General features: G+C 67.8%; 52 protein-coding genes, 2 tRNA genes and 1 pseudogene. 22 read left to right on the top strand and 33 right to left on the bottom strand.

What is annotated here, in order from left to right; all coding sequences use genetic code 11:
- The 3 genes and pseudogenes from obgE to rplU form a co-directional block, all read right to left on the bottom strand.
- Positions 1 to 179 (bottom strand): annotated as a pseudogene (gene obgE / locus ACFVWR_RS14040) (GTPase ObgE); the annotation flags it as partial.
- A gap of 192 nt (positions 180 to 371) precedes the next feature.
- Positions 372 to 626 (bottom strand): 50S ribosomal protein L27, encoded by a 255-nt coding sequence (gene rpmA, locus ACFVWR_RS14035; protein WP_387213084.1) that lies wholly within the window; start codon positions 624 to 626, stop codon positions 372 to 374.
- Between the two features lie 32 nt (positions 627 to 658).
- On the bottom strand, positions 659 to 967 hold the full coding sequence (gene rplU / locus ACFVWR_RS14030) for a 50S ribosomal protein L21 (protein WP_387213081.1): 309 nt from the start codon (positions 965 to 967) through the stop codon (positions 659 to 661).
- A gap of 276 nt (positions 968 to 1,243) precedes the next feature.
- Between rplU and ACFVWR_RS14025 the strand changes: the two genes are divergently transcribed.
- The gene (locus ACFVWR_RS14025) at positions 1,244 to 1,519 is read left to right on the top strand and encodes a DUF4031 domain-containing protein (RefSeq protein WP_387213078.1); all 276 of its coding nucleotides are present in this window, start codon (positions 1,244 to 1,246) and stop codon (positions 1,517 to 1,519) included.
- A 33-nt stretch (positions 1,520 to 1,552) separates the two neighbouring features.
- On the opposite strand, the gene ACFVWR_RS14020 is transcribed toward ACFVWR_RS14025, so the two are convergent.
- The gene (locus ACFVWR_RS14020; RefSeq protein WP_387213075.1) at positions 1,553 to 4,153 is read right to left on the bottom strand and encodes an Rne/Rng family ribonuclease; all 2,601 of its coding nucleotides are present in this window, start codon (positions 4,151 to 4,153) and stop codon (positions 1,553 to 1,555) included.
- 305 nt (positions 4,154 to 4,458) lie between these two features.
- Here ACFVWR_RS14020 and ACFVWR_RS14015 point away from each other — a divergent pair, with 305 nt between their 5' ends.
- Entirely contained in the window at positions 4,459 to 5,061 is a 603-nt protein-coding gene (locus tag ACFVWR_RS14015; RefSeq protein ID WP_387213073.1) for a vitamin K epoxide reductase family protein, read from the top strand.
- 85 nt (positions 5,062 to 5,146) lie between these two features.
- Here the strand turns inward: ACFVWR_RS14015 and ndk are convergent, their stop codons facing one another.
- From ndk to ACFVWR_RS13990, 5 genes are all read right to left on the bottom strand, one after another.
- Entirely contained in the window at positions 5,147 to 5,566 is a 420-nt protein-coding gene (ndk, locus tag ACFVWR_RS14010) for a nucleoside-diphosphate kinase (RefSeq protein WP_387213070.1), read from the bottom strand.
- Positions 5,563 to 5,958, bottom strand: a complete 396-nt coding sequence (locus ACFVWR_RS14005; RefSeq protein ID WP_387213067.1) for a DUF4233 domain-containing protein — start codon at positions 5,956 to 5,958, stop codon at positions 5,563 to 5,565. Before ACFVWR_RS14005 ends, ndk begins: the two co-directional genes overlap by 4 nt.
- Entirely contained in the window at positions 5,955 to 7,316 is a 1,362-nt protein-coding gene (locus ACFVWR_RS14000) for a bifunctional folylpolyglutamate synthase/dihydrofolate synthase (RefSeq protein ID WP_387213064.1), read from the bottom strand. Before ACFVWR_RS14000 ends, ACFVWR_RS14005 begins: the two co-directional genes overlap by 4 nt.
- Positions 7,309 to 10,710, bottom strand: a complete 3,402-nt coding sequence (ileS, locus tag ACFVWR_RS13995; protein WP_387213061.1) for an isoleucine--tRNA ligase — start codon at positions 10,708 to 10,710, stop codon at positions 7,309 to 7,311. The genes ACFVWR_RS14000 and ileS overlap by 8 nt, the downstream gene beginning before the upstream one ends.
- Positions 10,711 to 10,932: 222 nt before the next feature.
- Positions 10,933 to 11,562 carry a TetR/AcrR family transcriptional regulator gene (locus ACFVWR_RS13990; RefSeq protein ID WP_387213058.1) on the bottom strand — a complete coding sequence of 210 codons (630 nt, stop codon included), beginning with the start codon at positions 11,560 to 11,562 and terminating at the stop codon, positions 10,933 to 10,935.
- 68 nt (positions 11,563 to 11,630) lie between these two features.
- Here ACFVWR_RS13990 and ACFVWR_RS13985 point away from each other — a divergent pair, with 68 nt between their 5' ends.
- The 5 genes from ACFVWR_RS13985 (at position 11,631) to ACFVWR_RS13965 (ending at position 16,981) form a co-directional block, all read left to right on the top strand.
- A complete protein-coding gene (locus tag ACFVWR_RS13985) occupies positions 11,631 to 12,998 on the top strand; it encodes an MFS transporter (protein WP_387213055.1) in 1,368 nt (455 codons plus the stop codon).
- Between the two features lie 89 nt (positions 12,999 to 13,087).
- Entirely contained in the window at positions 13,088 to 15,697 is a 2,610-nt protein-coding gene (valS, locus tag ACFVWR_RS13980; protein WP_387213052.1) for a valine--tRNA ligase, read from the top strand.
- Positions 15,694 to 16,140 (top strand): GNAT family N-acetyltransferase, encoded by a 447-nt coding sequence (locus tag ACFVWR_RS13975; protein WP_387213049.1) that lies wholly within the window; start codon positions 15,694 to 15,696, stop codon positions 16,138 to 16,140. The genes valS and ACFVWR_RS13975 overlap by 4 nt, the downstream gene beginning before the upstream one ends.
- Positions 16,141 to 16,253: 113 nt before the next feature.
- Entirely contained in the window at positions 16,254 to 16,712 is a 459-nt protein-coding gene (locus tag ACFVWR_RS13970; protein ID WP_387213046.1) for a GNAT family N-acetyltransferase, read from the top strand.
- On the top strand, positions 16,712 to 16,981 hold the full coding sequence (locus ACFVWR_RS13965; protein ID WP_387213043.1) for a hypothetical protein: 270 nt from the start codon (positions 16,712 to 16,714) through the stop codon (positions 16,979 to 16,981). The genes ACFVWR_RS13970 and ACFVWR_RS13965 overlap by 1 nt, the downstream gene beginning before the upstream one ends.
- Before the next feature lie 36 nt (positions 16,982 to 17,017).
- On the opposite strand, the gene ACFVWR_RS13960 is transcribed toward ACFVWR_RS13965, so the two are convergent.
- The 4 genes from ACFVWR_RS13960 to ACFVWR_RS13945 form a co-directional block, all read right to left on the bottom strand.
- On the bottom strand, positions 17,018 to 17,209 hold the full coding sequence (locus tag ACFVWR_RS13960) for a hypothetical protein (RefSeq protein WP_387213041.1): 192 nt from the start codon (positions 17,207 to 17,209) through the stop codon (positions 17,018 to 17,020).
- On the bottom strand, positions 17,206 to 18,474 hold the full coding sequence (locus ACFVWR_RS13955; RefSeq protein WP_387213038.1) for an MFS transporter: 1,269 nt from the start codon (positions 18,472 to 18,474) through the stop codon (positions 17,206 to 17,208). Before ACFVWR_RS13955 ends, ACFVWR_RS13960 begins: the two co-directional genes overlap by 4 nt.
- Positions 18,471 to 19,142 carry an ArsR/SmtB family transcription factor gene (locus ACFVWR_RS13950; protein WP_387213036.1) on the bottom strand — a complete coding sequence of 224 codons (672 nt, stop codon included), beginning with the start codon at positions 19,140 to 19,142 and terminating at the stop codon, positions 18,471 to 18,473. The genes ACFVWR_RS13955 and ACFVWR_RS13950 overlap by 4 nt, the downstream gene beginning before the upstream one ends.
- Positions 19,143 to 19,205: 63 nt before the next feature.
- Positions 19,206 to 20,018, bottom strand: a complete 813-nt coding sequence (locus ACFVWR_RS13945; protein WP_387213033.1) for a methyltransferase domain-containing protein — start codon at positions 20,016 to 20,018, stop codon at positions 19,206 to 19,208.
- A 61-nt stretch (positions 20,019 to 20,079) separates the two neighbouring features.
- Between ACFVWR_RS13945 and ACFVWR_RS13940 the strand changes: the two genes are divergently transcribed.
- Positions 20,080 to 22,119 (top strand): M3 family metallopeptidase, encoded by a 2,040-nt coding sequence (locus ACFVWR_RS13940; RefSeq protein ID WP_387213030.1) that lies wholly within the window; start codon positions 20,080 to 20,082, stop codon positions 22,117 to 22,119.
- Between the two features lie 151 nt (positions 22,120 to 22,270).
- Here the strand turns inward: ACFVWR_RS13940 and clpX are convergent, their stop codons facing one another.
- The 7 genes from clpX to ACFVWR_RS13905 form a co-directional block, all read right to left on the bottom strand.
- Positions 22,271 to 23,545 (bottom strand): ATP-dependent Clp protease ATP-binding subunit ClpX, encoded by a 1,275-nt coding sequence (gene clpX / locus ACFVWR_RS13935; protein WP_387213027.1) that lies wholly within the window; start codon positions 23,543 to 23,545, stop codon positions 22,271 to 22,273.
- 113 nt (positions 23,546 to 23,658) lie between these two features.
- A complete protein-coding gene (locus tag ACFVWR_RS13930) occupies positions 23,659 to 24,405 on the bottom strand; it encodes an AAA family ATPase (RefSeq protein WP_387213024.1) in 747 nt (248 codons plus the stop codon).
- Between the two features lie 10 nt (positions 24,406 to 24,415).
- Positions 24,416 to 25,084, bottom strand: coding sequence for an ATP-dependent Clp protease proteolytic subunit (locus ACFVWR_RS13925; protein WP_387213021.1), 669 nt, complete (start codon positions 25,082 to 25,084; stop codon positions 24,416 to 24,418).
- 26 nt (positions 25,085 to 25,110) lie between these two features.
- On the bottom strand, positions 25,111 to 25,710 hold the full coding sequence (locus ACFVWR_RS13920) for an ATP-dependent Clp protease proteolytic subunit (protein ID WP_387213018.1): 600 nt from the start codon (positions 25,708 to 25,710) through the stop codon (positions 25,111 to 25,113).
- 82 nt (positions 25,711 to 25,792) lie between these two features.
- The gene (locus tag ACFVWR_RS13915) at positions 25,793 to 26,278 is read right to left on the bottom strand and encodes a tetratricopeptide repeat protein (protein ID WP_387213015.1); all 486 of its coding nucleotides are present in this window, start codon (positions 26,276 to 26,278) and stop codon (positions 25,793 to 25,795) included.
- A gap of 68 nt (positions 26,279 to 26,346) precedes the next feature.
- Positions 26,347 to 27,759 carry a trigger factor gene (gene tig, locus ACFVWR_RS13910; RefSeq protein ID WP_387213012.1) on the bottom strand — a complete coding sequence of 471 codons (1,413 nt, stop codon included), beginning with the start codon at positions 27,757 to 27,759 and terminating at the stop codon, positions 26,347 to 26,349.
- Between the two features lie 55 nt (positions 27,760 to 27,814).
- A tRNA-Pro gene (locus ACFVWR_RS13905) sits at positions 27,815 to 27,888 on the bottom strand.
- 180 nt (positions 27,889 to 28,068) lie between these two features.
- Between ACFVWR_RS13905 and ACFVWR_RS13900 the strand changes: the two genes are divergently transcribed.
- Positions 28,069 to 28,139 (top strand) — tRNA-Gly (locus ACFVWR_RS13900).
- Between the two features lie 90 nt (positions 28,140 to 28,229).
- Here the strand turns inward: ACFVWR_RS13900 and ACFVWR_RS13895 are convergent.
- A complete protein-coding gene (locus ACFVWR_RS13895; protein ID WP_387213008.1) occupies positions 28,230 to 28,700 on the bottom strand; it encodes a GNAT family N-acetyltransferase in 471 nt (156 codons plus the stop codon).
- Between the two features lie 157 nt (positions 28,701 to 28,857).
- Positions 28,858 to 29,070 carry an antitoxin gene (locus tag ACFVWR_RS13890; RefSeq protein ID WP_387213005.1) on the bottom strand — a complete coding sequence of 71 codons (213 nt, stop codon included), beginning with the start codon at positions 29,068 to 29,070 and terminating at the stop codon, positions 28,858 to 28,860.
- A 111-nt stretch (positions 29,071 to 29,181) separates the two neighbouring features.
- On the opposite strand from ACFVWR_RS13890, the gene ACFVWR_RS13885 reads away from it, so the two are divergent.
- Complete coding sequence (locus ACFVWR_RS13885; protein WP_387213002.1) at positions 29,182 to 29,964, top strand: alpha/beta fold hydrolase; 783 nt, start codon at positions 29,182 to 29,184, stop codon at positions 29,962 to 29,964.
- Here the strand turns inward: ACFVWR_RS13885 and ACFVWR_RS13880 are convergent.
- Positions 29,935 to 30,594 (bottom strand): response regulator, encoded by a 660-nt coding sequence (locus ACFVWR_RS13880; protein WP_387212999.1) that lies wholly within the window; start codon positions 30,592 to 30,594, stop codon positions 29,935 to 29,937. The genes ACFVWR_RS13885 and ACFVWR_RS13880 overlap by 30 nt on opposite strands.
- A 50-nt stretch (positions 30,595 to 30,644) precedes the next feature.
- The gene (locus ACFVWR_RS13875; protein ID WP_387212996.1) at positions 30,645 to 32,030 is read right to left on the bottom strand and encodes a sensor histidine kinase; all 1,386 of its coding nucleotides are present in this window, start codon (positions 32,028 to 32,030) and stop codon (positions 30,645 to 30,647) included.
- Between the two features lie 244 nt (positions 32,031 to 32,274).
- Here ACFVWR_RS13875 and ACFVWR_RS13870 point away from each other — a divergent pair, with 244 nt between their 5' ends.
- The gene (locus ACFVWR_RS13870) at positions 32,275 to 32,757 is read left to right on the top strand and encodes a Dps family protein (RefSeq protein ID WP_387212993.1); all 483 of its coding nucleotides are present in this window, start codon (positions 32,275 to 32,277) and stop codon (positions 32,755 to 32,757) included.
- A 60-nt stretch (positions 32,758 to 32,817) separates the two neighbouring features.
- Here the strand turns inward: ACFVWR_RS13870 and ACFVWR_RS13865 are convergent, their stop codons facing one another.
- The 4 genes from ACFVWR_RS13865 to ACFVWR_RS13850 are packed head-to-tail and all read right to left on the bottom strand — an operon-like array spanning position 32,818 to position 36,416.
- A complete protein-coding gene (locus ACFVWR_RS13865) occupies positions 32,818 to 34,275 on the bottom strand; it encodes an amidohydrolase (RefSeq protein ID WP_387212991.1) in 1,458 nt (485 codons plus the stop codon).
- A complete protein-coding gene (locus ACFVWR_RS13860) occupies positions 34,272 to 34,910 on the bottom strand; it encodes an FMN-binding negative transcriptional regulator (RefSeq protein ID WP_387212988.1) in 639 nt (212 codons plus the stop codon). The genes ACFVWR_RS13865 and ACFVWR_RS13860 overlap by 4 nt, the downstream gene beginning before the upstream one ends.
- A gap of 43 nt (positions 34,911 to 34,953) precedes the next feature.
- Entirely contained in the window at positions 34,954 to 35,928 is a 975-nt protein-coding gene (locus ACFVWR_RS13855; protein WP_387212985.1) for an Fpg/Nei family DNA glycosylase, read from the bottom strand.
- The gene (locus ACFVWR_RS13850; RefSeq protein ID WP_387212982.1) at positions 35,928 to 36,416 is read right to left on the bottom strand and encodes a ribose-5-phosphate isomerase; all 489 of its coding nucleotides are present in this window, start codon (positions 36,414 to 36,416) and stop codon (positions 35,928 to 35,930) included. The genes ACFVWR_RS13855 and ACFVWR_RS13850 overlap by 1 nt, the downstream gene beginning before the upstream one ends.
- 93 nt (positions 36,417 to 36,509) lie before the next feature.
- Between ACFVWR_RS13850 and pepN the strand changes: the two genes are divergently transcribed.
- From pepN to ACFVWR_RS13810, 8 genes are all read left to right on the top strand, one after another.
- Positions 36,510 to 39,053, top strand: a complete 2,544-nt coding sequence (gene pepN / locus ACFVWR_RS13845; RefSeq protein ID WP_387212979.1) for an aminopeptidase N — start codon at positions 36,510 to 36,512, stop codon at positions 39,051 to 39,053.
- A gap of 111 nt (positions 39,054 to 39,164) precedes the next feature.
- Positions 39,165 to 40,076 (top strand): ABC transporter ATP-binding protein, encoded by a 912-nt coding sequence (locus ACFVWR_RS13840; protein WP_387212976.1) that lies wholly within the window; start codon positions 39,165 to 39,167, stop codon positions 40,074 to 40,076.
- Positions 40,073 to 40,900, top strand: coding sequence for an ABC transporter permease subunit (locus ACFVWR_RS13835; RefSeq protein WP_387212973.1), 828 nt, complete (start codon positions 40,073 to 40,075; stop codon positions 40,898 to 40,900). Before ACFVWR_RS13840 ends, ACFVWR_RS13835 begins: the two co-directional genes overlap by 4 nt.
- A 36-nt stretch (positions 40,901 to 40,936) precedes the next feature.
- On the top strand, positions 40,937 to 42,307 hold the full coding sequence (locus tag ACFVWR_RS13830; RefSeq protein ID WP_387212970.1) for a sensor histidine kinase: 1,371 nt from the start codon (positions 40,937 to 40,939) through the stop codon (positions 42,305 to 42,307).
- Positions 42,304 to 42,981, top strand: a complete 678-nt coding sequence (locus ACFVWR_RS13825) for a response regulator (RefSeq protein ID WP_387212967.1) — start codon at positions 42,304 to 42,306, stop codon at positions 42,979 to 42,981. Before ACFVWR_RS13830 ends, ACFVWR_RS13825 begins: the two co-directional genes overlap by 4 nt.
- A gap of 43 nt (positions 42,982 to 43,024) precedes the next feature.
- A complete protein-coding gene (locus ACFVWR_RS13820; protein ID WP_387212964.1) occupies positions 43,025 to 44,173 on the top strand; it encodes a mechanosensitive ion channel family protein in 1,149 nt (382 codons plus the stop codon).
- A gap of 58 nt (positions 44,174 to 44,231) precedes the next feature.
- Complete coding sequence (locus ACFVWR_RS13815; RefSeq protein WP_387213087.1) at positions 44,232 to 44,639, top strand: globin; 408 nt, start codon at positions 44,232 to 44,234, stop codon at positions 44,637 to 44,639.
- Between the two features lie 82 nt (positions 44,640 to 44,721).
- Positions 44,722 to 46,413, top strand: coding sequence for an FAD-binding dehydrogenase (locus ACFVWR_RS13810; protein ID WP_387212961.1), 1,692 nt, complete (start codon positions 44,722 to 44,724; stop codon positions 46,411 to 46,413).
- Positions 46,414 to 46,430: 17 nt separating this feature from the next.
- On the opposite strand, the gene ACFVWR_RS13805 is transcribed toward ACFVWR_RS13810, so the two are convergent.
- Positions 46,431 to 47,117 (bottom strand): hypothetical protein, encoded by a 687-nt coding sequence (locus ACFVWR_RS13805; protein WP_387212958.1) that lies wholly within the window; start codon positions 47,115 to 47,117, stop codon positions 46,431 to 46,433.
- A 41-nt stretch (positions 47,118 to 47,158) separates the two neighbouring features.
- Between ACFVWR_RS13805 and ACFVWR_RS13800 the strand changes: the two genes are divergently transcribed.
- A complete protein-coding gene (locus ACFVWR_RS13800) occupies positions 47,159 to 48,031 on the top strand; it encodes an acyl-CoA thioesterase (protein ID WP_387212955.1) in 873 nt (290 codons plus the stop codon).
- 35 nt (positions 48,032 to 48,066) lie between these two features.
- Here the strand turns inward: ACFVWR_RS13800 and ACFVWR_RS13795 are convergent, their stop codons facing one another.
- Positions 48,067 to 48,768, bottom strand: a complete 702-nt coding sequence (locus tag ACFVWR_RS13795; RefSeq protein WP_387212952.1) for an anti-sigma factor family protein — start codon at positions 48,766 to 48,768, stop codon at positions 48,067 to 48,069.
- Complete coding sequence (locus ACFVWR_RS13790) at positions 48,765 to 49,274, bottom strand: sigma-70 family RNA polymerase sigma factor (RefSeq protein ID WP_387212949.1); 510 nt, start codon at positions 49,272 to 49,274, stop codon at positions 48,765 to 48,767. Before ACFVWR_RS13790 ends, ACFVWR_RS13795 begins: the two co-directional genes overlap by 4 nt.
- Before the next feature lie 130 nt (positions 49,275 to 49,404).
- On the opposite strand from ACFVWR_RS13790, the gene ACFVWR_RS13785 reads away from it, so the two are divergent.
- Positions 49,405 to 49,860, top strand: a complete 456-nt coding sequence (locus ACFVWR_RS13785) for a ubiquinol-cytochrome c reductase iron-sulfur subunit (RefSeq protein WP_387212946.1) — start codon at positions 49,405 to 49,407, stop codon at positions 49,858 to 49,860.
- Positions 49,861 to 49,868: 8 nt separating this feature from the next.
- A complete protein-coding gene (locus ACFVWR_RS13780; RefSeq protein ID WP_387212943.1) occupies positions 49,869 to 50,369 on the top strand; it encodes a hypothetical protein in 501 nt (166 codons plus the stop codon).
- Between the two features lie 21 nt (positions 50,370 to 50,390).
- Here the strand turns inward: ACFVWR_RS13780 and ACFVWR_RS13775 are convergent, their stop codons facing one another.
- Both ACFVWR_RS13775 and ettA read right to left on the bottom strand, forming a co-directional pair.
- A complete protein-coding gene (locus ACFVWR_RS13775; RefSeq protein ID WP_387212940.1) occupies positions 50,391 to 50,867 on the bottom strand; it encodes an acyl-CoA thioesterase in 477 nt (158 codons plus the stop codon).
- A 14-nt stretch (positions 50,868 to 50,881) separates the two neighbouring features.
- Positions 50,882 to 52,564: an energy-dependent translational throttle protein EttA gene (ettA, locus tag ACFVWR_RS13770; protein ID WP_387212937.1), complete on the bottom strand. Its 1,683-nt coding sequence runs from the start codon at positions 52,562 to 52,564 to the stop codon at positions 50,882 to 50,884.
- Positions 52,565 to 53,071: the final 507 nt, after the last annotated feature.

The following is a 53,071-nucleotide window of genomic DNA, read 5'->3' as shown; positions in this document are numbered from 1 at the left end:
TAGTCGAGGAGCGTCGTCACGGCCTGGTCGACGACCAGGATGACATCGCCGCCACGGCCGCCGTTGCCGCCGTCCGGGCCGCCGAGCGGCTTGAACTTCTCACGGTGAACGGAGGCACAGCCGTGGCCTCCGTTACCCGCGGCGACATGCAGTTCGACGCGGTCCACGAAGGTGGTCATGGTTCAGTGCCTCCTGGGGGTTCCTCCGACGAAGGGCCGGAGGAGTACGAAATGTCTTTGCTCGTCGTTCATTGGAAACACACGAAGGGCGGACCTGCTTCCCGATCCGGAAGCCGAAGCTTCTGGCCGGGCAAGCAAGGTCCGCCCTCGCGAAAACGCTCTACGGAGCCTGAGTCCTAGGAACTAGGGGTTTCAGGCGACCGGAACGATGTTCACGACCTTGCGGCCGCGGTGCGTACCGAACTCCACCGCACCGGCGCTCAGCGCGAACAGGGTGTCGTCGCCGCCACGGCCGACGTTCACGCCGGGGTGGAAGTGGGTGCCGCGCTGGCGGACGATGATCTCGCCCGCGCCGACGACCTGGCCGCCGAAGCGCTTCACGCCGAGGCGCTGCGCGTTCGAGTCACGACCGTTACGAGTGGAGCTTGCGCCCTTTTTGTGTGCCATCTGCTTGCTCTCCTAAGCCTGTGCTCGACGCGTTACTTGATGCCGGTGACTTTGACGCGCGTGAGCTCCTGACGGTGGCCCTGGCGCTTCTTGTAACCGGTCTTGTTCTTGAACTTCTGGATGACGATCTTCGGGCCGCGGAGGTCGCCCAGCACCTCGGCCGTGACCGTGACCTTGGCGAGCGACGACGCGTCGGAAGTGATCTTGTCGCCGTCGACAAGCAGCACGGCAGCCAGCTCGACGTTGCCATCTTTGTTGGCCTTGATGCGGTCCATCGTCACGATGGTGCCGACCTCGACCTTTTCCTGGCGGCCACCGGCGCGCACAACTGCGTAAACCACTTTACGTACCTTTTCTCTGGGGAACAGCTCCCCTGGCTCAGCTCGAGCCCTGGACCTGGTCCTACTGTCTTTGTCTTCAGGAAGTTACTGGCGAGCCGGCGCATCGTACGAAACGACTGCTGCTCTCAGAAAACCATGGCGCTCGTGTGGACGGCGTCCAACACACACCAACGGTCAACTTTACCCGATGGCCCACATGCGGTCAAACTCAGGATCGAGCGAGTCGGATGGGGGTCGGGCCGCGCCGACATCGGCGACGGTTCCTACAATCATTGTATGACGGTCCTGATCGATCCCCCGCAATGGCCCGCCCACGGCATGTTGTGGTCGCATCTCGTCAGCGACGCCTCCCTGGATGAGCTCCACGCCTTCGCGGCGGCGAACGACGTCGCGCCGCGCGCGTTCGACCTCGACCACTACGACGTGCCGGATCGCAGGTACGACGAGCTGGTCGCCGCGGGCGCAACACCCGTCGGCGGCAAGGAGCTGGTGACCCGGCTTCGAGCGAGCGGGCTCAGAGTGAAGGCGCGGGATCGAGTGCGCAAGCACTGATCCCACGCCTTCGCGAATCGGTCGGCGGAGTCGCTACTCCTCCGACTCCGTTCGCGTGATCTCGGGGGCGACCGAACCGCCCGCGATGGCCGCTGTGCTCACGCGCCTGCTGCGCCCGCGGCCCTGACCCGGCTGCTTCGGCTGCGGCAGGGCGTCGAGCACCGACCCGAGGAGCTCATCGGCGTCCTTGGCCTTCGGGCGGCGCACCGCGGGTGCGGCGGCGACAGGGATGTCGAGCAGCGTGACGGGCGCATCCGCGGCCGGAGCCGCATCCGACGCCTGCGACCCCGAAGCATCGGGCGACTCGGCCTGAGCCGCGGCTTCTTCCGAGGGCTTCTCCGACTTCTTGGAGCTCTTTCTGCGCGACTTCTTGGGCGCGGGCGCCGCCGACTCCTCGACGGCGCTCTGCGGCGCCGACTGGTCTGCGCCCTCGGTCTGCTCCGGAGCGATGTGCTTGCCGTGACCGGCCTCGTCCTGGTCGTGGCTGTGTGCCGCCAACGTGCTCGCGGCGATCTGCGCGAGCGCGCCCCGGGCGTCTTCCGTGATGGCGTGGGTCGCAGCGTTCGCGCCGCCACCGTTCGACGACGCGCTTCCGCCGTTGCCGTTGTTCCCGCCACCGGATGCGTTTCCACCGGACTGCTGACCGCCGCGGCCGCGACGGCGCTCGCTCTGCGGCTGCTGCTGCGGCGTCTGACGGTGCTTGGTGACCGGGTCGTGGTGCACGACGACGCCGCGACCGGCGCAGACCTCGCAGGCCTCGCTGAACGTCTCGAGCAGTCCGAGTCCGAGCTTCTTGCGGGTCATCTGAACGAGGCCGAGCGAGGTGACCTCCGCCACCTGGTGCTTCGTGCGGTCGCGACTGAGGCACTCGATGAGACGCCGCAGCACGAGATCGCGGTTCGACTCGAGAACCATGTCGATGAAGTCGACGACGATGATGCCGCCGATGTCGCGCAAGCGGAGCTGGCGCACGATCTCTTCGGCCGCTTCCAGGTTGTTCTTGGTGACGGTCTCTTCGAGGTTTCCGCCCGAACCGACGAACTTGCCGGTGTTGACGTCGACGACCGTCATGGCCTCGGTGCGGTCGATCACCAGGGAACCGCCGGAAGGAAGCCAGACCTTGCGGTCGAGCGCCTTCTCGATCTGCTCGGTGATGCGGTGCTCGTCGAACGCATCCCGGTCACCCGCGTAGGTCTCGACCCGGTCGAGCAGATCGGGAGCGACCTGGCGGAGGTAGGTCTCGATCGTCGACTGGGCGTCCGCGCCGGCGATGATCAGCTTCTGGAAGTCCTCGTTGAAGACGTCCCGCACGATCTTGATGAGCAGATCGGGCTCGCTGTGCAGCAGCGCGGGAGCGTTGACCGTCTCGACCTGCTTCGAGATGTCGGCCCACTGCGCGGTGAGCCGCGTGACGTCGAGCGTCAGCTGCTCCTCGGTGGCCCCTTCGGCCGCCGTGCGCACGATGACACCGGTGTTCTCGGGGAGCACCTCTTTGAGGATCTTCTTGAGCCGGGCACGCTCGGTGTCGGGCAGCTTGCGGCTGATCCCGTTCATCGAGCCGTTCGGCACGTACACGAGGTACCGGCCGGGAAGCGACACCTGGCTCGTGAGGCGCGCGCCCTTGTGACCGACAGGGTCTTTGGTGACCTGCACGAGAACGCGGTCGCCCGGCTTGAGTGCGAGCTCGATGCGGCGCGGCTGATTGCCGGTCTCCGCCGCATCCCAGTCGACCTCACCGGAGTAGAGCACCGCGTTGCGGCCGCGACCGATGTCGACGAACGCCGCCTCCATGCTGGGCAGCACGTTCTGCACGCGACCGAGGTAGACGTTGCCGATGAGCGACGCCTCCTGCGACTTCGCGACATAGTGCTCGACGAGCACCTTGTCTTCGAGAACGCCGATCTGGATACGGCCCGACTTCTCGCGCACGATCATCTGGCGGTCGACGGACTCGCGGCGTGCGAGGAACTCGGCCTCGGTGATCACCGGTCTGCGGCGGCCGGCGTCACGACCGTCACGACGACGCTGCTTCTTCGCCTCCAGACGCGTGGAGCCCTTGACCCGCTGCGGCTCGGTGATGAGCTCGGGTTCGCGGGGCGTGCGCACCTTGACGACGGTGTTCGCCGGGTCGTTCGATCCGCTGCGGCTCTCTTCGCCGGCCCGGCGGCGCGAGCGTCGGCGCACCGATCCTCCGTCATCGTCGGAGTCGTCGTCCGGCAGCGGAGGCAGCGGCTTGATGTCCGGCGCCTGGAAGAGCAGCGTCGTGGGCGGCAGGCCCGGCAGTTGACTCTCTGCCGACAGTGCCGGCTGGGTCGGCTGGGTCGACTCGGCCGCTTCAGCCGCCTCGGCAGGCTCCGCCGCGGGCTCGATGGTGCCTTCTGGGGTCTGGGTCACGGTGTCGGGCTCCTCGGCCTTCGGCTCTGCGTGTGGGGTCGCTTCGGCCGCCGGCTGCTCGACTGCAGAGGCAGGAGCGACCGGGGTCGTCGAAACGGCAGGTGTCGACGCCGAGGACACGGCCGCCTTCTTGGCACTCTTGCGCGATCCGAAGAGGCGTGACCTCTTCTTCACCCCGCCCTCTGCGCCTGCTTCCGTTCCGTTGACCGTGTTCTTGTCAGTATTTTCGTTTTCCACCATCGCTGGTGCACTCCTCGACCGGCGCGGTTCCCCGCACTCCGGGTACTCTCCGTAGCGAATGCGACGCTCGCGCCCCACCCGCAATTCTCCATGTGTGCGACCGGCTCGTGGCTCTGGTCGCACTTCTCGATGTCATTCGGCCGGCCACTCGGACCGGCCCGTACTGGGCGTTGCACGCCCTCAAGCCTTCTTTGGCGTCTTCTCGGCGTGCGGCCGTGAAGACTTCGTAACGATTATCGCATGTCCGCACGGCATCCGCCGTCTCTCCCAGTTCGACACGCGAAGTGCTATGTCATAATCCGACTGTGTCACCCACTACCAGCAGACGTCCGATCGCCCTGGCAATCTTCCTCATCGTGGCGGGCGCCATAGGCTTCCTGGCGGCTTTCCAGCTCACGATCGACAAGTTCGATCTACTGGCCGATCCGAACGCTCAGCTGTCGTGCAACTTCAGCATTCTCGTGAGCTGTTCCACGAACCTCTCGTCGTGGCAGGGATCCCTGCTCGGCTTCCCGAACCCGCTGCTCGGGCTCGTCGGCTGGACGGCGACCATCGCCGTCGGCGCCGGCATCCTCGCCTGCGCTCGGTACGCCAAATGGTTCTGGATGCTCTTCAACCTCGGCGTCGTCGCAGCGCTCGCCCTCGTGATCTTCCTGATCACGCAGTCCGTCATGGTCCTCAACGTGCTGTGCCCGTGGTGCATGGTGACCTGGCTCGTGACCATCCCGACGTTCTGGGCGGTGAGCCTCTACAACCTGAAGGAAGGGAACATTCCCGTTCCGGCATCCGCCCGCCGCTTCTTCGGCAAGCTGTACGGCTGGGTGCCGCTCATCACCATCGTCTGTTACGCGATCGTCGCGATCTGGGCCCAGGTGCGGCTCGATTGGATCCACAACGTCTTCATCTAGACCACGCGGCAAGAACAACGAAGGGTCCCGACGCGCCGTCGGAGCGTGTGCTCCAACGGCGAGTCGGGACCCTTCGTGGTGAGGCTTAGAACCAGAGGGCGAGCTCGCGCGCTGCCGACTCGGGCGAGTCGGAGCCGTGCACCAGGTTCTGCTGCACCTTGAGACCCCAGTCGCGGGCGAGGTCGCCGCGGATGGTGCCGGGCGCCGCGGTCGTCGGGTCGGTCGTGCCGGCCAGCGAGCGGAATCCCTCGATGACGCGGTTGCCCGCGACACGGATGGCGACGATCGGGCCGGACTCCATGAACTCGACGAGCGGCTCGTAGAACGGCTTGCCCACGTGCTCCTCGTAGTGCTTGGCGAGCAGCTCGCGGTCGGCCTGGAACATCTTCAGGTCGACGAGCGAGTATCCCTTCGCCTCGATGCGGCGCAGGATCTCACCGGTGAGGTTGCGGGCGACCCCGTCGGGCTTGACGAGTACGAGTGTCTCTTCGACATCGGTGGTCATGGATTCTCCGTTCCGTTGGTTGCCGCACGTGCGGCTCGGTTGTTTCGGTCGATTCGGGCGCCCGCGATCATGCAGTACGCCCAGAGGGCCGTGAAGATGACGCCGACGATGAAGAAGGCGGGCACGAGGAAGCCGGCGGCGACGACCACGAGCTGGATGAACCAGCCGAGCCAGATGCCTCCGGGGTGCCGAAGCGTTGCGGCCGCGACGATCATCAGCAGCACCACCACGCCTCCCCCGCCGAGCGCGATGGCCGGAGGAAGTGCCTTCAGCCCGAAGAGCACCAGCGCGCCGAGGAAGACGACCACCAGCTCGAAGGCGAGCACGATCGAACCCAGGCTCTCCTGCACGCCGCGCGCCCGGCGCGGCTTGCGGGGCGACGCGTCGCTCATTCCGCGTTCTTCCAGTTCTGCTCAGCCGCGATGGCCATGGCCTCACCGACGAGAGTGATCGAGCCCGTCACGACGACGGCGCGACTCTGACCGTCCTGAGCCCAGTCGCGAGCCTGCTCCAGCGCGTCTTCGAGGTCGCTGAACACGAACGTGCTCTCGGCTCCGGTGGTCGCGAGCACCAGGTCGCCCAGTGTCTCCTCGTCCATCGCGCGATCGGAGTGCGACCGCGTGACGTGGAAGCGAGCGGCGACGGGAGCGAGTTCCGCGAGGATGCCCTGGGCATCCTTGTCGCCGAGGATGCCCACCACGAACACGATCTCCTCGAACCCGAAGTACGTTCGCAGCGCCGCGGCGAGGGTCTTCGCCCCGGCCGGATTGTGGGCCGCATCGACCAGCACGGTCGGTTCGACGCCGATCAGCTGCAGTCGCCCCGGGGAGGTCGCGGTGGCGAACCCTTCTTCGAGCAGCGCGGCGTTCAGCGGCTGAGTTCCACGGCCGAGGAACGTCTCGACCGCGGCGACGGCCACGGCGGCGTTCTGCGCCTGGTGATCGCCGTAGAGCGGGAGGAACAGCTCGTCGTAGGTGGCGGCCCGGCCACGGATGGTGACGAGCTGACCGCCGACCGCCACCGAGGTCTTCGCCACGTCGAACGACTCGGGAGCAGCGGCGAACGTCGACTCGGTGAGCTCTGCCGCCGCGACCAGCTCGGCCAGGGCCTCGGCCGGCTGCGCCGCACTGACGACGTCGGCGGCGGGCTTGATGATCCCCGACTTCGTGCGCGCGATGGCGGCGACGGTGGAGCCGAGCGCCTTCGTGTGGTCCAGCGAGATGGGCGTGAAGACCGCGACCTGACCGTCCCCCACGTTCGTCGAGTCCCACTCGCCGCCCATACCGACCTCGATCACGGCGACATCGACCGGAGCGTCGGCGAACGCCGCGAACGCCAGAGCGGTGAGCGCTTCGAAGAACGTCAGCGGAGCCTGGCCCGCCTCCGCGAGCTCGGCGTCCACGATCTCGAGGTAGGGCTGCACGTCCTCCCAGTTGCGCACGAGGCTCTCATCGCTGATCGGCTCGCCGTCGATCATGATGCGCTCGTTGAAGCGCACCAGGTGCGGGCTGGTCATGAGCCCCGTGCGCAGGCCGTAGGCGCGCAGGATGCTCTCCGCGATCCGGCTCGTGCTGGTCTTGCCGTTGGTGCCCGTGATGTGGATGATCGGGTACGCCCGCTGAGGATCGCCGAGCAGCTCGACCGCGCGCCGGGTGGCGTCGAGCCGGCGCTCGGGCGCCCCCTCGCCGACGCGCGCGAGAAGCGCCTGGTAGACGGCGTCCGCAGCCTCGGTGAAGTCGTCGTCAGACATCGGCTCTCCCGTCCTGGCGGGTCACCGCCACGATGAAGCGGCCGGCGTTCGCGAACTGTCCGGCAGCGAAATCCTGGTAGAAGGCAGCGTCGTGCTCCACCACGGACGCCAGCCATTCGGAGCCGATCGCCCCGTCGACCGAGCCCACCTGAGCCGACGATGACGGAGCGAACACGCGCGCGACCGGCGCCAGCGTCTCGGCGGCGATGTCCACCTCGCTCGCCAGGTCGATCGCGGCCGCATCCCGGTCGTCGAAGAAGACGAGGTCGAGGCGGATGCGGTCGCTCACGTCGAGTCCGGCGGCCTTGCGGGTGTCCTGCACGGCGCGGATCACGTCGCGTGAGAGGCCCTCTGCCTGCAACTCGGGCGTCGTGACCGTGTCGAGCAGCACGAAGCCACCGGCAGGGAGCAGAGCCAGAGCGGTCGTCGACTCTCCGTCGGCCTGCGCCGTCTCCAGCACGAGGTCGTACTCGCCGTCGACCAGTTCGAGCCCGCCCGCGGTCACGACACCGTCGACCTCCGACCAGTCGCCCGAGCGAGCGGCCTGGATGACCTTCTGCACGTCTTTGCCCAGGCGAGGGCCGGCGACTCGGGCGTTCACGGTCAGCTTGCTCGTGATGCCGTACTCGCTCGCACTCGTGTCCTGCAGCTCGACGGCTTTGACGGACTTGACGTTGAGCTCGTCGCGGAGGATTCCCTCGAACGGGGCCAGCGCAGCGGCGTTGTGCGCGACGACGGTCAGCGACGCGAGAGGCAGGCGCACCCGCAGCCCGGCCTGCTTGCGCAGCGACAGCACGGTGGAGCTGATCGACCGGATGCTGTCCATCGCCTCGACGAGAGCGTCATCGGCCGGGAACGCCCCGGCGTCGGGCCAGTCGCTCAGGTGCACGCTGCGCCCACCGGTGAGTCCCTGCCAGATGCGCTCGGAGATCAGGGGAAGCAGCGGTGCGGAGACCCGGGTGACCGTCTCGAGAACGGTGTAGAGCGTGTCGAACGCCTCGCTGTTCGAGCCGTCGTCTCCCACGCCCTCCCAGAAGCGGTCGCGGGAGCGCCGAACGTACCAGTTGGTGAGAACGTCGGCGAAGTCGCGCAGTTTGCCCGCCGCGAGCGTGCTGTCGAGGGCTTCGAGGTCGGTCGTCACGTCTTCGACCAGATCGCGCGTCTTGGCGAGCAGGTAGCGGTCGAGCACATCCGTCGAGTCGGTGCGCCACTTCGCCTCGTATCCGCTCGCGTTGGCGTACAGGGAGAAGAAGTACCAGGTGCTCCACAGCGGCAGCAGCACCTGCCGAACGCCCTCGCGGATGCCCTCCTCGGTGACGATGAGGTTTCCGCCGCGCAGCACGGGGCTCGACATGAGGAACCAGCGCATCGCGTCGGAGCCGTCGCGGTCGAACACCTCGTTGACATCGGGGTAGTTGCGCAGCGACTTGGACATCTTCTGCCCGTCACTGCCGAGCACGATGCCGTGGCTGATCACGTTCTTGAAAGCTGGACGGTCGAAGATCGCCGTCGACAGCACGTGCATCATGTAGAACCAGCCGCGCGTCTGCCCGATGTACTCCACGATGAAGTCGGCGGGGCTGTGCGTGTCGAACCACTCCTGGTTCTCGAACGGGTAGTGCACCTGAGCGAAGGGCATCGATCCCGAGTCGAACCACACGTCGAACACGTCGGAGATGCGGCGCATCGTCGAACGGCCGGTCGGGTCGTCGGGGTTCGGGCGCGTGAGCTCGTCGATGTACGGACGGTGCAGGTCGGGCTCCCCCTCCGCGTTCAGCGGAAGCCGGCCGAAGTCGGCTTCGAGCTCGGCCAGCGACCCGTACACGTCGATGCGGGGATACTCGGGGTCGTCGCTCTTCCACACCGGGATCGGCGAACCGAAATACCGATTGCGTGAGATCGACCAGTCGCGGGCGTTGCTCAGCCACTTGCCGAACTGGCCGTCTTTCACGTTCTCCGGCACCCAGGTGATCTCCTGGTTGAGCTCGACCATGCGGTCGCGGAACTCGGTGACCCGCACGAACCAGCTCGAGACCGCCTTGTAGATGAGCGGGTTGCGGCAGCGCCAGCAGTGCGGGTACGAGTGCTCGTAGCTCGCCTGGCGGAGCAGGCGGCCGTTCTCGCGCAACAGCTTGGTCAGCGGCTTGTTCGCCTCGAACACCTGCAGCCCGGCCACATCCGTCACGACCGGGAGGAAGCGCGCGCCGTCGTCGACCGAGACGATCACCGGGATGCCCGCCGCCTCGCTGACCCTCTGGTCGTCCTCACCGTAGGCAGGAGCCTGATGGACGATGCCGGTGCCGTCCTCCGTCGTCACGTAGTCGTCGACGAGGATGCGCCAGGCGTTCTGCGTGCCGTACGTCTCGGTGTCCGCGTAGTAGTCCCAGAGCCGGTCGTAGGTCACATCCTCGAGCTCGGCCCCCCGCACGCGCCGTGTCACGGCCGCAAGCGCATCGGCCGGCGACCCATAGCCCAGGTCTTTCGCGTAGTTGCCGACGAGGTCGACCGCCAGCAGGTACTCGGCGCCGAGGTCGGCGTGCTCCGGGCTGCCGTGGCCGTCTGCCGCTCCGTTGGGGCCGGCGGGAACCACCGCGTACGTGATGTCGGGCCCGACGGCGAGGGCGAGGTTGGTGGGAAGCGTCCAGGGTGTCGTCGTCCAGGCGAGGGCCCGCACCGCGGTGAGGCCGAGCGCTTCCGCCTTCGCCCCGGTCAGCGGGAACGTCACGGTGACGGTCTGGTCCTGACGCATCTTGTAGACGTCGTCGTCCATCCGCAGCTCGTGGTTCGACAGCGGCGTCTGGTCGCGCCAGCAGTAGGGCAGCACGCGATAGCCCTCGTAGGCGAGGCCCTTGTCGTGGAGTTGCTTGAACGCCCAGAGCACCGACTCCATGAACGTCACGTCGAGGGTCTTGTAGTCGTTGTCGAAGTCGACCCAGCGAGCCTGACGAGTGACGTACTCCTGCCATTCGCGCGTGTAGTGCAGCACCGAGTCCCGCGCGGCGGCGTTGAAGGCGGCAATGCCCATCGCCTCGATCTGGCTCTTGTCGGTGATGCCGAGCTGCCGCTCCGCCTCGAGCTCAGCCGGAAGACCGTGGGTGTCCCAGCCGAAGCGCCGCTCCACCTTCTTGCCGCGCATCGTCTGGAATCGGGGGAAGACGTCTTTCGCGTATCCCGTCAGCAGGTGGCCGTAGTGCGGCAGACCGTTCGCGAACGGCGGGCCGTCGTAGAAGACCCACTCCGGAGCATCGGCGCGGTTGTCGATGGAGGCACGGAAGGTGCCGTCGTTCTTCCAGTAGTCGAGAACCTCTGTCTCGATCTCCGGGAAGACAGGGCTCGGCGTCACGCCCGCGCGGGCGGCATCGGTCGGATCTTCCTGGGACTTGGGGTACGGCATCTCACTCCTGGCAGGTCGTTCTTCTGCACGAGGACGCCAGGCGCTCGAAGCGCTTGTCGCGGTACCACCCCGCTTGCCGCATCCACCCTCTCGTGGATGCGACCGCTCTTTCATGGGCTGTGACGGGCCCGTCCCGTTCGGTTCTACTTGGCCGGCGCGAGCGCCTGCCGTTCTTCCGAAGACTCTCCGGTGATGGCCGGGTCGCAGTCTGTGCTCACGATTCTACCCGGTCGCGGCGGGTTCATCGAAGACCGCTTGATAGCCGGCGCAGACCGGCGCGATTGCCGCCTCGACGAGCGGGCGCAGTTCGCCTCTGCCCACCCCTGATCTTGCCCACACTGCGGCGGCAGCGACGGCAGCGCCGATCACTGAGGTCGCGACGCTGCGCGGAAGAAGATCGCCGGGATCGGCGCCGGTGCGGCGGGCGACCTCCTCGCTGAGCAGCCGCACCAGGGAGAGGAAGCGCGGCAGGGCCGACGACTCGAGTTCGGCGTTCGTACCCATCAGGTCGTACTGCGTCACGGCCAGCGGGAGACGGGCCGGCCCGAACTGCTCGGCCAGCGCGAGCACCGCATCCTGCACCGCCTGCGTCACCGGGACGCCGTCGGGCACGCCGTCGAGCAGCTCGCCGAACCGCGCGAGAGACTCGTCGACCTCCTGCCAGAGCAGGTCGGCCTTCGAGCCGAAGTAGTTGAAGAAGGTCGCGCGGCTCACCCCCGCTCGCTGCGCGATCTCCTCGATCGTGGTGCCCGCATAGGTCTGTTCGAGGAAGAGCTCGGCGGCCGCCTCGGCCAGCGTCTGCCTGGACGACAGGCGCGGCCGACCCGATCCGGAATGCGACGGCTGTCTCACGCGTTGTCCTCCATGCCTATTATTGGACTCGATCCAATTATCATCCACAGCCGCCGCATCGAAGGACAATGACCGTCGTGAGTTCACCTGACACCATCACGTACAGCAGCACCGACCGCCCGGGCATCACCCCGGGCACCGCCCGACGCGTCACCATCGCATCCTTCGTGGGCACGTCGCTCGAGTCGTACGACTTCTACCTGTTCGCCTACTTCAGTGCGTTCTTCGTCGGCCCGCTCTTCTTCGCACCCCTCGGCGTCTTCGGCGGTGTGCTCGCCGGGTTCCTCACGATCGCCGCCGGGTTCGTCATCCGGCCGATCGGCGCCGTGATCTTCGGCAACCTGGGCGACCGCATCGGGCGCCGCCCGACGCTCCTGATCACCATCCTGATGATGGGCGTCGGAACAGGGCTCGTCGGCGTTCTGCCGACGTACGCACAGGCCGGCTGGTTCGGTGCGATCGCGCTGGTCGTGCTCCGCCTCGTTCAGGGGCTCTCGCTCGGCGGCGAATGGGGCGGCTCGATCCTGCTCGCGACCGAGTACGCGAACCCGAAGCGCCGGGGGTTCTACGCGGCACTCCCCCAGCTCGGGTCTCCGGTCGGCTCCATCCTGAGCGCCGTCGTCTTCATCGCGATCACCGCCATCATGCCGGCGGATCAGATCGCCGCCTGGGGTTGGCGCATCCCGTTCCTCACGGCTATTCCCCTGCTGCTCGTCTCGCTGTACCTGCGCTGGTCGATCGACGAGACCCCGGTGTTCAAGCAGTTGCTCGCCACCGGAAAGCGCGACCGCTTCCCTGTGCTCGACGTCTTCCGCAAGGCTCCGGCCGGCTTCTTCATCGGGATCGGTGCCGCCATCCTCGGCATCGGGTCGTACTCGCTGATGAACACCTACATGGTCGACTACGGCACCGCCGTGCTGAAGTTCAGCTTCACCGACCTGCTGATCGCCACCACCATCGGCGGGCTGCTGCAGCTCGTGACGATCCCGTTGTTCGGTGTCTGGGCGACCAGGATCGGCTCGGCAAGAGTCGTCATGATCGGCGCCATCGGCACCCTGGTCATCGCCTTCCCCATGTACTACCTCCTGCAGTTCGCCACCTTCCCGATCCTCGTCGGCAGCATGATCGTCGGCGGAATCCTGCCGACGCTCGCCTGGGCAGGACTCGGCGGCCTCATGTCAGACCTCTTCCCGAGCACGGTGCGCTACAGCGGACTCTCCGTCGCCTACAGCCTGGCCGCGCTGCTCACCGCGTTCGTGCCGGCGCTGACGTATCTGCTCGGCGGGGTTACGGGCAACGCCTGGTGGCACCCGGGCATCGTGCTCGGCCTGATGAGCGTGATCACGCTCGTCTCGGCGCTCCTCGCTGCGCGCCGCCGGCCCATCATCGACGAGCTCGAACCGGAGGCGGAACCGGAGCCCGTCGGCGTCGCCTGACCCGGGCGGGGTCGCGCTCCGGTAGCCTGGATACCGACATCCAGGCACCTCTCCATCGACACGGTGCCGCCCATACGATTCGGAGACCCATGAGCGCCGCCCAACCCCTGCCCGACAAGCCTGCACTCGAAGGCCTCGAATCCAAGTGGGGAGACCGCTGGCAGAGCGACGGGACCTTCCTGTTCGACCGGGCGGCCGCACTGGCGGCCGAGCGGCCCTGCATCTTCTCGATCGACACCCCGCCGCCCACCGCGAGCGGTTCGCTGCACATCGGCCACGTGTTCAGCTACACGCACACCGACGTGATCGCCCGCTACCACCGGATGCGCGGCCAGCACGTCTTCTACCCCATGGGCTGGGACGACAACGGCCTGCCCACCGAGCGCCGCGTGCAGAACTACTACGGGGTGCGCTGCGACCCGACCCTCCCCTACGACGCCGGCTTCGTGCCGCCGTTCGAGGGAGGGGACAACAAGAGCACCAAGGCGGCCGACCAGAAGCCGATCTCGCGCCGCAACTTCATCGAGCTGTGCGAGCGGCTGACCGTCGAAGACGAGAAGCAGTTCGAGGCCCTCTGGCGATCGCTCGGCCTCTCGGTCGACTGGAGCCAGACGTACCGCACGATCGGCACCGAGTCCCTGCACACCTCGCAGCTCGCGTTCCTGCGCAACATCGAACGCGGCGAGGCCTACCAGGCGATGGCCCCAACACTGTGGGATGTGACCTTCCGCACCGCTGTCGCCCAGGCCGAGCTCGAAGACCGGGAGCAGCCCGGGCAGTACCATCGCGTCGCGTTCCACGGCGAGGACGGCCCGGTCTACATCGAGACGACGCGCCCCGAGCTTCTGCCGGCGTGCGTGGCCCTGGTCGCGCATCCGGATGACGAGCGCTACCAGCCGCTCTTCGGCAAGACAGTCACCACACCGGTGTTCGGCGTCGAGGTGCCCGTGCTCGCCCACCACCTCGCCCAGCCCGACAAGGGTTCCGGCATCGCCATGATCTGCACCTTCGGCGACATCACCGACGTCACCTGGTGGCGTGAGCTCGATCTCCCGAACCGGGCGATCATCGGTTTCGACGGACGCATCGTGAGCGACGCGCCGCTGGCGATCACGTCGGAGGACGGCAAGGCGGCGTTCGCCGAACTCGCCGGCAAGACGGTGTTCTCGGCGAAGCAGGTCGTCGTGGAGAAACTGAAGGAGGCCGGCGACCTCGTCGGCGACCCGAAGCCCATCCAGCACCCGGTGAAGTTCTTCGAGAAGGGCGACAAGCCGCTCGAGATCGTCTCGACCAGGCAATGGTACGTCAAGAACGGCGCCCGCGACGAGGCGCTCCGCTCCCGCCTGCTCGAGCTCGGCAAGCAGCTGGAGTGGCACCCCGAGTTCATGCGTGTCCGTTACGAGAACTGGGTCGGCGGCCTCAGCGGGGACTGGCTCATCTCGCGTCAGCGCTTCTTCGGCGTTCCGATCCCGATCTGGTACCCGCTCGACGGCGACGGAAACCCGCGATTCGACGAGCCGATCCTGCCGAGCGTCGAGAGCCTGCCCGTCGACCCGTCGTCGGACGCGGCCCCCGGGTACGACGAGTCGCAGCGCAACCAGCCGAACGGCTTCGTCGGCGAACTCGATGTCATGGACACCTGGATGACCTCGTCGCTCACTCCGCAGCTGGCCGGTGGCTGGCAGCGTGACGAGGACCTGTTCGCGGCGGTGTTCCCGTACGACCTGCGTCCTCAGGGTCAGGACATCATCCGCACCTGGCTGTTCTCCACCATGCTCCGCTCGCAGCTCGAGCACGGTGTCGCCCCGTGGGCGCACACGGCGCTCTCCGGATTCATCGTCGACCCCGACCGCAAGAAGATGTCGAAGTCGAAGGGCAACGTCGTCACTCCCGCCGACATCCTGGAGAAGCACGGGTCGGATGCGGTGCGCTACTGGGCCGCCTCGTCCCGCCTCGGCACCGACTCGGCCTTCGACCCCCAGAACCCGACGCAGATCAAGATCGGGCGCCGGCTGGCGATCAAGATCTTGAACGCCGCCAAGTTCATCCTGAGCTTCGAGGCGCCCGCCACCGATGATCTCTCGCAGGTGACGAGCCCGCTCGACCAGAGCATGCTGCAGAACCTCGCGGCCGTCGTCACGGAGGCCACTTCGGCGCTCGACGGCTACGACCACGCCCGGGCGCTCGAAGTGAGCGAGACGTTCTTCTGGACGTTCTGCGACGACTATCTCGAGCTCGTCAAGGAGCGCGCGTACGGTGAGCGCACCCCGGAGCAGACGTCCGCGGTCGTCGCACTGCGGGTGGCGCTCTCGGCCATGCTCCGTCTGTTCGCGCCCGTGGTCCCGTTCGCCACCGAGGAGTCCTGGTCGTGGTTCAACGAAGGCTCCGTGCACGTCGCGCCGTGGCCGACGGCGGACGCACTGACCGGCGACTGGGCCGACAACGCTGCGGTTCTCGCGATCGTGGGCAAGGCGCTCACGAGCATCCGTGGCGCCAAGACCGCCGCAAAGGCCTCGCAGAAGGCCCTGGTCGACTACGCGGTCATCGCCGGTCCGGACTCCGCTGTGGGCGCCATCCGGCTCGCCGCAGACGACCTGCGTTCCGTGGGCAAGATCGGCGACCTGCGGTTCGAATCCGCCGACGAGCTCGCAGTGACGGATATCCTGCTTGCCCAGACCCCGACCGAGGAGGAACGATGACCGCGACGGTCCGACGGGTGCAAGACAACGAGTTCTTCACCTGGCTCGATCTCTATGCGGGCTACGGCGACTTCTACGAGAAGCCCCTCACCGACGAGAAGGCCCTGCTCGTCTGGAGCTGGATCACCGACCAGAGCCACGAGCTCGAGGCCTACTTCGCCGTCAACGAAGCGGGCGAGCCCATCGGCCTCGCGCACGTGCGCGAGTTCAGCCGCCCGCTCGACGGCAGCCGGGGCCTCTACCTCGACGATCTCTTCGTCGCGCCCGACGCGCGCGGAGGGGGTGCCGGTAAAGCGATCCTCGAGGCCCTCAGAGGGCGTGCGCGCGACGAGGGTCTGTCGGTCGTGCGCTGGATCACGGCGAAAGACAACGAGGCCGCCAGGCACGTCTACGACCAGGTCGCCGAGAAGACCAAGTGGGTCACTTACGATCTCGTTCCGTAGAATCGCGAGCGCATCCGGATACGAGCGGCGGCATCGACCACCGAGGATGTGCGCGGTATGGTCATGTCAGCACCACCCCTCAGCCCGGCGGGGAATGGCGAACGGAGGCACCAATGTCGATTGAGATTCGACCGGTCGCGGATGGCGATTTCTTCGCCTGGCTCGATCTCTACGAGCAGTACGCGGCGTTCTACGACACCCAGCTCACCGACCAGAAGGCTCTGCTCCTCTGGTCGTGGCTGACGGCGGACGACCATGAAGAAGACGGACTCGTCGCCGTGGACGGCGACCGCATCGTCGGCCTGGTGCACCTGAGAGAGTTCGCGCGGCCCCTGGAGGCCGACCGCGGGCTCTTCATCGACGACCTGTTCGTCGCCGAGAGCGAACGCGGCAAAGGCGTCGGCCGAGCCTTGATCGATGCGGCGCGCAACCGCGCGCAGGAGCGGGGCCTCGGCGTCGTGCAGTGGATCACCGCACACGACAACCAAGAAGCGCAGAGCGTCTACGACGCTGTCGGAGAGCGCACCTCCTGGGTCACCTACGAGATCGATCTGGTGAAGGGCGACGCCTGATGCAGCTCGGCACCCGCTGGGCCGTCGGCGGCGAAACACCGTCCACGCTGCCCGAAGTGGTCGGCTACGCGGTGCAGACCGTCGAGGAGGAGCTTGTGGCCACGGATGTGGACACGACCGGCTGGCGCTGGACGCTCACCTGGCTCGAGGGCAAGCCGGTGGTCGAGCTGGATGACGGCACGATCATCCGGTACAACCCGACCGAGGACTCGGCGACCATCACGCAGCCGTCCGCGGGCGAGCCCGACGAGTTCGACCTCGGCGAGTAACCCGTCTCCCGGCCGGTGCATCCGGACTACCCACGCTCAGCGCGGGAGCTGCGGGAGGCGCCGCGCGGCGGCATCCCGGCTGGTCTCGACGAGCCGGAGCTGCTCCGCGTAGCTCGGTGCTTCGACGAGACGCTCGTGCCTGGTGCCCCATTCGGTGAGGGCGTTGCCGAGGCGCACGGCGATCTTGTCGAGCCGGGTGGTGCGGTGAGAGAGGGGGATCGCGGTCATGATCCGGTTCCTTCCGGGAGAGTTTCGGCGGCAGGTTCAGCAGAACCGGCCGAGAGCACGAGCCTGGTGGCGATCAGAGTGAGGAGCACCACGAAGGCGCCGCCGATGACGAACGGCAGCCTGAGGTCGATGCGGGCGACGAACCCGCCGAGCACGGTGGCGATGGGCGTCAGCCCCCAGCCGATGGTGCGGACGATGCCCATCGCACGGCCGAGCATGTCCGGCGGCGCGATCGCCTGGCGCAACGCTCCCCAGGGAACGTTCCAGACGGCGACGCCGAAGGCGCCGAACGCGTAGGCGGCGATCGCGAACACCACGTTCCCGCTCAAGCCGACGGCCAGGATCCCGACGCCACTGACGAGCAGCGACCAGAACATGACCTTTCCGCGCCCGAACCGTTCGACCAGCCGGCTGGAGATCAGCGCGCCGACGAGCGCGCCGAGCCCGACGCCCGCGGTGACGACGCCGATCAGCGCCGTCGGCACGGAGAACGTCTGCAGCAGAAGCAGCACGACGCTGCCCTGGGCGAACGCGAGAGCCGAGGCGGTGAGCGAGGTCAAGACGATCATCGCCCGCAGAAACCGGTGGCCGGCCAGAAACGCGACGACCTGCCCGAAGCGCGGACGCTCCCCCGCGTCGGCGCCCTCTGCCGCGGCCCGGTGAGCCGTCGCCGCCGCGACCGGGATCGTCAGGGCGAGGAGGCCGGCGATCAGGAATCCGGCCCCGGTGAGCCACACCGGGAGAACGATCGCCGCGGCGAAGAGAAAGCCCGCCACGGGCGTCGCGATGAAGTTCTGCACGACGATCTCGGCGGACTGCATACGGCCATTCGCCCGGTCGAGCTGGTCGCGGGTCACGAGACTCGGCACGACCGTCGTCGTGGCGTTGTCGAACACCGTCTCGCCGAGGCCGAACAGCAGAACGCAGGCATAGAGCCACCAGATGGTGAGCGAGCCGCTGGTGATGAGCACGGCCAGCAGCGCGGCGACGAGGAACCGCAGGCTGTTGGCCACCGCCATCGCGATCCGTCTGTCCACCCGGTCGAGGAGCATGCCCGCGGGGATGCCGAACAGCAGCCACGGCAGGAATGTGACGGCCGTGATGCCCGCGATGAGGGCGGGGTCCCGGGTGAGGGTGGTGGCGATCAGGGGAACCGCGGTTCGTCCGATGCCGTCAGCGAGGTTGCTGGTGACTGCGGCCGTCCACAGGCGATTGAAGCCACCGCTCAACGGCGTGCGCGCCAGGCGGGGCGCTGTGGTGGTCATGACGCACCCTCGATGAGTGGGAAGGCGTTGAACTGAACCTGCACACGGCGTCTGAGCTCGGCGGCAGCGCTGTCGGAGAGATCGGACAGGTCGTCGTCGTCGTTCGCGAGAAACTCTCCGGCCTCGCGCCATTTGGCCTTCAGGCGGTCGGCCATCGCGTAGTACTCGCGGCCGAATTCGGCCAGCTGGTCGATCGTCAACCGCATGTGCGCGGTGGACAGTGTCGCCGCCTGCGCCCACTCCGGACCGAGCGTGTCGAGGCCGTAGCGCAGGAAGGAGGTGAGCCTGCGCTCGTTGTTCTGCTGCCACTCGCGGGAGATGAGCTCGGTCGCCTCACGACCGGCCGGCGTGTCGAGGGTCTCCGGCGAGCCGATCGTCACGCCGCCGGGAGCCATCTTCCACCAGCGCTCGCGCGCTGAGCCCTTGCCTTCGACCTCCACGATGATCCCGTGCTTCGCCAGCTGACGCAGGTGGTAGCTCGTGGCCCCGCTCGACTCCCCCAGCCGCTCCGCGAGCCCGCTCGCCGTCATGGCGCCGAAGTCCGACAGCTCGTTCATGATGTGCACGCGCAGGGGATGTGCCAGCGCACGCAGCGCTTCGAGACTCAGTGCGTCGTCGTAGGGGTGCGAAATCGGTGCGGGCTTGCCGGTGCCTTCTGGGGTGGACATACCTCGATGGTAGCCATGCAAAGATTTCTTTGCAAGCTTATCTTTGCAATTAGTTCTTTGCACTCATGTCGTGACGTGCGCGACGATCTCCCCGTGCGGCATCGCGTACCAGCCGTCCGGTGAGGCCGCCCAGGCGAGCCACGCCGCAGAGATCTCAGCGAGCGAGGACTCGTCCGCGATCCCTGCTTCCAGCGCGTGGCGACCGAAGTCTGATTCCGTCGCTCGCACGCTCCACGACTCGCCCCACCAGGCCCGCTCCTCATCCGAGGCGAAGCACCACACGGAGGCCGAGCTGTCGACCGACGAGAAGCCGGCCTCCAGAGCCCAGGCCTTGAGCCGGCGCCCGGCGAACGGTTCTCCGCCGTTGTTGCGCTGCACAGCCTGGTTGACCCGCATCCACTCGTCCAGCCCTGGCAGCGGCGGAGCCCACACCGTGCCGCCCCAGTCGACATCGCGCGCGGCGACGATTCCCCCCGGCTTGGTGACACGACGAAACTCCCTGAGCACGGCGACAGGGTCGCTCAGATGCTGGAGCACCTGATGGGCGTGCACCACGTCGAACGTGTCGTCCGGCGCGTCGAGACGGTAGGCGTCGCCCGTCTCGAAGCGCACGTTGCCGACGCCCCGCTCGGTGGCGAGTTCCGTCGCGACGGCGACGATCTCCGGTGAGGCGTCGATGCCGACGACCTCAGCGGGAAACACCCGCTCAGCAATGTCGAGGGTGATCGTTCCTGGGCCGCTTCCCACATCCAGCACGGCCGCTCCGGGCCTCAGGTAGGGGATGAGATATGCCGCCGAGTTCTCCACTGTCCGCCAGGTGTGCGAGCGCAGAACGCTCTCGTGGTGACCGTGCGTGTAGCGTTCGTGGACATCCATGCGACCATCGTAAGTGCGCCGTTTCCCGTGTTACGGCGGCCGGTCGTCCTAGGCTGGGGCAATGGCAGATTCCTCCAATCCCTTCTTGCAGCCGAGCGCCCTCCCCTACCAGTTGCCGCCGTTCGCCGACATCCGTGACGAGCATTACCGCCCCGCCTTCGACCGCGGCTTCGAGGAGCAGCTCGCCGAGGTTCAGGCGATCACCGACCAGGCCGACGACCCCACCTTCGAGAACACCATGGTGCCTCTCGAGCGTTCAGGGCAGACCCTGATGCGGGTCGCCGAGGTCTTCTTCAACAAGAGCTCGTCCGACAGCAGCGACTTCACGAACGCGCTGGAGGAGGAGATCGCTCCCCTGCTCTCGGCGCACGAAGACGCCATCCGTCTCGACCCGCGCCTCTACGCCCGCATCGCCGCTCTGCACGCCGAGCTCGACACGCTCAGCCTCGATGCCGAGTCCCGCTACCTGGTGGAGCGCTACTACGACGAGTTCACCCTCGCCGGCGCCGCCCTCAGCGACGCCGACAAAGAGAAGCTGAAGGAGTACAACAAGCGCCTGTCGACGCTCACCACCAAGTTCGAGAAGAACCTCCTCGCCGACACCAACGAACTCGCGGTGGTCTTCGACGACGCGACCGCGCTCGCCGGGCTCGACGACGGCGCCGTGTCGGCGGCGGCGGAGGCCGCCAAAGAGCGCGGGCTCGACGGGAAGTACGTCGTCACCCTCGTGCTTCCGACGGGGCACCCGTATCTCGCGGCGCTCACCGACCGCGGTGTGCGCGAACGGATCATGAAGGCATCCCGGGCCCGCGGCATCCACGGTGGAGAGAACGACAACCGCCAGTTGGTGCTCGACATCACGCGGCTGCGGGCGGAGCGGGCGAGACTGCTCGGGTTCGACAGCCACGCCGCCTACGTCACCGCCGGCCAGACCGCCAAGACACCGCAGGCGGTGGCCGACATGCTCGGACGCCTCGCGCCGCCCGCCGCACGCAACGCCCGCGCCGAGCAGGCCGATCTGCAGGCCCAGATCGGCGACTCCTTCGAGCTCGCCAGCTGGGACTGGTCGTTCTACACCGAGAAGGTGCGTCAGGCGAAGTACGACGTCGACGTCGCGGCCATGCGACCGTACTTCGAGGCCGAGCGCGTGCTGCGCGACGGGGTCTTCTATGCCGCGAACCGGCTCTACGGCATCTCGTTCACCGAGCGACCCGATCTCGTCGCGTACCATCCCGACGCCCGCGTCTTCGAGGTGCGCAACGACGACGGCTCGCCGCTCGGCCTGTACGTGCTCGATCTGTACACCCGCGACTCGAAGCGCGGCGGCGCATGGATGAATCCGCTCATCTCGCAGTCGAAGCTGCTCGACACTCCGACGGTCGTCGTCAACAACCTGAACGTGCCGAAGCCCGCTGCCGGCGAGCCGACGTTGCTCAGCTACGACGAGACGAACACGCTGTTCCACGAGTTCGGCCACGCGCTGCACGGGCTGTTCGCCCGCGTCACATATCCGAAGTTCGCCGGCACCAACGTGTACCGCGACTTCGTCGAGTTCCCCAGTCAGGTCAACGAGATGTGGATGCTGTGGCCGGAGATCCTCGAGAACTACGCCGTCCACTACCAGACGGGTGAGCGGATGCCCCAGGAGCTCGTCGACAAGCTGCACGCTTCCGAAGCGTTCAACGAGGGTTTCCTCACCAGCGAATACCTCGCCGCCGCGCTGCTCGACCAGGCCTGGCACGCGATCACGGCCGACGACACGGTGACAGATGTCGCCGAGTTCGAGGCGCGCGCGCTGACGGCCGTCGGGCTCAACAATCCGGCCGTGCCCACACGGTATGCGAGCACATACTTCGCTCACACCTTCTCGGGCGGCTACGACGCCGGGTACTACTCCTACATCTGGAGCGAGGTGCTCGACGCCGACACGGTCGAATGGTTCAAAGAGAACGGCGGACTGCTGCGGAGCAACGGCGACCGCTTCCGCGACCGGCTCCTCGGCGTGGGCGGATCGAAGGATCCCCTGGAGGCGTACCGCGACTTCCGCGGCCGCGCGGCCGTGATCGAGCCGCTGCTGAAACGCCGCGGGCTCGACGGCTGAACCCGCAGCTGGGCCCCTCCCCGCGTCCCGCTCCAGTCTGAGCGAAACGCGGGGAGGGGTTCTTCATGACTGGCTGCCTCGTCGAGCATCGCGGTTCTTCCGCTGCTGTGCCTGGTCATCCTGCCGACCTGGCTGGAGCAGAAGCCCCTGCTTAGGCCGACTTCTCCTCGCGGCGCGGACGGTGAGGAACAATCGTGGGCGCGGCGTTCTCGAGAACCGCCTCGCGGGTCACGACGACGCGGGCGACCTCGCTGCTCGACGGCACCTCGAACATGATCGGCCCGAGCACCTCTTCCATGATCGCGCGGAGCCCTCGGGCACCGGTCTTGCGCAGCACGGCAAGGTCGGCGATGGCCTCCAGAGCGGGCTGCTCGAAGTCGAGCTCCACTCCGTCGAGCTCGAACATGCGCTGGTACTGACGCACCAGTGCGTTCTTCGGCACGGTGAGGATCTGCATCAGCGCTTCCTGGTCGAGCTGCGTGACCGTCGTGACGACGGGCAGACGACCGATGAACTCGGGGATGAGCCCGAACTTGTGCAGGTCTTCCGGCAGCACCTCGCTGAACAGGTTGACGTCGTCGCCCTTGCTGTGCAGAGGAGCGCCGAAGCCGATGCCCTTCTTACCCGCGCGCTGGGAGATGATGTCGTCGAGCCCTGCGAACGCGCCCGCAACGATGAACAGCACGTTGGTGGTGTCGATCTGGATGAACTCCTGGTGCGGGTGCTTGCGACCGCCCTGCGGCGGAACCGACGCGACCGTGCCCTCGAGTATTTTCAGCAGCGCCTGCTGCACACCCTCGCCGGAGACGTCTCGCGTGATGGAGGGGTTCTCGGCCTTGCGGGCGATCTTGTCGACCTCGTCGATGTAGATGATGCCCGTCTCGGCGCGCTTCACGTCGTAGTCGGCGGCCTGGATGAGCTTGAGAAGGATGTTCTCCACGTCTTCGCCCACGTAGCCGGCCTCGGTGAGCGCCGTGGCGTCTGCGACCGCGAACGGGACGTTGAGACGCTTCGCCAGTGTCTGCGCAAGGTAGGTCTTGCCGCAGCCCGTCGGACCGATCAGCAGGATGTTGCTCTTCGCGATCTCGACGTCGTCGATGACATCGGCGGCCGTGATCGTCGCGCGGGCGCGGACGCGCTTGTAGTGGTTGTAGACGGCGACGGCGAGGGCGCGCTTGGCAGCCTCCTGGCCGATGACGTACTCCTCCAGGAAGCCGAAGATCTCCTTCGGCTTCGGGAGGTCGAACTCACTGGTCGTCTCCTCGCCGGCTTCGGCGAGTCTTTCCTCGATGATCTCGTTGCACAGCTCGACGCATTCGTCGCAGATGTACACACCGGGACCGGCGATGAGTTGCTGAACCTGCTTCTGGCTTTTGCCACAGAAGGAACACTTGAGCAGATCGGCGCTTTCCCCGATGCGAGCCATCCGTCACCCTCCTCCTCGGGTATCTTCTGACGAGCCTAACCTGTGCGGACGACAAAGGTGCGCACCCGGGCCTCAAATGGTCATCGGCGCGTTCGCCGACAGCGATCCGCCGTTCAGAGCAGGTGCCGCAGGTAGCGCTGCGGCGACTCGAGGTACGACCGCCAGTGCTGCACGAGCTCCAGTTCGTTCCAGGTGGTCTCCCGGACGCCCCACTCCCCCACCTCGAGCAGTCTCGCCCCCGGCAGCGAAGCCAGGATGGGCGAGTGCGTCGCGCACAGCACCTGCGTGCCGCGCTGAACCATCTCATCGAGGTTGGCCAGCCATTTCAGTGTCGAGCCGAACGAGAGGGCAGCTTCCGGCTCATCCAGCACCACGAGCCCGGCCGTGTACCGCGGATGGTTCAGCTTGCTCTCCAGCAGCTCGTTGAACGACTCGCCGTGGCTGAGCGCGTGCAACTCCGCATCAGGGCCGCCCAGACCCTCCAGATAGCTGTAGTAGCCGTGCATCGTCTCTGCTCGAAGGAAGAACCCCCACTTCGGCGCACCGGGGCTCCGCTCCACCTGGAGCCAGCCGCCGAGCGGCGACTCCGACGGCCGGGTCACATGGGAACCCTGGTTGCTCCCGCCTTCCGGCGGCAGCCCGTAGGCGGTGGCGATGCCCTCGACCAGTGTCGACTTGCCGCTGCCGTTCTCGCCGACCAGAAAGGTGACGCCGCGAGCGAGGTCGAGCCCACTCCGCAGCACCTGCGCGACGGCGGGGATGGAACCCGGCCAGGAGTCCGCATCCCAGGCCGCGTCGCGAAAGGCCCGCACACGACGAACGGGGCGATCGTCGTGAAGACGATCGCCCCGTTCGGTCATGCGCGAGACTCTACTTGACGAGCGCAGGCAGGTTCTTGCGGCTGGTGAGCACCTGGTCGATCAGGCCGTACTCCAGCGCCTCATCGGCCGACAGGATCTTGTCACGGTCGATGTCTTTGTTCACCTGCTCCTGCGCACGGTTCGAGTGACGCGCGAGCGTCTCCTCGAGCCAGGTGCGCATGCGCATGATCTCGTTCGCCTGGATCTCGATGTCGGACGCCTGCCCCTGACCGGCCTCGCCGACGGCGGGCTGGTGGATGAGGATGCGGGCGTTCGGCAGCGCGAGACGCTTGCCGGGCGACCCTGCGGCGGTGAGCACGGCGGCGGCCGACGCGGCCTGACCGAGCACGACCGTCTGGATCTGCGGGCGGATGTACTGCATCGTGTCGTAGATCGCCGTCATCGCGGTGAACGAGCCACCGGGCGAGTTGATGTACATCACGATGTCGCGGTCGGGGTCCTGGCTCTCGAGCACGAGCAGCTGGGCCATGATGTCGTCGGCCGACGCGTCGTCGACCTGCACACCGAGGAAGATGATGCGGTCTTCGAACAGCTTCGCGTACGGGTCTTGACGCTTGTAGCCGTAGGCCGTGCGCTCTTCGAAGCTCGGCAGGATGTAGCGCGAGCCCGGGGCCTGGACCCCGTTGAACGCCTGACCACCGAAGTTGGGGATGTTCATGTGTGGATTCCTATTCCTTCCGAGGCCTACTTGGCGTCCGACTCGATGTCGGTTCCGCCGCCGCCGACGACCTCGGTCGCGGTCTCGCGGATGTGGTCGACGAAGCCGTACTCCAGGGCCTCCTGCGCGGTGAACCAGCGGTCGCGGTCACCGTCGGCGTTGATCTGCTCGACGCTCTTGCCCGTCTGGGCCGCCGTGATCTCGGCGAGGCGCTTCTTCATGTCGAGGATGAGCTGCGCCTGGGTCTGGATGTCGCTCGCGGTTCCGCCGAACCCGCCGTGCGGCTGGTGCAGCAGCACTCGTGCGTTCGGGGTGATGTACCGCTTGCCCTTCGTTCCTGCGGTGAGAAGCAGCTGACCCATCGAGGCCGCCATTCCGATTCCCACGGTGACGATGTCGTTCGGCACGAACTGCATGGTGTCGTAGATGGCCATGCCCGCCGTGATCGAGCCGCCGGGAGAGTTGATGTAGAGGTAGATGTCGCGCTTGGCATCCTCGGCGGCGAGGAGAAGCAGCTTCGCGGCGATCTCGTTCGCGTTCTCATCCCGCACCTCGGAGCCGAGCCAGATGATGCGGTCCTTCAGCAGTCGGTCAAAAACACTCGGTTGCATGCCCATATCGGCCATGTGTCGCTCCATTTCCTTGTCGCTTCGTGAACGAATCTATCTGAGCCAACGCGCCGAATCCGGCCTGTTCGCCCTGGGCAGATCAGCGCGTCGTCAGGTCGTCCGCATACGAGGCCACGGCTCGCCCGTACTGAGGGAGACCGGATGCGGCGACGCGCAGCGCCGCATGCAGTGCTCCGGTGGAGTCACCCGTGTCGTGCAGGGCCAGCGCGAGGAACGCCTGTGCCGCGCCGGAGAGCGGGTGTTCTGGATGCGCGGCGAGCTCCTCCCGCAGCAGCGCGACGCTCTCGCCCGCCCGGCCGAGGTTGCGGAGAGTGCTCGCGAGCTGGATGACCGCCTGGGCGCGCTGAGGCTCCGGCAGTCCCGTTTCGAGCGCCCGGCGGTACAGCGGCTCCGCCTCGGTCTCACGGCCGGCGAAGTCGCGCGCACCGGCCGCTTCGAACAGTGCGACCGCGTCGGTGGGGGCGCGTTCGGCGACCAGGGCGTCGATCGCGGTGACCACGGCATCCGGCTCGCACTCCCCCGCATCCGCCCACACGGCATCCACCCTGTGCTGCCAGTCGCTCACACTCGTCACCTCTCGGGTAGGCGAAAGGCCGGGGCCCTGCGGCACCCGGCCTTTCGACACGACCTTTACTACTTCTTCTTGGCTGCGGCCTTCTTCTTGGGCTTCGCGGCCTCTTCGGCGACGGGCTCCTCGGCTGCCGCGGCCTCGTCCGCCTCGGCGGTCTCGACGACCTCTTCGAAGACGTTCTCGCCGTCTTCCTCGTCGTCGGGCAGCGCGGTGAACTCGGAGAGGTCGACCTTCGCGCCGTTCGAGTCGGTGACCTCGGCCTTGCCGAGAACGATCGCGAGCGCCTTGTTGCGGGCGACCTCGCCGACCATCGACGGGATCTGGCCGTTCTCGCTGAGGATCTTCACGAACTCGTTCGGGTCCATGCCGTACTGGGCGGCGCCCTGGATGAGGTACTGGGTGAGCTCATCCTGGCTGACCTTGACGTTCTCGGCCTGTGCGATCTCGTCGAGGAGGATCTGCGTACGGAACGTCTTCTCGCTCGACTCGGCGACCTCGGCACGGTGCACGTCGTCTTCGAGACGGTTCTCCTGCTCGAGGTGGCGGTGCACCTCGTCTTCGACGAGCTGCTCGGGAACGGGGATCTCGACGAGCTCGAGCAGCTTCTCGACCAGCTGGTCGCGGGCGCTCGTGCCCTGCTCGAACGTCTTCGAGCGGCCGGCCTGCGTGCGCAGGCTGTCTTTCAGCTCGGCGATGGTGTCGAACTCGCTGGCGATCTGCGCGAAGTCGTCGTCGGCATCCGGGAGCTCGCGCTCCTTGACGGCGGTCAGCGTCACCGTGATCTGAGCGGCCTCACCCTCGTGGTCGCCGCCCATGAGCGGGGCCTCGAACGTGGTGGTCTCGCCGGCGGTGAGCGTGTCGAGCGCCTCGTCGATGCCCTCGATGAGCTCACCCGAGCCGATCTCGTAGGAGATGCTGTTGGCGGTGTCGACCTCTTCGTCGCCGATCTTGGCGACCAGGTCGATCTGGGCGAAGTCGCCGGACTTGGCCGGACGGTCGACGGTCACCAGCGTGCCGAAACGGCTGCGCAGGGTGTCGAGCTCGGCCTCGACGTCGGCGTCGGAGACCTCGGCGGCGTCGACGGTGATCTTGACGTCGTCGTACTTCGGCAGCTTGATCTCGGGGCGGACATCCACCTCGATGGTCAGCAGCAGGTCGCCGGAGAAGTCGCTCTCGTTCGGCCACTCGGTGATGTCGGCGTTCGGACGGCCGAGCGGCTTGACGTCGTTCTCCTCGATCGCCTGACGGTAGAAGCCGTCGAGACCCTCGTTCACCGCGTGCTCGAGAACGGCGGCCTTGCCGACGCGCTGGTCGATGATCGCGGGCGGCACCTTGCCCTTACGGAAGCCGGGGATGTTGACCTGCTCGGCGATGTGTCCGTAGGCGTGGGTGATGCTCGGCTTCAGTTCCTCCGGCGTCACCGAGATGAGGAGCTTGGCGCGAGTGGGGCTCAGCTTTTCGACCGTGGTCTTCACGTTGTTGGGTTCTCCTGTAGTTGAACGATGGTCATTCGCAAGGTTTGAGGTCTCGTCGGGGCGACAGGATTCGAACCTGCGACCTCCCGCTCCCAAAGCGGGCGCTCTACCAAGCTGAGCTACGCCCCGGGTAAGAAGACCTCGACCCGCACAGTCCGTTACCGCGACGCGAACGAACCCGTCGGGGGCGAAAGACCACGTGAAAGTCTACTGCACGCGCGCGAACGCCGCTGCGCCCGCACCGTGCGCCTGTCGGAGCGGCGCCGGAACCTGTACTACGATGTTCTGGTGCCCGTTTTCGGACGGCGCGGGGATGTAGCTCAATGGTAGAGCCTCAGTCTTCCAAACTGATTACGCGGGTTCGATTCCCGTCATCCCCTCTCTTACCTGTCTCCCCCTTGCGCCCAGTTGCCAATTGACGCGACTTTTCGGGCCCGAGACCTGCGCCTAGTGGCACCTCGACGGCGACGCTACGCCGGGGCGGGGGCGAGCCAGTGGAGGAGCCTGTCTTCCACGAAGAAGCCGTGGCGTTCGTAGCCGGGCACGGCGCGAGGGCTCGAGTGCACGGTCACGCGTTCGAGGCCGAGCTCTTGGGCACGCGCGAGAACGGCGTCGATCAGGCGTCCGCCGACGCCCCGGTTGCGAGAATCGGGCTCGACGTAGGCGCATTGCAGGTCACCGGATGCGCGGTCGAACGCGCGGGCGCTCGGCACGCGCGGCACGACGGCCAGCCAGGTCATCCCGATCACCCGTCCGTCGATGACGGCCACGAAGCACTGGTGGCCGTCGGTGTGGGTCGCCGCCCAGTCCGCGAACGCCGCAGCGAAGACTTCGCGCGGTTCGTCCGCCTGGCCGCCGAACTCCCACACCGAGTCCCAGCGCAACCCGCCCACGGCGACCAGCTCGTCGCCCGCCGCCGGCCTGATCTCGACCTCGCCCATCCCTGCCCCTCCCTCTCTCCCGTTTCGGTCGCGAGAGTTCACGAATGGTCGCCGTTCTCGCCGGTTGTCGACCATTCGGCGACTCTCGCGGGCTGCGCACAGCGCAGACGGCCGGCTCCAGAAGGGGCCGGCCGTCGGGTGTGCGTCGTCTGTGACGCTACTCGTTGCCGATCTTGCCGTCGGCGGCGTCGCGGGCGCCGTCGATCTGCTCTTCGAACTTGCCGCCGGTGACCTTGTTGGCCGCGTCGGCGACGCCGTCGAGCAGCTTGTCGCTGATGTCTTCGGCCTGTTCGCTCTTCAGTGCGTCTTTCACCGCGCCACTGTCGAGGAACTCTTTGGCCTTGTTGGTTATGTCGTCCAGACCAGCCATGCTGCACCTGCTTTCTCTAGCGAGCTAACGTCTGCTCATTCTGGTGGCGTGGCAGGCGAGGAAGCAAGGATCCGACTGTGAACGCTTCGCGACGGCTCGTACACTGTCGCCATGCCCGACCCGACCGAACGCACCTTCCGCTGGCAGGGTGCAGAGATGGTCTACACCGAGAGCGGCACACCGGGACGGCACTCGTTCGTGCTCGTGCACGGCATCGGGATGGGCCACCGCGTCTTTCGCGACCTGGCCGACGTGCTCGACGAGCACGGGCGAGTGTACGCGATCGACCTGCCGGGGTTCGGCGACTCCCCCGAACCGCCGGACGCCGGCAACATGCGCCAATCGGGCGACCTGCTCGCCGCGTTCGTGCGCGAGGTGGGCATCGCGAACGCCGTGCTGATCGGACACTCGATGGGGACGCAGGTGGTGGTGGAGGCCGTGGCCAACCATCCGGAGACCGCGGATGCGGTCGTGCTGATCGCGCCCACGGTCAACATCGCCGAACGCACGGCGCGGCTGCAGGCGTGGCGCATGGTGCAGGACGTCGCGAACGAGAACATCAAGGTACTCGCCCTCGGCCTGGTGCAGTATGTCAAAGCCGGCCCGCGGTGGTTCATCAGCAAGCTGCGTCGGATGCTGGAGCACCGGGTGGAGGAGACGTACCCGCGCGTGCGCGCGAGAGCCCTCGTGCTACGCGGCGAGGACGACAGGGTGGTGCCGCGCGACTGGGCCAGAACCGTGACGAGCCTGCTCGCCGACGCGACGCTGGAGGAGATCCCCGACCGCGGGCACGAGGCGATGATCAGGAGCCCGGAGCCGGTGGCGTCGATGATCCTGAAGCACGCCGCGGGCGACCGGACGCGGTCAGCGCTGGAGGAAGGCCAGGACGGCTAGCACCCGACGATGGTCGTCGCCCGAGTCTTCGAGGCCAAGCTTCTGGAAGATCGAGGTCACGTTCTTCTCCACGGCCCCCACCCCGATCACCATGCGCTGGGCGATGCCGGCGTTCGTGCGCCCCTCGGCCATGTGCTGCATGACCTCGCTCTCGCGCGGCGTCAGCGCCGCGAGCGGGTCGGTGCGCCGCGTGAGAAGCTCCCGCACGACCTGAGGATCGAGCACGGTGCCGCCCTCGGCGACCCTGGTGATCGCATCCTTCAACTCGTCGAGGGAGGCGATGCGGTCTTTCAGCAGGTAGCCGGTTCCGCCGTTACCGGCCGAGAGGAGCTCCTGGGCATAGGTCCCCTCGACGTACTGGCTGAGCAGCAGCACGGCGATCGACGGATGCTCGGCCCGCAGCTTGATGGCGGCCCGCACGCCCTCGTCGCGGAACGTGGGCGGCATCCGCACATCGAGCACGGCGACATCGGGCGCGAGGTCGCCGGCCTCGGCGAGGAGGCTGTCCGCATCCCCGTAGGCGCCGACGGTGTCGAACCCCGCCTCGTCGAACAGCCGGATGAGACCTTCACGCAGCAGAACGGAGTCGTCGGCCACGACGACGCGAAGACTGGAGGGACGACTCGGCATCCCCCCAGCCTAGAGCGAGCGCGGAGACCGGCTCCGCTGCGGCGGCGCGCTCAGCCTGCCGCGGGCACCGGGATGTGCGCGCCGATCTGCGTCGGACCGCCGATCGGGCTGTCGACCGTGAACGCGCCCCGCAGACCGCGCACGCGCTCGTCGAGTCCGCGGAGGCCGTGGCCATCGATGAGGGATGCCCCGCCCTGGCCGTTGTCGGTGAGCCAGACGTCAAGCCACGTCGCGCCCGTCGCATCCTTGCGCAGGTCGATGAACATGCGAGCGGCCGTCGCGTTGGAGTGCTTGGCGAGGTTCGCCGACAGTTCGGCGGCCACGTAGTACGCACTGCGCTCGAGCTCGGAGGAGAACCGCACCCCAGGCGCGATCGCGGTCTCCAGCTGGATCGGGATGGGGCTCCGGGCCACGAGCGACTCGGCAGCCACGATCAGGCCCCGATCCTGCAGGATGGGCGGTGCGAACCCGCGGGACAGTGCTCGCAGCTCTTCGAGCGTGTCGCGCGCCTGAGCACCGGCCTCGGCGAGGATCGCACGCGCGCCCTCGGGATCGCTGTCGAGCTTGCGCTCGGCCGAAGCGATGTCCATCTGCAGCCGGATGAGCCGCTGCTGCGGTCCATCGTGCAGGTCGCGCTCGAGACGACGCAGCGCCTGATCCTCGGCGACGACGGCCGCGCCCCGGGATGCGGACAGGTCGGCCACCTCGCGCTGCAACTCTTCCGACCGCCAGGCGCCGAGCATCCCTCGGGCGACGGCGTCGTGCAGCAGCGTCAGACCGCGGGTGACGAACGGCAGAGTGGCGGCGAACAGCACACCGGCGATGAGGAACAGGATGCCGTCCCCGGTGCGGCCGTCGAACGTCGAGGTGGTGTGGAAGGTCCAGTCGGCGATGACGTTCGAGAGGAAGAAGTCGCGGTCCCCCTGCGGGATGAACCCCTGCCAGATCCAGTCCGTGAGGCCGCCGAGGGCGACCGACGTCCAGACGATCGTGAGCGTCCAGCTGACGATGCTGATCACCGGATTGATGATCATCGTGTGCAGGAGGTAGAGCCAGTAGTGACCGTTCACGAACGGACCGAACGCCGAACGCCAGAACGTGGCCGGCTTGTCGGCGGGCGTCCAGGCCGGGCGGGCGATGGGCTCGCGGCCCGACCAGCCCAGTCGCACGAGCTCGAGCGTGCCGAACCCGCGTGCCGTGTAGAAGGCGCCGATCAGGATGAACAGGCCCACGTAGATGACGACGGTGCCGATGCCCGTCCAGAACAGCGTGCTGATGACCGAGAGACCGATGATCGCGATCGGCATGGTCAGCAGCAGGAAACCCAGCTCGCGTGGGACGCCGCGCCAGAGGCCGCCGTAGCCGCGCGCGGCTCGTGCTGCCGGTTGTTCGATGGTGCTCACGCTGTCAAGCGTGGCAGACGTTTGCGTGCTCATGATGTCTCCTCGTGGTCGTGGCTGACGGAGACGGGACGGCCCGCGACTCACGTCGTCCCTCCAGCCTCGTGACAGCGGCGGGATCGCAGTATCCGGGGCGCATCCGAAGCCGTTGGGGGGATATCCCCCGCGGGCCCTGGTGAGGCGAGACTTACTTAGCGCAGGCTCAGCTTCGTTGCGGAATTCTTCCAGACGCGTAGCGTTGTCACAGGCAATCAAGCAGGCCACTGAAAGGACGTCCACCATGACGGACACCACCGTTTCGCAGAGTGTTTCCAACCCGGACGTCGCAGCCGGGGTCGCACAGTTCCTCAGCCCGGTCGTGATCGACCTGACCGCCCTCGTCGTCAACGGCAAGCAGGCACACTGGCACGTGCGCGGCGCCAACTTCATCGGCGTACACGAGCTGCTCGACGTCATCGTCGCGCACGCTCAGGAGTGGGCCGACCTCGCAGCAGAGCGGATCGTCGCTCTCGGCCTCCCCGTCGACGCGCGCCTCGCCACCGTGGCCGCGAAGACCACCACCACGGAGCTCACCAGCGGCTTCCGCCAGTCGAACGACACGATCGCCGAGGTCATCGGCCAGATCGATGCGGCGCTCGTCTCCGTGAACGCAGCCGTGAAAGAGCTCGACGAGCTCGACCAGACCAGCCAAGACGTCGCGATCGAGATCGCGCGCGGTCTCGACAAGGACCGCTGGTTCCTCTTCGCCCACATCAGCGAGTAGCACCGAAGCACTGACGATGGGGCCGCTCGGTATCGAGCGGCCCCATCGTCGTGTTCGAGCTCAGCCCGTGAGCTCGTCGTGCGTGAAGCGCCCGGCGAGCAGCGTGGCCCCGACCGGCATGTCCCGCAGTTCGCTGAGCGTGCATCCGAACGGGTCGAGATCGACGATCGCGAGGTCGGCCGGCTCCCCCACCGCGACGCGTGACCGCACAGACGACGCGAGGCCGATGCGACGGGACACTGCCTGTTCCGGATGCCAGGCGGCACGCCCGTCGCGCGCGCGCCCGACGGCCGCGGCCAGGGCGATCCAAGGGTCGAGCGGCGCGACCGGAGCATCGGAGCCGAACGCCAAGCGCACGCCGGCGCGGTGCAGGGCGGCGAGCGGGAAGGCGCGGTCGGTGCGGCCGGCCCACAGCGCGTCGGCGACGTCCCTGTCGTCCATCGCGTGCTCCGGCTGCACACTCGCGGTGACACCGAGGCGCGCGAAGCGGGCGATGTCGTCACCCGCCAGGAGTTGCGCGTGCTCGACGCGGCCGGTGCAGCCGACGCTCTCGAACGCATCCAGAGCCACACCGTTCGCGTGATCGCCGATGGCGTGCACCGCAGGTTCGATGCCGTTCTCGGCGGCGAAAGACATCGCGGCGACGAGTTCGTCCGGCGTGAGGTTCTGCACTCCGACACCGCCGTCGGGATACGGATCGAAGCAGTAGGCCGTTCTGGTGTTCAGGGAACCGTCCGTGATCACCTTGAACGGACCGACGGTGAGCAACCCGCCTGTGCCCGGGATGTCCGCTCCGGTGCGCAGCCCGAGCCCGACCGCGCGGTCGAGGTGATCGCCGTACGTGCCGAACTCGACGCGCAGGGCGTCGAAGCCGGCAGCCATGCGGCGCGTCCAGACGTCGAGGTTCCAGCCGTATTCGAGATCGACGACGCCGACGACGCCACGCGCAGCAGCCGCACGGGCGGCATCGGCCGCCCACCGGTCGATGGTGCCGTCGTCGGCGGCCGACAGCAGAGTGGTCACCGCGAAGCTCGCGTCTTCCCGCAAGACGGCCGCACCGGGGTCGTCGGCGGTCTCGGGCGCGAAACGGCGAGCCGCCGCCGTGTTCAACCAGGAGCAGTGCAGGTCGCCGGCGATCAGAACGACCGGGCGTTCCCCCGCGGCGTCATCGAGCAGCGACCGGGTCGGTGCGTCGGGCCAGAGCGCGTCGTGGAAGCCGAAGCCGACGATCGGCTCGTCGCCGGCATCGTTCGCCGACCGGATGCGCACCAGCGCTGCCGCGTCGGCAGCCGAGGCGGCACCCGAAACGTCGAGGCGGCGGGCCGTCTGCGCCCACTGCGTGAAGTGCACGTGGTTGTCCCAGAGGCCGGGGACCACCCAGCGGCCGTCGAGCGAGACGACCTCGTCGGCTCGCAACCGGCCGACCGGCGCGAGGTGCGCGATGCGGCCGTTCTCGATGAGCAGGTCGACGGTGCCGTCGACGGTCGGCAGGCGGCCGCCGCGCAGCACCAGGCTCATCGGGCCGCGCGCATCCGCTCGTGCACCCGGCGCATCTCCGCCGCCAGCGCGGGCGATGCATACGGACCGTCGCCCTCCAGCTCGCCGATGATCGTGTCGACGGTCTCGTCGGACCGGTTCTGGCTCAGCTTGCTCTTCGCCACGACGCGGGTCGGGGTGAGACGAAGCCCCACCGTGCCCGACGAGATGCGTTGCGCGTACGCGGCATTCTCAGGCGTTCCCTCCATGCGGCGCGGGTGCGGCATCCTGTTCTCGAAATGGTCGACGAGCCCGCCGAGCACACGGAAGTTCTCCTCGTCACTCAGGATCTCGGGCACACCGCTCAGGTGCGCGGCGGTGAAGTTCCAGGTCGGCACGGCCGGCTTCGCGTCGTACCAGCCGGGCGAGATGTACCCGTGCGGCCCCTGGATGACCACCAGCAACTCGTGCCGACCCAGTTCGTGCAGCTGCTCATCCGGACGGCCGACGTGCGTGACGATCGACAGCTCTTCCCGCGACTCGTCGACCAGCACGGGATAGTGGGAGGCCACGAGCCCGTCGTCGGTGTTGCTCACGAGCGTGGCCCAGGGGTTCACCCGGATGAGCCGCTTGATCTCGGCGGGATCCGCGAGGGTGAAGCTGGGGTTCTGTCGCATCGTTGCTCCGTCGGGTGGGTGAGTGAAAAGGTCGGCGGTGGCGTCAGGCCTGGTCGACCGGGCACCAGTACAGTTTTCGGCCGCCCATCTCTTCGAGCAGGATGTTGGTTCCGCACACCCGGCACGGCAGACCCTCGCGCTTGTAGACCCAGTGCCGGTCGTCCCGGGAGGCCATCGCCTTGCGCAGCGCCTCGTCGTCCAGGCCGTCCATCGTCAGCATCTGGCCGGTCTCCACGCCGATGGTGAGCAGCCTCGCCCAATCGCGCCAGAGCTCGCGGGCTGTGTCTTCGGGAACGTTCTTGCCCGGCGTGTGCGGGTTGAGGCGCGCGCGGAACAGCAGCTCGGCCCGGTAGACGTTGCCGATCCCGCTGACCACGGACTGGTCCATGAGCAGTAGACCGATCGGCGTCGGCTTCTTGCGAACCGCGGCGACGAACCTGTCTTCGGTGGCCTTGTCGTGGCCGAGCAGCGGGTCCGGCCCCAGTTTCGCGAGCACCCCATCCACCTGGGCGGGATCGAGCACTTCGCAGGCCGTCGGACCGCGAAGGTCGGCGACCGCGGTGTCGCTGAGCAGGCGCACCCGCACCTGGCCGACCGGCTCCGGAGGAAACTGCGTGATCTCGTCTTCGAGCTTCTCCGACTCCGCCATCCGCAACCGGGTGCGCCGCGGCGCGCCGATGCTGTGCAGGGAGTTCTCCCCGGCGTCGTCGAAGACCGTCCCCCGCTGGTTGGTCTGACCCATCCTCCCGTTCGCCGACGCTATCGTCGGGTCGACCGAGATGTCGCCCGCGAAGTCCCACGCGCCGTAGATGCCCAGGTGGACGCGCAGCCAGAGGTCGTTGTCGAACTCGAGGAACATCTGCTTGCCGACGGCCTTGGCGTCGGTCATGACGTGGCCGTCGATGCGGCTCGCGCCCTCGGCGAACCGCCCCTGCGGCGACGACACGGCAATACGATGACCGACGAAGTTCGCCGCGAACTGGCGTGCGATGCGGTGGACGGAGTGGCCCTCGGGCATCAGTGATCCACGTTCTTGCCTGCGATGTCGCCAGTGGCCTCGAACTCGGCGAGCTGCGCGATGCGGCGCACGTGCCGCTCCTCTTCGGAGAAGGGCTCGGCGATGAACGCGTCGATGAACGCCGTCGCCTCGTCGACCGTGTGCTGGCGGGCACCGATCGAGATCACGTTGGCGTCGTTGTGCTGCCGCGCCAGCTTCGCCGTGCTGTCGTTCCAGACGAGGGCCGCGCGGGCGCCGGTGACCTTGTTGGCCGCGATCTGCTCGCCGTTGCCCGAGCCGCCGAACACGATGCCGAGCGCCTCGACACCGGCCTGCTGGTCGGCGACGACGCCCTTCGCCGCGTTGATGCAGAACGCCGGGTAATCGTCGATCGGGTCGTAGCTCTGCGGTCCGTGGTCGATCACTTCGTGGCCGGCCTCGGCGAGGTGCTGCTTGAGGTGGGTGCTGAAGTCGAGACCGGCGTGATCGGTGGCGATGTGGATGCGCATGGACACCAGTTTAGGGAAGGCCACCGACGCATCCGCGAAGGAGTCTAGGGTTGTCTGTTGGACACGATCCACCACAGAGCGAAGGAGTCAGCGTTGCCCGGAGAAAACCTCACCCGCGTCGAAGCCCAGGAGCGTGCAGCGCTCGTCAGCACCCGCAGCTACGACATCGCACTCGACCTGACGACGGGGGCCGAGACGTTCCTCAGCACGACGACCGTGCGCTTCTCCGCCACCGAGGGCGCGTCGACGTTCATCGACGCGATCACGCGGAACGTGCACTCCGTGACTTTGAACGGCGCAGAGCTCGACCCGGCCGTGGTGAGCGACGGGGTGCGCATCCAGCTGGACGGGCTGGCGGCCGAGAACGAGCTGACGGTGGTCTCCGACGCGCTCTACACCAACACCGGTGAGGGTCTGCACCGCTTCGTCGACCCGGTCGATGGCGAGGTCTACCTCTACAGCCAGTTCGAGGTTCCGGATTCGCGGCGCATGTTCGCCGTGTTCGAGCAGCCCGACCTCAAGGCCGAGTTCACCTTCACCGTGACCGCACCGGCGCACTGGGCCGTCGTGAGCAACTCCCCCACCCCCGAGCCGACGCCGGCGGGCGACGACAAGAAGACCTGGGCCTTCGCCCCGACCTCGCGCATCTCCTCCTACATCACCGCGCTGATCGCCGGCCCGTACGAGTCGGTGCACAGCGAGCTGACCAGCCGTGACGGCCGCACCATCCCGCTCGGCGTCTACGCGCGGAAGAGCCTCGCCGAGTTCCTCGACGCCGACTACATCTTCGAGAAGACCCGCGAGGGCTTCGCGTTCTACGAGGAGAAGTTCGACTACGCCTACCCGTTCGAGAAGTACGACCAGCTGTTCGTTCCGGAGTTCAACGCCGGCGCGATGGAGAACGCGGGCGCCATCACCTTCACCGAGACCTACGTGTTCCGGTCGAAGGTCACCGACGCCATCAAGGAGCGCCGCGTCGTCACCATCCTGCACGAGCTCGCCCACATGTGGTTCGGCGACCTGGTGACCATGAAATGGTGGAACGACCTCTGGCTGAACGAGTCGTTCGCCGAGTACGCCTCCACCCTCGCCACGGCCGAGGCCACCGAGTGGACCGAGGCGTGGACGACCTTCGCCGCCATGGAGAAGAGCTGGGCGTACAAGCAGGACCAGCTGCCGTCCACCCACCCCATCGTCGCGACCATCAACGACCTGGAGGACGTGCAGGTCAACTTCGACGGCATCACCTACGCCAAGGGCGCCTCGGTGCTCAAGCAGCTCGTCGCCTGGGTCGGCCAGGACGACTTCCTCTCCGGTGTCGGTCAGTACTTCAAGAAGCACGCGCACTCGAACACCGAGCTGCGCGACCTGCTCGTCGAACTGGAGGCCACCAGCGGCCGCGACCTCACCGACTGGTCGGAGAAGTGGCTGGAGACGGCGGGCGTGAACACCCTCCGCCCCGAGATCGCGGTCGACGCGGACGGTGTCATCACCTCGTTCGCGGTGCTGCAGTCCGCTGCCGCCGATTACCCGACCATCCGCCCCCACCGGCTCGCGATCGGCTTCTACGAACTGATCGACGGCCGTCTCGTGCGCGACCACCGCATCGAGCTCGACGTCGACGAAGAGCGCACCGAGGTCGCCGAGCTGGTCGGACGCAAGCGCCCGGCCCTCGTGCTGCTGAACGACGACGACCTCGCTTACGCGAAGATCCGCCTCGACGACGAGTCGCTCGCCGTCGCCATCGAGCACCTCGCCGACATCGAGAGCCCGCTCGCGCGCTCCCTGGTGTGGGGTGCGGCCTGGGATGCGACGCGCGACGCCGAGACCCCGGCGAGCGACTACGTTCGGCTGGTGCTCGGCAACATCGCGACCGAGACCGAGTCGACGACCATCCGCACGACCCTCAGCCAGCTCGCTCTGGCCGCCGGGTCGTACGTCGCCCCTGCCGACCAGAAGTCGACCGTCGAGGGCGCCGCCGACACCCTTTGGACACTCGCGCAGCAGGCCGAGGCCGGCAGCGACGCGCAGTTCCAGTTCGTCAAGTTCTTCGCCGCTCTGGCGTCGACGGATGCGCAGCTCACGACGATCGCGGCCCTGCGCGACGGCAGCGTCACGCTCCCCGGCCTCGAGGTCGACACCGACCTCGCTTGGGAGCTGCTGGTCGCGCTGGTCGCGGGCGGCAAAGCGGGTACGGCCGAGATCGACGCCGCCCTCGCCGCCGACAACACCGCGAACGGCGCCCAGTTCGCCGCCCAGGCGGCCGCATCCATCCCGACGCTCGACGGCAAGCAGGCGGCGTGGAACTCGGTGTTCGACAGCGACTCGCTGCCCAACACGATCGTGCGCTTCACCGGGCTCGGCTTCCAGCGCGCGGCCGACAAGACGGTGCTCGCCCAGTTCGTGAAGCCGTATTTCGACGCGCTGCTCCCCATCTGGGAGTCGCGCTCGTACAAGATCGCCGAGTACCTCGTGGCCGGCATGTACCCGGCCCCGCTGGCGAACGCCGAACTGCGCGACGCCACCCGTGCCTGGCTCGACGCGCACCAGGAGCCGGCTGCGCTGCGGCGCCTGGTCGTCGAGAACCTGGCCGGGGTCGAGCGTGCCATCGCGGCGCAGGAGCGCGACGCCCGCTGACAGCACGGAACGGTCTGGGGATGGCGTGGTACTTCGGTACCACGCCATCCTTTTTCGAGACCGCACCGCTGGTCGATGACGGCAGCCGATCGCTTCAATAGAGTCGTACCCATGATCGAACTCACCCGTCTCACGAAGACGTACGGCGCTAAGACCGCCGTGAACGACATCTCCGCGACGATCCAGCCGGGCAAGGTCACCGGATTCCTGGGGCCGAACGGCGCCGGGAAGTCGACGACCATGCGGATGATCATGGGCCTCGACCGACCGACCCACGGCACCGCGATCGTCAACGGCAAGCGCTACGTCGAGCACAAGTCGCCCCTCACCGAGGTCGGCGCCCTGCTCGACGCCAAGGCGGTGCACACCGGTCGCACGGCGTACAACCACCTTCTGGCCATGGCGGCGACCCACGGCATCCCGAAGCGTCGCGTTGCCGAAGTGATCGGCATGACCGGGCTCGAATCGGTCGCCGGCAAGCGCGTCGGCGGATTCTCGCTGGGCATGGGCCAACGCCTCGGCATCGCCGCTGCGATGCTCGGCGATCCGGCCACCCTGATCCTCGACGAGCCTGTGAACGGCCTCGACCCCGAGGGCGTGCTCTGGGTTCGCCAGTTCGCGCGTCACCTGGCGGGCGAGGGACGAACGGTCTTCCTGTCGTCGCACCTGATGAGCGAGATGGCGCAGACCGCCGACCACATCATCGTGCTGGGTCGCGGCCGCATCCTGGCCGACGCGCCCGTTCAGGAGATCCTCGACGGCGCCACCAGCAGCTCGGTGCGCGTGCGCAGCCCGCAGATCGACGCGCTCGCCCGTGCCATCCAGGGCGCGGATGTCAGCATCACGGGCCTGGAGAACGAACTCGTCGAGGTGAACGGCCTGAGCGCCGCGCAGATCGGCGAGGCCGCCGCCCAGTTCGGCATCGTTCTCCATGAGCTCTCCCCCATCAACGCCTCACTCGAGCAGGCCTACCTCGCCCTCACGCAGGACGAGGTCGAATATCGCACGGAGGTCTCCCGATGAGCACCGCAGTCGCCCAGGCGCCCACCCATCACAGCTCGCTCGGCCACCTGAACTTCGCGCGCGTCGTGCGCTCGGAGTGGATCAAGTTCCGCTCGCTGCGCTCCACCTTCTGGACCTACGCGGTCGTGCTGATCCTCGGACTCGGGATGACGGCGCTCGTCGCTTTCTCCTTCCCCGCGAGCCAGATCAACCAGATCCCTCCCGAAGCGAGGGCCACCTTCCTGGTGAGCACAGCGTCGTTCGGTGTGTTGTTCGGCCAGCTCGCGGTCGCGGTTCTCGGTGTGCTCGTCATCAGTGGCGAATACTCAACGGGCATGATTCGTTCGTCGTTCGCCGCCGTGCCCCGTCGCACACCGATCTTCGTCGCGAAGTCCATCGTTCTGTTCGTCTGCTCCTTCCTGATCGGTGTCGTCACCACGGCGGCGGGATACGCGATCGCAGCGCCCGTGCTCTCCGGCAAGGGATTCCCGGTGGACTTCACCGCTGGAACCGTGTGGTCGATCCTCGGCGGCGGTCTGTACCTCGGACTGGTCTCGGTCTTCGCTCTCGGTCTGGGCACGATCCTCCGTGCGGCGGCCGGTGGTATCGCAGCCGCGCTCGGTGTGGTGTTCCTGCTGCCGATCATCATCGGCATCGTCAACTCGCTCGTGTCCCTGGACTGGCTCAAGCATGTTCCCGAGTACTTGATCTCCAGCGCCGGCCAGGGGCTCGCCGGCAGCAGCAACGCAGGCTTCGAACCGTGGCAGAACGTGCTCGTGGTGGTCGTGTGGACGGCCGTGTCGTTCATCGCGGGCGCCTTGGTGCTGAAGCGCCGGGACGCGTAGCGCGCTTCGGCCGTCCAGCCGCGTAGCGTTCCACTCATGACCAGCAACCAGATCTCCCTCGACCGGACGGCTTCTCCGGTCGGGGGAGATCTTCTGCTGCCGCGACCGCCCGGGGTCATCCGGCGGTTCCTGGCGTCGCATCCGGTGCTGGTCGACTCGTTGATCGCGGGCGTCTACCTGGTACCCGCGATCGTCGGCGGCATCTACTTGATGGTCACCGAGCCGAGCTGGCAGAACGGCACCAGGGTCGTTCTCTCTGCGATTGCGGGCGCGTCGCTCTTTCTGCGGAGACAGCATCCGTGGGCCGTGCTGGTCGTCGCCGTCGTGGTGATGGTGGGGGCCACCCTGCTCGGCCGCGACGTGGACTTCCTTCCGGCGCAGTTCGCGCTGTACGCACTGGCGGTCTACCGATCGGCGAAGGCGTCCTGGATCGCCTTCGCAGTCGTCGTCGCCGCGGCGACTGCTGCCTTAGGGCTCTCCGCGCTCGGCACACGCCCCGAGCAGTACACGCCGTTCGAATCCGGATCGACCACCACCGTCATCGCCGTGGCCGCGATTTCCCTGTTCTGGGTGCTCGTCGGCATCAACATCGGCAACCGCCGGCGGTATCTGGCGGCCCTGATCGATCGCGCGAGGCAGCTGGCGCGGGAACGCGACCAGCAGGCCGTGATCGCCGCCGCAGCCGAACGCAGCAGGATCGCCCGCGAGATGCACGACATCGTCTCGCACGGCCTCACCGTGATGATCACCCTGGCCGACGGCTCCGCGGGCCTCGCTACGACCGCTCCGGAGCGGTCCGCGGAGGCGATGAGGATGGTCGCGGAGACCGGCCGTTCAGCCCTGGACGACATGCGCCGCCTGCTCGGCGTTCTGCGCGCGACGGAGGGCGATGCCCCCGAACGCGAACCGCAGCCGGGGGTCGGCGAGTTGTCCGAGCTGATCGAAGGATTCCGAGCGGCCGGTCTCGTCGTGCACATCACCGTGTCGGGGTCGCCGCCCTCCGACACCGGCCAGCAGCTCACCGTGTTCCGGGTGGTGCAGGAGGCCCTGACCAATGCGCTCCGGTATGCGTCGCTCGCCACTGCCGTCGAGGTGTCCATCGCTTTCACGGCCGCCATGATCGAGATCACCGTCGACGACGACGCGGCCGTTCACAGCACGCCGGGGCAAGGAAGCGGCCGCGGCCTCATCGGCCTGCGAGAACGTGTGGGCCTCTACAGCGGAACGCTCGAGGCCGGCCCGAGACCCGGCGGCGGCTGGCGGGTGCGCGCCCGTTTCGAGACGGTACGGACCCCCTCCGCGCTCGCGGCCCCGGGCGCGCCCGACCCATCCGCCCGACCCAGCACCAGCACAGACCCCCGGCCCGGCGCACACCCCCTGCCCAGCACAGAGGAGACCCTTCCTTGACCGATCACTCCCCCATCCGTGTGCTCATCGTCGATGACCAGTCGCTCGTGCGTCTCGGGTTCCGCATGGTCCTCGACGCCGAAGCCGATCTCACCGTCGTCGGCGAAGCCTTCGACGGAGTGGAGGCGGTGCGGCTCGCGGTCGACGCCCGGCCCGACGTGATCCTGATGGACGTGCGCATGCCGAACCTCGACGGCATCGCGGCGACGCAGCGCATCGTGGCGGCGAATCCGGATGCCCGCATCATCATCCTCACCACCTTCGACCTCGACGAGTACGCGTTCGGCGGGTTGCGCGCCGGCGCCAGCGGCTTCCTCCTGAAGGATGCACGGCCCGCCGAGTTGACGAGCGCGATCCGCGCGGTCGCCGCCGGTGACGCCGCTGTCTCAGGACGGATCACCCGGTCGATGCTCGAGATGTTCGCCGGCCGCCTCCCCGCCGCCGAGTCGGTGGGCACGGCCGCCGCCGACCCGACGGCGGCGCTCACTCCGCGGGAGCGCGAGATGCTGCTCGCCATTGCCGCGGGTCTCTCGAACGGCGAGATCGGCGAGAAGTTCTACCTCACCGAATCCACGGTCAAGACCCATGTCGGTCGCGTTCTGGCCAAACTGCACCTGCGCGACCGCGTGCACGCGGTGATCTTCGCGTACGACAACGGGCTCGTCGACCGCTGAATCCAGCCCCCGCCAAGGCTCGGCTCGGTAGGCTCGTCGTCATATGTTGGCGAAAACGAACTTCTGGACAGACTTCGGTATCTGGGCCGTCGAGAGCGGCTGGCTCCTCGTCCGCGTAGCGGCGATCATCGTCGGCGCTTTCGTGCTGAGCTGGATTCTGCGGGTCGTGATCAGGCGGGTCGTGCGCCAGATCGTCAGCGGCGTGAAGAAGAACCAGAACGTGGCGGACACGCAAGCGCTGACCGTGTCGCCCCTGGCGGCCGTGCGCGTCGTGCAGCGCACCCGCACCCTCGGCACCGTGTTGTCGAACATCGTCAACGTGACGATCGGCATCATCGCGATCATCCTGGTCATCAATCAGCTCGCGCCGAACGTGATCGGGTCGCTGGCGCTGCTGACGGCCGCTCTCGGCGCCGGCCTCGGTTTCGGTGCGCAGAACATCGTCAAAGACGTTCTGAACGGTTTGTTCATGGTGATGGAAGACCAGCTCGGCGTGGGCGACGTCGTGGATCTCGGACCCGCGACAGGCGTGGTCGAGGCCGTCGGCATCCGCATCACCCAGGTGCGCGATGTGAACGGGGTTCTCTGGTTCGTGCGCAACGGCGAGATCCTGCGGGTCGGCAACATGTCGCAGGGCTGGTCGCGGGTGATCATCGACCTGGCCGTGCCGTACGAAGCCGACGTGAACGCCGTCGAAGACAAGATGATGGAGACGGCGACCGCGCTCGCCACGAGCCCGAAATGGCGGTCTCGCATCTTGGAGAAGCCGGAGATCTGGGGCCTCGAGTCGATCTCCGACGACGTTCTCGTGATCCGCATCGTGCTGAAGACGCGCACCACCGCCAAAGACGACGTGTCGCGTGAGCTGCGGATGCGGCTGAAGTCGGCGATCGACGAGATGGGCGTCAAGCTTCCGTCGCTGAACACGATCGTGCTGACCGGCTTCGACGGAGCCGCCAGCGTGACCGGCGCCAAGCCGCCCCGGACGCGGCCGACCCCAGTCGTGGAAGAGGCTCCGAAGGGCCGCAAGGCTCGCGCAGCGGCGAAGAAGGCCGCGGTCGTCACCGTCGACCCGCGCTCGGTGCGGCTGAAACCTCAGACCGGCCCGACCACTCAGCAACCGACGACCAAGCCGGCCACGGTCAAGCCGCCGGCGGCCAAGCCATCCACGACCAAGCCTCCGGAGGAGTGACGTGACCATCCCCATCGACCCGCAGGGCTCCGGCACCGTTCCGCCGAGCCCCGTCGTACTGCGGTCGGGCGAGAACGGTGCGGGCGTCGAAGACACCTTCTTCACCCAGATCGGCGGCCACGACACCTTCCGGCGCCTGGTCGACGCGTTCTATCGCGGAGTCGCCGCAGACCCGGTGCTCAAGCCGATGTATCCCGAGGAAGATCTCGGACCGGCCGCCGAACGCCTCACCCTGTTTCTGGTGCAGTACTGGGGAGGGCCCGGCACCTACAGCGAGCAGCGCGGGCATCCGCGGCTCCGGATGCGACACATGCCCTTTAAGGTCAACCCCGACGCTCGCGACCGCTGGCTGAAGCACATGCGCGCCGCGGTCGACGAGCTCGACCTGCCGCCGCTGCAGCACGAGACGCTCTGGAGCTACCTCGAACGTGCTGCCTTCGCGATGGTCAACACGTTCGACGAGTAGGCCCGGGCAGGTCGGATGGTGCTGTCGTCGTTCGACCCGTCATACTTCACAAGAGAAGTCACGTGCCGAAGGAGACACAAGGATGACGACCACCCCGACAGAGTCAGCCGCCACCCGTCGGCCGGGCGCCGCCGACCAGCCGGACGCCATCGTCGTCGGGGCCGGGCTCGCCGGTCTGGTCGCTGCGAGCGAACTCATCGACGCCGGGCGGCGGGTGACCATCGTCGACCAGGAGCCGGCCGCATCCCTCGGCGGGCAGGCCTGGTGGTCGTTCGGCGGCCTGTTCCTCATCGACTCCCCTGAGCAGCGCCGGATGGGCGTGAACGACTCGCTCGCGCTCGCCCGGCAGGACTGGCTCGGCAGCGCGGGCTTCGACCGCGACGAAGACTTCTGGCCCCGGCAATGGGCCGAGGCCTACCTGCAGTTCGCGGCCGGCGAGAAGCGGGCCTGGCTGCACGAGAATGGCGTCCGCTTCTTCCCGGTCGTCGGCTGGGCCGAGCGCGGCGGCGACTCCGCCGGCGGGCACGGCAACTCGGTTCCACGCTTCCACATCACCTGGGGAACAGGCCCTGGCGTGCTCGCGCCGTTCGTGCGGCGCGTCAAAGAGGGCGTCGCCGCAGGCGCCGTCACGCTGCTGCACCGACACCGCGTGGACGAGCTCATCGTCGAGTCCGGGCGGGTGACCGGCGTTCGAGGGTCCGTCCTCGCCGACGACCCGGCTCTTCGCGGCGCGCCGAGCAATCGGGACGAGGTGGGCGACTTCGAGCTGCGCGGTGGCGCGGTCATCGTGACGAGCGGCGGCATCGGCGGCAATCATGACCTCGTGCGCGCAGCCTGGCCGGAACGGCTCGGCACTCCCCCCGCGCACATGCTCTCCGGGGTTCCCGCCCACGTGGACGGCCGCATGCTCGGCATCAGCGCGGCCGCGGGCGCCCGGCTCATCAACGGCGACCGGATGTGGCACTACACCGAGGGCATCGAGAACTGGAACCCGGTGTGGAACCGTCACGGCATCCGCATCCTGCCCGGCCCGTCGTCGCTCTGGCTCGACGCTCGGGGCGACCGGCTGCCCGCACCGCTCTTCCCGGGGTTCGACACGCTCGGCACCCTCGAGTATCTGCGCAAGACCGGCTCCGACTACAGCTGGTTCGTGCTCACGCAGAAGATCATCGAAAAGGAGTTCGCGCTCTCGGGCAGCGAGCAGAACCCCGACCTCACCAACAAAGACCTGCGGCTGCTCGCCAAACGCATCGGGTCGGGAGCGCCCGCGCCGGTCGAGGCGTTCAAAGAGAAGGGCGCCGACTTCATCGTCGCCGACACCCTCGATGAGCTCATCACCGGGATGCAGCGGCTCTCGGATGTCCCCCTCGACACCGCGCTCGTCGCCAAACACGTTCGCGAACGCGACCGCGAACTGGACAACGACTTCGGCAAAGACGCCCAGCTCGCGGCCATCCGCGGCGCCCGCGCGTATCGAGGCGACAAGCTCATCCGGGTCGCCTCGCCGCACAAGCTGCTCGACCCGGCAGCCGGACCGCTCATCGCCGTGAAACTGCACATCCTCACCCGCAAGAGCCTCGGCGGCATCGAGACCGACCTCGACGGCCGGGTACTCGGCGCCGACGGAGAACCGATCGGCGGCCTCTACTCCGCGGGCGAAGCCAGCGGGTTCGGGGGCGGCGGCGTGCACGGCTACCGAGCGCTGGAGGGCACCTTCCTCGGCGGGTGCCTGTTCTCAGGACGCCAGGCCGGCCGAGCGGTCGCGCGCGGCTGAGGTCAGGCGTGGCTGGGTCAGGCGCGCAGCGTCCAGGCCTGGCGGCGCACGAGGATGTGTCCCCGCTTCGTGGTGAGGCGCGTCCACGGGCCGGTCTCCAGGATGGTCACCGGCTCGTCTGCCGCCAGAAAGCCTAGGCTCTCCGCCGCGAACGCCGCGCCCGCCGGGATGTATTCGAGCCCGTCGATCGGTCGGCCCCACACCTCCGCGCGCACCCGCTGAACGAGCTGCTCGCCGAGCCCGGTCGGAACGGCCTCCGCGACCTCGGCGATCCCGGTCTTCGCCGTCTCCGCGAGGAGCGAATGCTGGGTCTCGCCGACGGGACGCCACCCGCCGCGCGGCGGGGAGATGCCGGCCCACGTGACCGTGGACACCTCGAGCGGCATCCTCACCTCGATAGGACCGTCGGGCACCGTACCGGCGGAGACCGACTCGCCGATTCGGGCGATGCGGTCGAGCAGCGACCGGATGGGAACCACCGCGTCGAACGCCACGCCCGGCTGGATCGCGAACGTGCGCAGCCCGAGAACGGTCGGGGTCTGATCGAGCAGACCGCGCGGGTAGAGGATCGCCGAATAGACGGCTAGCACGCCCGATCCGCCGATCAGGCGAACCGACCCTTCCTCGACACGGGCCGCCCGCGACAGATACGTCTGCAGGTCGGAAACGGCGAGGGAATCCACGAGAGAAAATGACTGGCTCATCTGCTGTCTAAACTACCAAGAGAACACACGATGGAGGCACCGTGACCGAGCCCCTGGCTTCCCTACTGACCGCGCTCGACCTCACCGACACCGGCGCCCGCACCAGCGAGGACATCTTCACCGGCCCATCGCAGTGGATGCCGCTCGGCCGAGTGTTCGGCGGCCAAGTGCTCGCGCAGTCGATCATGGCGGCGACCCGAACGGTCGATAGCGAGCGCCACATCCACTCGATGCACGGCTACTTCCTGCGCCCGGGCGATGTGAACCTGCCGATCACGTTCTCGGTCGACCGCATCCACGACGGCCGCTCGTTCTCGACCAGGCGAACCCAGGCGTACCAGAGCGGCCTGCCCATCCTGTCGATGATCGCCTCCTTTCAAGACGAAGACGAGGGATTCGACCACCAGGTGCCGATGCCGACCGGCATCCCCGACCCCGAATCCCTGCCGAACTCGGCGGCGACGCTCGAGAATGTCGAGCACCCCGTGGCGCAGTACTGGGCGAGCGAGCGCCCGTTCGACATGCGGCACGTTCCCTCCCCCATCTACCTCACGGTCGAGGGCGAGCACGTCGCCCACCAGGCGGTCTGGTTCCGTACGATCGACGCGCTGCCCGACGACCCTGAACTGCACCGCGCGGCGCTCGCCTATGCGAGCGACTACACGATCATGGAACCGGTGATGCGCCGGCACGGCGTCGCTTGGGCGACTCCGGGGCTCAAAGCAGCGAGCCTCGACCACGCGATGTGGTGGCACCGGTACGCCCGGGTCGACGAATGGCTGCTGTACGTGCAGGAGTCCCCGAGCGCGAGCGGTGGGCGTGGACTGGCCCTCGGGCGCATCTTCAGCCGCGACGGGCGACTGGTGGCGAGCGTGGCGCAGGAGTCGATGGTGCGGGTGCCGGCTCCCCGGTAGCCCGGCTGCGCCGCGCATCCCCGCCGCGCATCCGGTCAGCCGAAGGAACTTCTCAGAAGCACGGTGCCATCGCCGGCCGAACGGATGTCGATGCTCGCGATCTCGTCGACCGGCACGCTCGTCGTCGCGACCGGGTGCACGGTGCTGCCCGCCGAGGCGGTCCAGGTCGAGATCTGCGTCTGCTTGCCGCCGCGATCGGTGACGACCATCGCGTAGGTCCAGGTGCGGTTCGCCTCCGCGCCCTGCCACGCGGCGTAACTGCAGCGCGACTGGATGCGGGTCCCCCACGGCTCCGCAATGAGCCGCAGGTCGGCTGTGAGCGCGCTCGGCTCGACCTGACGCATCACGACGCTGGTGCCCGCTTGCGGGGCGGGCGCGGGCGAGATCACGGAAGGCAGCACGAGAGCGCCGACCGTCACGACGACGAGCGCGGCGGCGACCGACGCCGCCGTCACCCACCGCGTGCGAAGGCGGCGCCGACGCGCAGCGCTCAAGAGCGCGGGAAGCACGTCGTCGCCGATCTGCTCGGGTGTGCCCTCATCCGCTTCGAGCAGCGCGAACGCGTCGTCGACGGGCACCCGCCCGAGCAGACCGGGCACGCCCGCCAGCTCGGCGACGGCCGCCGAGCATTCGACACACGTGCGCAGATGCTCCTCGTAGTCGCGCCGGTCGGCCGTCGACAGCGCGCCCAGCAGGTAGGCGCCGTCCCAGGTGGCGAACTCGTCATGGGTCGTCATCGCTCGGTCACCCCTCTCTCCTGCAGTGCGAGGCGCAGCGCCCGCAGGCCGTAATGGAGACGTGACTTCACTGTTCCCTCCGGGATGTCCAGTTCGCGCGAGATCTCCGCGATCGAGCGTCCGCCGTAGTACGCGTGCACGATGACGGCCCGATGCTCGACCGAGAGCTCGGCCAGCGCATCCGACACCAGCCAGGCGTCGAGCACGGCGTCGGACTCGTCACGCCCCCCGCGCTCGGGCAGCGTCTCGGTGCCGAGCTCGTGGATGGCGCGAGCACTTCGCCTGTCGTCGATCACGAGGTGCCGGGCAACGGTGAACAGCCATGCCCTGGCGGAGTTCTGCGTCTGATCGAGCACCGCCGGGCGGCGCCAGGCGCGCAAGAGCGTCTCCTGCACCACATCGTCGGCCATGGCCCGATCACCGGTGAGGTGCACGACGTACCGCCAGACCGCCTGCGCGTGCTGGTCGTGCAGCTCGCGCAACAGACGCGAGTCGTCGTTCGGCATGAACACCTCCACCAGAGACACGGTGCCGGCTTCGAAAAGGTTCAGCGAATTCTTCGGCGGACTGAACCGTTCGTGTGTCAGCCTCGTGCATACCGGTAAGACAAAGCTACGCCGACTGTGAGGACAGAGCATGAGCGAAACCACCCCACTCACCCGCCGCACCCTCGTCTCCCTCGGAGGCGCGACGGCACTAGGCGCGGGCGTGCTCGTGCTGTCCGCCTGCACGCCCGGCGGAGGCTCCGCGGATACCGCTGAAGGGTCAGGCGGGTCGGGCGGGTCGGGCGCATCCGGCGGGTCGGTCAAGGTGTCCCTCGCGTCGATCCCCGTCGGCGGCGCCGTATCGGCGAAGCTCGGCTCCACGCCGATCGTGGTCTCTCAGCCCAAGGCCGGCTCCGTCGTCGCGTTCAGCGCGGTGTGCACCCACCAGGGTTGCACGGTGGCACCACAGGGCTCGGAGTTCGACTGCCCGTGCCACGGCTCGCGCTTCGACGCCGCGACCGGCGAGGTGCTCGGCGGACCGGCGCCCAAGCCTCTGCCGAAACTCGACGCCACCGTGTCGGGCGACACTGTGACCGTCTCGAACTAGGGGCCACCGTGGAGGTCAACGGTCTCCCGCTCCACGTTCTGCTCGTGCACTTCGTGGTGGTGCTCGTGCCGCTCGCCGCCCTGTGTGCCGTCGCGACGGCGGCCTGGCCGGCGGCACGACGCCGCCTCGGGATCGTGACGCCCCTGCTCGCGCTGGCGAACCTCATTCTGGTGCCTGTGGTCACGGATGCGGGCGCCTGGTTGCAAGCGCGCGTGCCGTCCACGCCGCTCATCGAGCAGCACGCCACTCTCGGGCTCACCCTCTACCCGTGGACGATCGCCGTCTTCGTCTTCACGGCCCTGCAGTGGGCGTGGTTCTTGTTCTTCGACCGGCCGTCGTCGCCGCGCCGGCCGTCCGCGGTCGTCCGGCGCGTGGTGCTCGTGGTGCTGATCGTCGTCTCCGTCGGGCTGGCGGTGGGTTCGATCGTCGACGTGGTGCTGATCGGCGAGGCGGGCTCGCGGGCGATCTGGGAGAACTCGTTCAGCCCGACACCCGTGAAGACGCCGTAGTTCGGGCTACGGTTCTGTCGCTCAGCCGCGCTTGGTGAACTGCACCGGCTCGTCGAGGTAGGGCGTCCAGGCTTCGCGCTCGTGGTCGTTGATGCGTCGCGGCCGTTCGCTCGCCGCATCCACCAGCACGATCGTGGTCGCTGCGCGCGTGTACAGGATGCGGGACTCGGCTCCCTGGGGCGACCACACCTCGTAGCAGACCTCCAAGCTGGCGCCGCCGAGACGCCCGAGCCACAGCTGGATGTCGAGCGGCTGCCGCAGGTACGGGATGGGCGCCAGGTACTCGATCTCCTGGCGCGCGATCAGCGTGAGCGTGTCGGCGCCCGGGCGGCCGTCGAGCACCGCCGTGCTCGCACCGACGGCCTCAGCCACATCTTCTGTCACCCAGAACGCCTGGATGCGCGCCTCCTCCAGGAGGCGCAACATCTCGGCGTTGTTGACGTGACCGTAGGCGTCGAGGTCGCTCCAGCGCAGCCGGGTCGGAACGTGCAGTCGCATCGGTGCGCCCCGCGTCAGTCGCGCGTCAGCTTGCGGTAAGCCGAACGGTGCGGCTTCGCCGCATCCGGGCCGAGGCGCTCGACCTTGTTCTCTTCGTACGCCTCGAAGTTGCCCTCGAACCAGTACCAGTTCGCCGGGTCTTCCTCGGTGCCCTCGTAGGCGAGGATGTGCGTGGCGATGCGGTCGAGGAACCACCGGTCGTGGGTGATGACCACGGCGCATCCGGGGAACTCGAGAAGCGCGTTCTCCAGGCTGGAGAGGGTCTCGACGTCGAGGTCGTTCGTCGGCTCGTCGAGGAGCAGCAGGTTGCCGCCCTGTTTGAGCGTGAGTGCCAGGTTCAGCCGGTTGCGCTCACCACCGGAGAGCACACCCGCCTTCTTCTGCTGGTCGGGACCCTTGAACCCGAACGTCGACACGTAGGCGCGGCTCGGAACCTCGACCTTGCCGACCTGGATGTAGTCAAGGCCGTCGGACACGACCTCCCAGAGCGACTTGTTCGGGTCGATGCCGCCACGGGACTGGTCGACGTAGGAGATCTCGACCGTCTCGCCGACCTTGAGGTCGCCGCCGTCGAGCGATTCGAGGCCGACGATCGTTTTGAACAGCGTGGTCTTTCCGACACCGTTCGGACCGATGACGCCGACGATGCCGTTGCGCGGCAGGGTGAACGTGAGTCCGTCGATGAGCTTGCGGTCGTCGAAGCCCTTCTGCAGGTTCTTCGCGTCGATCACGATCTGGCCGAGACGCGGTCCCGGCGGAATCTGGATCTCTTCGAAGTCGAGCTTTCTGGTGCGCTCGGCCTCGGCGGCCATCTCCTCGTAGCGAGCCAGACGCGCCTTCGACTTCGCCTGACGGCCTTTCGCGTTGCTGCGCACCCAATCGAGCTCTTCGGACAGGCGCTTGGAGAGCTTCGCATCCTTCTTGCCCTGGACTTCGAGACGAGCCTGCTTCTTCTCGAGGTACGTCGAGTAGTTGCCCTCGTACGGGTACAGGTGGCCGCGGTCGACTTCGGCGATCCACTCGGCGACATGGTCGAGGAAGTACCTGTCGTGGGTCACGGCGAGAACGGCGCCGTGGTACTTGGCCAGGTGCTGCTCCAGCCACAGGACACTCTCGGCGTCCAGGTGGTTGGTGGGCTCGTCGAGCAGCAGGAGGTCGGGCTTCTGCAGCAGCAGCTTGCAGAGCGCGACACGGCGCTTCTCACCACCGGAGAGGCTGGTGACCGCCCAGTCGCCCGGGGGGCAGCGCAGCGCATCCATCGCCTGCTCCAGCTGGGAGTCGAGATCCCACGCGTCGGCCGCGTCGATCTGCTCCTGCAGGGTTCCCATCTCGGCGAGCAGCGTGTCGAAGTCGGCGTCTGGGTCGGCCAGCGCGGCAGAGATCTCGTTGAACCGGTCGACCTTGGCCTTGATCTCGCCGACGCCCTCCTGCACGTTCTCCAGAACGGTCTTGTTCTCGTCGAGCACCGGCTCCTGCATGAGGATGCCGACCGAGTATCCGGGTGTCAGCTTCGCGTCGCCATTGCTCGGTGTGTCGAGCCCGGCCATGATCTTGAGGATGGTCGACTTACCCGCACCGTTCGGGCCGACGACACCGATCTTCGCCCCCGGAAGGAACGACATGGTCACGTCGTCGAGAATCAGCTTGTCGCCCACCGCTTTGCGGGCGCGCACCATCGAGTAAATGTATTCGGCCATGGGATCAAGTCTATTGGCAGCGCGCGCACGACCCGTGCGTCAAGGATTCCGCCGCTCGCGAATCCCGGTGTGCGGCGGAGCGAGCGTGACTGCTCGTGGCGCGCCTGGCTGTTCTCGGAAGGCGGCCGGCCCCTGCGGTCCGTCGAGTGTGGCCGCTCCTGTCGAATGTGGCCGCGCCGGTCGAGTATGGCCGCTCCGGTCGAGTGTGGCCGTTCCCGTCGAGTGTGGCCGTTCCCGTCGAGTGTGGCCGTTCCCGTCGAATGTGGCCGCTCCGGTCGAATGTGGCTGGCACAGCGGGCACAGTCGACCGCAGCGGCCACACTCGCGAGTGAGCGGGGTCGGAGGCGGGACCGAACGCGTCGGCGTGACCCTGTCGGGGCGCCATCCCGACGAATGTGGCCCTTCGCGGCGAGCGCGAGCGTTGCGACCCTGACGAATGTGGCCCTTCCTGTCGAGGGTGGCCGCTCCGGTCGAATGTGGCCGGCACAGCGGGCACAGTCGACCGCC

The sequence above is a fragment of the Leifsonia sp. NPDC058292 genome, assembly GCF_042880955.1.
Taxonomy (GTDB): domain Bacteria; phylum Actinomycetota; class Actinomycetes; order Actinomycetales; family Microbacteriaceae; genus Leifsonia.
Note: the sequence above shows the minus strand (reverse complement) of the source record. Positions and strands in the feature narration are given on the sequence as shown.

Bases quoted from the DNA above. Each gene is read 5' to 3' on its own strand.
- ACFVWR_RS13785 (WP_387212946.1), top strand. From the start codon at position 49,405: ATGAGCGAAACCACCCCACTCACCCGCCGCACCCTCGTCTCCCTCGGA.
- ACFVWR_RS13855 (WP_387212985.1), bottom strand. From the start codon at position 35,928: ATGCCCGAGGGCCACTCCGTCCACCGCATCGCACGCCAGTTCGCGGCG.
- ACFVWR_RS13840 (WP_387212976.1), top strand. From the start codon at position 39,165: ATGATCGAACTCACCCGTCTCACGAAGACGTACGGCGCTAAGACCGCC.
- ACFVWR_RS14025 (WP_387213078.1), top strand. From the start codon at position 1,244: ATGACGGTCCTGATCGATCCCCCGCAATGGCCCGCCCACGGCATGTTG.
- ACFVWR_RS14005 (WP_387213067.1), bottom strand. From the start codon at position 5,958: ATGAGCGACGCGTCGCCCCGCAAGCCGCGCCGGGCGCGCGGCGTGCAG.
- ACFVWR_RS13885 (WP_387213002.1), top strand. From the start codon at position 29,182: ATGCCCGACCCGACCGAACGCACCTTCCGCTGGCAGGGTGCAGAGATG.
- ACFVWR_RS13880 (WP_387212999.1), bottom strand. From the start codon at position 30,594: ATGCCGAGTCGTCCCTCCAGTCTTCGCGTCGTCGTGGCCGACGACTCC.
- ACFVWR_RS13850 (WP_387212982.1), bottom strand. From the start codon at position 36,416: ATGCGCATCCACATCGCCACCGATCACGCCGGTCTCGACTTCAGCACC.
- ACFVWR_RS14000 (WP_387213064.1), bottom strand. From the start codon at position 7,316: ATGTCTGACGACGACTTCACCGAGGCTGCGGACGCCGTCTACCAGGCG.
- ACFVWR_RS13830 (WP_387212970.1), top strand. From the start codon at position 40,937: ATGACCAGCAACCAGATCTCCCTCGACCGGACGGCTTCTCCGGTCGGG.
- ACFVWR_RS13790 (WP_387212949.1), bottom strand. From the start codon at position 49,274: ATGCCGAACGACGACTCGCGTCTGTTGCGCGAGCTGCACGACCAGCAC.
- ACFVWR_RS13975 (WP_387213049.1), top strand. From the start codon at position 15,694: ATGACCGCGACGGTCCGACGGGTGCAAGACAACGAGTTCTTCACCTGG.
- ACFVWR_RS13890 (WP_387213005.1), bottom strand. From the start codon at position 29,070: ATGGCTGGTCTGGACGACATAACCAACAAGGCCAAAGAGTTCCTCGAC.
- ACFVWR_RS13925 (WP_387213021.1), bottom strand. From the start codon at position 25,084: ATGAACATCCCCAACTTCGGTGGTCAGGCGTTCAACGGGGTCCAGGCC.
- ACFVWR_RS13865 (WP_387212991.1), bottom strand. From the start codon at position 34,275: ATGAGCCTGGTGCTGCGCGGCGGCCGCCTGCCGACCGTCGACGGCACC.
- ACFVWR_RS13805 (WP_387212958.1), bottom strand. From the start codon at position 47,117: ATGAGCCAGTCATTTTCTCTCGTGGATTCCCTCGCCGTTTCCGACCTG.
- ACFVWR_RS13940 (WP_387213030.1), top strand. From the start codon at position 20,080: ATGGCAGATTCCTCCAATCCCTTCTTGCAGCCGAGCGCCCTCCCCTAC.
- ACFVWR_RS13960 (WP_387213041.1), bottom strand. From the start codon at position 17,209: ATGACCGCGATCCCCCTCTCTCACCGCACCACCCGGCTCGACAAGATC.
- ACFVWR_RS13810 (WP_387212961.1), top strand. From the start codon at position 44,722: ATGACGACCACCCCGACAGAGTCAGCCGCCACCCGTCGGCCGGGCGCC.
- ndk (WP_387213070.1), bottom strand. From the start codon at position 5,566: ATGACCACCGATGTCGAAGAGACACTCGTACTCGTCAAGCCCGACGGG.
- ACFVWR_RS13930 (WP_387213024.1), bottom strand. From the start codon at position 24,405: ATGACCGAACGGGGCGATCGTCTTCACGACGATCGCCCCGTTCGTCGT.
- ACFVWR_RS13870 (WP_387212993.1), top strand. From the start codon at position 32,275: ATGACGGACACCACCGTTTCGCAGAGTGTTTCCAACCCGGACGTCGCA.
- ettA (WP_387212937.1), bottom strand. From the start codon at position 52,564: ATGGCCGAATACATTTACTCGATGGTGCGCGCCCGCAAAGCGGTGGGC.
- ACFVWR_RS13895 (WP_387213008.1), bottom strand. From the start codon at position 28,700: ATGGGCGAGGTCGAGATCAGGCCGGCGGCGGGCGACGAGCTGGTCGCC.
- ACFVWR_RS13945 (WP_387213033.1), bottom strand. From the start codon at position 20,018: ATGGATGTCCACGAACGCTACACGCACGGTCACCACGAGAGCGTTCTG.
- ACFVWR_RS13955 (WP_387213038.1), bottom strand. From the start codon at position 18,474: ATGACCACCACAGCGCCCCGCCTGGCGCGCACGCCGTTGAGCGGTGGC.
- ACFVWR_RS13950 (WP_387213036.1), bottom strand. From the start codon at position 19,142: ATGTCCACCCCAGAAGGCACCGGCAAGCCCGCACCGATTTCGCACCCC.
- rpmA (WP_387213084.1), bottom strand. From the start codon at position 626: ATGGCACACAAAAAGGGCGCAAGCTCCACTCGTAACGGTCGTGACTCG.
- ACFVWR_RS13835 (WP_387212973.1), top strand. From the start codon at position 40,073: ATGAGCACCGCAGTCGCCCAGGCGCCCACCCATCACAGCTCGCTCGGC.
- ACFVWR_RS14020 (WP_387213075.1), bottom strand. From the start codon at position 4,153: ATGGTGGAAAACGAAAATACTGACAAGAACACGGTCAACGGAACGGAA.
- valS (WP_387213052.1), top strand. From the start codon at position 13,088: ATGAGCGCCGCCCAACCCCTGCCCGACAAGCCTGCACTCGAAGGCCTC.
- clpX (WP_387213027.1), bottom strand. From the start codon at position 23,545: ATGGCTCGCATCGGGGAAAGCGCCGATCTGCTCAAGTGTTCCTTCTGT.
- ileS (WP_387213061.1), bottom strand. From the start codon at position 10,710: ATGCCGTACCCCAAGTCCCAGGAAGATCCGACCGATGCCGCCCGCGCG.
- ACFVWR_RS13820 (WP_387212964.1), top strand. From the start codon at position 43,025: ATGTTGGCGAAAACGAACTTCTGGACAGACTTCGGTATCTGGGCCGTC.
- ACFVWR_RS13795 (WP_387212952.1), bottom strand. From the start codon at position 48,768: ATGACGACCCATGACGAGTTCGCCACCTGGGACGGCGCCTACCTGCTG.
- ACFVWR_RS13965 (WP_387213043.1), top strand. From the start codon at position 16,712: ATGCAGCTCGGCACCCGCTGGGCCGTCGGCGGCGAAACACCGTCCACG.
- ACFVWR_RS13920 (WP_387213018.1), bottom strand. From the start codon at position 25,710: ATGGCCGATATGGGCATGCAACCGAGTGTTTTTGACCGACTGCTGAAG.
- ACFVWR_RS13860 (WP_387212988.1), bottom strand. From the start codon at position 34,910: ATGCGACAGAACCCCAGCTTCACCCTCGCGGATCCCGCCGAGATCAAG.
- ACFVWR_RS13775 (WP_387212940.1), bottom strand. From the start codon at position 50,867: ATGCGACTGCACGTTCCGACCCGGCTGCGCTGGAGCGACCTCGACGCC.
- ACFVWR_RS13875 (WP_387212996.1), bottom strand. From the start codon at position 32,030: ATGAGCACGCAAACGTCTGCCACGCTTGACAGCGTGAGCACCATCGAA.
- ACFVWR_RS13970 (WP_387213046.1), top strand. From the start codon at position 16,254: ATGTCGATTGAGATTCGACCGGTCGCGGATGGCGATTTCTTCGCCTGG.
- ACFVWR_RS13985 (WP_387213055.1), top strand. From the start codon at position 11,631: ATGACCGTCGTGAGTTCACCTGACACCATCACGTACAGCAGCACCGAC.